Origin of the sequence: Vibrio sp. 1180_3, from assembly GCF_029478545.1 — a bacterium.
GTDB classification, from domain to species: Bacteria; Pseudomonadota; Gammaproteobacteria; order Enterobacterales; family Vibrionaceae; genus Vibrio; species Vibrio aestuarianus.
Genome location: NZ_SJFM01000021.1, coordinates 1 through 57,671, shown reverse-complemented (window position 1 = coordinate 57,671; position 57,671 = coordinate 1). Strand labels below are relative to the sequence as shown.

The following is a 57,671-nucleotide window of genomic DNA, read 5'->3' as shown; positions in this document are numbered from 1 at the left end:
CATGGTTACAGTTAAGTTTTCATCACTGTCAAACCATAGCTCTGTATTGTATGGCGCAGAATTAAATGTGAGAGACATTCCATTACTAACAACACGCACATTATCAGTCTCAATAAATCCTTCTGACGAATTAAACGTGTATTGCGAATCTTCTTCACTTAGGTAGATAACTTGTCTTAATACTGCATAATATTCTTTCCCAACAGCGGTCGAACAAAATGGACAAGTTTGGTCATCAGATTGAAGGTTGATAAAGTAATGACTACTGCAAGTTGGGCACTCCAACAGATGATCAAGTGCCTCTTGTAAGGCTGCACACCAAACATTTAATGAAGGCCTTTCATAAGGCTGCTTTTTACCTTTGGCAAAGCACTGGTCAAATAACGTGCGAAGCTTTTCATTGGCAACTAAAGCCAAATCAATGCCGCCGACACTTTCGTTGCTTTCATCTTCAGTATCGTATACCCAAGACAACTCTCCTTTAAAAGCCTGTTCTTCTATTACTTCTGGTTCACCATCTTCGACTTGAAGCCCTTTAAATGGGTGTTGGTGTGTAAGTAGTTCAAACGCCATTACAGCAAATGACCACTGATCGGTTAATGCGTTAACACCAATATCACCTTTTACAACTTCTGGTGCACCGTACCCAGGCGTATATATGTGAGTAAACCCTTCTCTTTCGTTAACACACAAGTTGTCACAATCAATAAACCACACTTCTGAATAACGACTATCTTCCGAAACAAAGATATTTGCTGGAGAAATATCACCGTAGGCGTAGCCTCTACTATGAAGCTTCGCCAGCGTTTTGGCGACTTTCAGTAGAATTTGAAAGCGTCTTCCCAAGCCACCAGTTTGTATGTACTGCTTAATACTATGGCTATCGATAAGATCACTAAAACTTTTCTCTAGTACGTCTTGAAGTGGAATCAAACCATCCATCAGTTCCATTACATAACCTAGACGAGGCTTTATGATTTGTATTTTAGGAAGAGCTAAGTTTAGTCCGGATAAGTCTTGCCTTAGGCTCCAATCTAATTGCTTTTGCCATCTCTTTATCGCCGACTGATTTTTGGTATTCAAGATTTTTACCAAAATTCCACTCAGCTGAGTTTGACAAACGATGCCTTGCCCGCCTTCACCAATTCTTTTAGTAAGTTCATATGCATTGTCATGTTTGTCGTAGACAGTACTTTTCTTTTTACTATTCATTAATTAGAACCACTGCAATTGTTTTGTCATCTGTATGATGTGGTGTGGGCCAATTATGCAATAGGCCTTTTAGGTTTTTCTTAATGGCTCTTGGACTTACCGATTGAGCACGTTTCACTAACTCGTCACAAAAGCCAAGGTGATCTTCTATATCTTCCGAAATTCCATCTGTCATCAGTATCAATCCACAGTTTGTCCGATTCAATCTACCGCTACCGACACGCCAATCAGAAAACTTTTTACTTAACCCTAGCCCCGTTGTTTCATTTGAAAACAAATCATCTTCTGAAACCGAATGATTAATAGTGCAGCTGCAAACAATACCATCACCAAGTTGGATAAATCGGTATTCACCTTTTGAGTTTCCCCAGGCAACCATTAAAGTGGTGACAGCATCATTTGGTTCTATATTTTGGGTTTTAAGTTCACCAAGCCATTTTGTATAAATGTCGGTAATCAGCTCTTTATCGGGTATGTCTTCACGCTTAACTAAACAGAACTCAACCGCTAAATGAGTTGCTAATTTAGAGCCTATATGAGACGAATCTCTAGACCCCATACCATCGGCAACCGCCACTGCCCATCGACCGTTAGATTTTCTAGATTTAACGGCATCTTGGTTTGGAATTTTGAGATCAGAATGCGCGGGGCCAATAACAGACGTTTTTGATATACTTATTTTCATTTATAACGGAATATCTAAATCATCATCAGATAATTCGCCGTTAACAAACTCTAGTTTCATTGGCTCATTTGGTTTTTGGCTTTTCGAATGGTTTGCAACACTCAAGGTAACGGCACGGAAAAAGCGAGCTATTTCAGCCGCGTTATGTGCAAAAAATAAAGGTGCTTCAACATCGTTTCCAAATGATTCAAGTAAAGCATTGTCTGCATCATTCCCAATTGATAAAGCAAACCTAGTCGCTTTTTGAGCTCTTTCACTATTTAGCAACGCATCAAATGCGTTTTTATAGTTATCCGTTGGATAGCCATCCGACGCTAAAATGATAACTGGTCGGTATGCTCTAGATGGAATAGTTTCTTTATCTTCGATCAAATCTTTAACTATTGTACAAGCAGATCCTAAAGGAGTGCTTCCTAGTGCAATAAAGTTTTCTACCTGCTCTATTTGGTGAGCTGGCGTTAACGGAAGGTGTGTTACTGCTTCACCACCGAAAGTTACAATGGACAGATGAATTTCTGCTCTTAGTCTGCTCTCACTCGCAAAACTCGATATCATGTCCTTGATTGATTGATTTAACGCTTCAATTTTTCCATCAATACTCATACTGCCACTGGTATCCGCCATAATAATGACTGGTAAAGGACGTGCTTTATTTGCGACAAATTTATTTAGTTCCATAATTTTCCTCAAAATTATTAGGTACTCTGTGACTATTGTGGTTAATGTTTACTCAATTGCGTGGCAAACCAAACTGCTTTAAAAGGCTGGTTTGTATAATTCTAAGCCGGCTCACCCCACATATACTCACTGAATTGGGTAAGTATGCTGTCTAATTCATCATTAAACACGTTCATAAGCTTACGTTTTCCGCCTTTGCGCTTGTAGTTACCGGTTTTAAACGTATCATCATCCAGCACGACTTTTTCTTTGATTGAGCTGGCTAAGCGTTCTAACCAACTGACTTGCTCATCATTCCAATCATTGGCTTTGAGAATACGAGCTAATGCGAGATCAACTCGTTGTTCAAACGGCATGAGCGCATCGCCAATTGAGGCGCGACGGATATGGCCAATCAGTTTGGCGGCAATATCTTGGTTTTTGGCAACGTTCCACGCATGGCGCAAGGTTGAATCATTGTAGTTTTGTGCATCAAACCATTCTTGAAGCTCAATCAACCCTTTGCGGGTTAAATCTCTTGGGCGGTTGATAATGATATCTAGCGCTTCTTGTTGATTGACGGACACATCCACCAGCTTATCAAACGCTTCTAGGAAATCATCAGCACTGTCATGGTCACCCCATACTTGGGTGACCCCAGTTACAACGTCCGGCAAGTCCGTGAAAATCGGCATGTCACGTAAGGCGTTGATCTCCGTTTTCAATTGCTCAAGGCGGCTAATGAGGTTAGTGGAGTTATTAAACACTTCTGCCGACCATTTTGGTCCTTTCTCTTTGAGTTTTTTAGCCAAGCCTAAGAAATCACACCCTGCTGTTTCGGTGCAGATTTCATCAAAACGTTTGATGTGCGCTTCAATGTCTTTGGATTTATCACGGTTAAACTGGGCATGACCAATAATGCGTTGCAGCTTGGCCACCAATTGTTCGTGGCTATGCTCAGCAAAGCTACGACCGTCCGCTTCGATGGTTTTGTAGGTTTCTGAATCGGTAATTTCATTGACCAGCGTTTGCAAATCAACACTTGGGCGCACCACTACTGGGCGCATGGTATCGACACTTTGCAGGGTTGAGTACAAATCCACGGCATCGAAAATCCGGAAGGATGTTTTGCCAACTTCAGGGCAAAGACGCGTCGCTCGCCCTTTCATTTGCTCGTACAAAATACGACTGCGTACTTTGCGCATAAACACTAGGTTACAGATACTCGGAATATCGATACCCGTGGTAAGCAAATCAACGGTGACCACGATGTTTGGTAAGCGCTCTTTCTTAAAGCGCGTGATCATCGATTGGACTTTGGTGGCATCTTTGTCTGAATCGCCAGTGATTTTGATGATCGCATCATGCTCTAGCTGCGGATATTTGGTTTTAAACGCGGTGCGTAACTCTTCCACCACCATGTCAGCGTGCGTGTTGTTAACACAAAAGACCAAGGTTTTTTGTGGGCTGGTTGGGTCAATCGCAAAGTCTTTATTGTTCGCCAGCTCTTCACAGATCACTTTGTTGAAATTGGAGGCTATAAGAGCGCGGTTAAAATCCGCCACTTCAAAGCCTTGTTCGTCAACTAAGGTATCGTTAATCAATTCACCTTGGTTAGACAAACGCTGTACTTCTGCACCTTGTGAAAGATAAATCCCCCCCTCGCTCAACTGAGTCACAATGCGGATTGGCGGTTCTTGGTCAGTAAGGTAGCCATCAATCACGGCTTTACGATAACTGTAGCGATACACTGGCTCTTTTTTCTCACCACCGAAAATATCAATGGTGTGCAGCGCTGGTGTCGCAGTTAAAGCAATCTTAACCGCGTCGAAGTGGTCGATAATACGGCGATAAGAGGAGATGAAATCCAGTTCGTTACGGAACTTCTCTTCCCCTTCGGTCTGCTCTTTATCAAGAATATAGCCGCGGTGTGCTTCATCAACGATGATGCAATCATAGCGACCGACTGGCATCACCTCATCACTCTGTAAGGTACGCTTCACCAGTGATTGTACCGTTGAGACGTGAATCTTGGTGCTGTCTTCAGGGAAACGGTCAGTTAACCCTTTAACGTTAAAGATGCTATTAAAGGTGTCGCCTTTGATATTGGTGTCTTCAAACGAATCTAACGCTTGCTTACCTAACGAGGTTCTATCGACTAAAAATAGGATGCGTTTAAAGCGTTGAGATTGGATCAAACGGTACATCAAAGCAATCGCCGTGCGGGTTTTGCCTGTTCCTGTAGCCATGGCGAGTAAGATATCTTGCTCGCCAGACACGATGGCTTTTTCAACAGCTTGAACCGCTTCTTCTTGATAGTAACGTAACCCAAGGTCACTCATATCTGCATTGTCACTAAACCAACGGTTATTGAGTTGGTTGTCGCTTTCTAGCTTGGCAATCAGTTCTTCTGGGCGATGCCATTCTGGTAGCGCTTTGGGCATATTGGATGCGTGGCGAACATCGCGACACCAAATACCACTTTTGGTTTTCACCGCCGCACGATAGTCACGCCCATTGGCTGAATAGCAAAACGGTATTTTATACGGCGTAGATGAGGAGGAATCCGCCCATTCAGGCACATAAGCGGGTAGTGACTCGGCAATTAAGTCTAATGACTGAGGATCATTAGCAGCATCTTGCAATTCACTACGCAGAAAATCATGATCAAAACTTTGGCTATAACGGTAGGCTTCACTCAGTTTAGCGGCGACATCGTTATTGGCTTTTTTGGCTTCAATTACGCCGATAGGTTTGAGACCAACAAACAGAACGTAGTCTGCATAGCCTGACTTTCCGGTTTCATCTTTTCCTGTTGGCCATTCCGCAATCGCCATATTACGACCGATTTGTGGGCGAGTACCTTTTGAGAACTTTAGGTTTTCGCTGTCTGCGTCCCACCCCGCTTTGCACAGTTGGCGATCAATTAAATAACGGGTTTCCCTCTCACTGAGATCAAGTGTTCGTGACGCGGCTTGATCAAGCATTTGCTTCTTATAGGCTTTGCGTTCAACTTCGGTTTTCTTCGCTAGCTCCGCGTCTTTTTCTTTTAGCTGCGCTTCAAGAGCATCAATGCGTTGCTGTGTTTGCTCTTGGGTTTCATCTTTGTTGCTCTCAAGGATGGAGATATAACCTGTTAACGCGATGAGCTTTGCATTTTGCGCCGCGACTTCTGCTTTAGTTTGCGTTTCCGTTTGATATGCAGAAGCAAGCTGCGCTTTTAACGAGAGGATTTCTTGTTCAAACTTGTCGCTATTTTCCGAGCTTGGCAATACAAAAACTGGCACGGCAAAATCATAATCTTTGGTAACCAGACGGTAATACCAGACCGCAATGCGAAATGCCAAGCGCAGGCACATAGCGGCATCTTCCAGATCGTTATGGTATTCATGCACTGCTTGGTTGCCAATTTGACGCAACTGATGGAAGACTTTGAGAATATTGTCATCGACAAACGGAACTTTGGCTAATTCACGTAGCAAGTCATGCTGATTATCTGGCGCTTCAATATCGAGTATTTTCGCAAGATGTTTAGCGGTTGATTCGCCGAAAACACGCACCTTGAACAAGGTCGTGTTTGGATCATCCGGGTAGTTCTTTTCTGCCGCTCGTGCGATAGAAAATAAGAAGTCGTTAACGCCTTTTAGAAATTCAAAATTGGACGTTGCCATTCGCTGCTCCGTTTGCATACAAATTCTGACCATTAAATTAACGTTACCAAACCATCACTATCCACCAGCGGAATGCTGTAGTGCTGATCGTTTCCTTCCGCTTTAGATTTTATTTCCAGTTTATCAGCGGTTTGGATTGGTAGAGCTTTTCTAAGCTTACTATTTATTGTTGAGCACACGGGTTGAAGAAAACTTCGCTCCATGCCCTTTAATGATGTGTAATCGCCAATTTTAAAGTCTTCTGGAGTTGTATTAAAGGTGTTGAATATACGCGGATCCAACGCTACTTCACAATACTGGTTTAGAAAGCTAATACTGTGTTCTGTAACTTCTTCAAAGTAGCGATCGACTAATAAACCTGCGTTACCCTTTTCTAACAACCAAACATAAAACGCCATCTCTTTAGCTGTGAGTTTAATATCCACCCCTAAGGTAGAAATGAGCTTAGCTTGCTTATCAATCGTCACATGCAATTGCTGCTCATTGCTGGCGTTTAACATGCCAACTGTTTGGCTAAAAGAAAGATTCGCCATTGAGCTTAGAATGCTAGGGTCAATTGAGTTTCGCATTCTTACAAAGGGGATTTCAGCCAATGTCACTTGTGCCAAGCTTGCATCTACTTCTCCGTGACCAAACTTGCCCGATATCCATTTGGGCTGCTTAGTTGGATACCAAAAATCACGCACAAACTCGTATTTATCATCAACAAACACGTGGCTTAGGGTATCTTGCGCTCGACCAAACAGTGACATTGCGTAGCCAAAGTAAAATGCCATGGTTTTACGCCCACCAGCCAATGAAGCATGAATACTGACACTTTCGTCTTGAGTCAATTCATACACTTTGCGAGTTATATAGTTTGCCATGGAGGTTTGATCTTCTATTGATTTGGCATCATCAATGTATTCACCGTGTTCATCTTCAATCAACCAGATATGGCTTTTATCAAATTTGAAGTCAGGCAGTTGGTATTCTTCTTTAAGCGCTTGTAGATGCCCATCACGTATCAAGCCATTCATCAGCGCATCGACGCAATTTTTAGTCGTGATTACGTAGATTTCTTGCGGAAAAGGTCGTCCACTCTCTTTAATTGCATAGAGCGTCTCGGTAAGCACTTGCGGACTAGCACCAGTGGTGGATAGGAGGATATTTTTCATAAAGATATCTAAAACAGAGTTTAGGAAAGTTTAAATGCAAGTCGCTTTAGACACTACGTTTCACATCACGTTTAATGCGCGATTAATTAAATAATGTATGCAACCTTGCGAGACTCAATATATTTAATAAGCAATACGAAAACGATCAGCGGTTTCCATTGCCTCTCGATGCCCTTTTGCGGCTGCTTTGCTCACCCAATCTTGACCATATAATCTTGTTTTAGCGTCACTTCTTGCATTTAACAGCATCGTTTTCCCTAATTGCCACATCGCCTCAGAATTACCTTGGTTAGCTGCTTTCTTGATGAACATGTCATAATCATCTGCATTTCCAAGCTGCTTCGCCATCAATGCTTTAGATAAGTACAGAGAACTCTTTTTCTCTAATCCCCTGAGTTCACCAAACTTACCCGTATCAACCTCACTTGACCAAAACTTCTCAACCCATGATTCAAGCTTCTGCCTGCGATGATTAAGCATAAGCTCATCAGGCGCAGTGATTAGACCAACCCCGTCTTTATACTGGTTAATATCAGGTGGTAAGCCCTTAAAATATGGAATATTCGAATTAGGGTTAATATTAAATTTTGTACGTAAAAGTTTTTCGCAGAAGTACTGCCAAGAAGATAAGTGGTCGTGCACTTCAAGCTGATTCATTGAGCGGATTTCGGCAATTGTTAGTGTCTTACTATCAAACAACCTCTGCGCGTACCAAGCGTCATTTTTGAAAAAGCGCGTTTCACTCAACGCTCCGCGCAAAAACTCAACCGCTATCGTTTTGCCTATTTCAAAGATGTACACCTCCGTCTCAAACTGATCATTTTCATCAATGTTATCAACGAAAGGAGGTACGCCATTATTCTGCTCTTCCACAAAGTGGAAGCTGGCTTTTGGCAGTAATACGCGAACTCGCTCAAAGCATGAGCTATAGTTCGACCAAAACATGGAACGGCTGCGAATCTGACGTGTTTGGTCTTCAGTAAACGCTAAACCTTCCGCTGCTTTTTCTGAATACAATGCAGAAGAAATTGCCTTTAAATCGAAATAGCTGGATAGCTGAAATTTCAGTTTTAATATTTGCTTTGCTGCCGTACCCAGCCTATTCCAATAGCTCTGATCTTGCATTGGTAAACATTGCAATTCAATAAGCTCATTGCATTGTTTACCATAATGAAATTTACCAAGCTGTATGATGAGAGACTCGCAGAAATCTATACGTTGCTGAGTTGTCTTTAATGCATAGAAATTTGATATTAACCACGCATCATCATGCGCTGATAAATCAGCAGACGGGATCATTTCAACAATAATTTTCTCTACGTGAGCTTGGTAAGTGCTGGCTTGTGGGAGACGCAAGGATTTTATGTAACTTGCTACACTCTTATTAGCGTTATAACAAATCTCCGCCATTACTTGATATTGTTTCGATTTTAACGCCAATAACCAGTCGAGTTTTAATACATCCAACTCGTTCCAATTAGGGACATTGCGTGCAATTTCAATCGAATCAACTAACACAGATACGACTGAGCTCGGTTTGTCGTCAAGCGCTAAACCCATTTTAAAAAGCGCAATATCTCCTAATATTGAATGGCTACCAATACCGGTCCAGACCGCTATGCAGGCCATTTGCTTCTCACGATCGTCTAAATCATCCCATTGCTGCTGATTTTCAATTGCATCAAGCCATTCAAAAATATGAATAGTGTTAGTTTTCCCTGCTTGTACGAGATCCATAATCTGCTTGAGAGTTTTAGGTGGGAAGCTGGGTAGTAATTCACTATCAACTCCCATGTCGTAAAATTCATCAAAAGACAGTCGCTCTACGCTATTGGTTGACGGCAGGTTCGGTAGAGCAAAGGCGAAGCCATTACTACTCAACTTTCTTCACCTCTGAAAAATTACCTAAGAACTCGTCGTCTTTAAATTGGAAACGAAACTTCACTTTACGATCAGCAGCATTCACTTGTTTTTGATTGGCTTCAATTGGACCGCGTCCCGAAATAACTACCTTTTCAAAAAAGTGTGGCTTCTGCTTAAATTTCATTGAGTTAATATAAGCAATGACACTATTTGCACGTAATACACTCAATTCCATATTTCGATTAAACGATCCTTCAGAACTCGAATGACCTTCAATCACGATGCGGCTAACTTCCTCTGCTGTTGCATCCGACTGGAAAACGGCATTGGCATAAATAGGAATAAACGTTTCCAAAAACTGTTGACCACTCTGTTTTAGCTTTTCATCATTCAAATCAAATAATATCGAATCGGTTATCGAGATATCACCTGTATCAGAATCTGCCTGAACCTCAATACCCTCGGTGCTTAACGCATCATTAATTCCCTTGATAATAAGTACCCGCGTGTTTTGGCTCTGTTCCGTGACCTCTGAGATTTGAACCAATGCGCTAATCAGTAGCAGTGCAAAGATCATCAAGAGCACAGACATTAAATCGCCTATGGAAAGCCAAACTCCTGACTCTTCTGCATCGGCACTACTTGGCACCTTGCTTAAGCGTCGCATTATGCCTCTTCCTTATCTGCTTCAAATTCACGACGCTGAACTTGCGAGTTGATTAGGTAACCCGCTGCTTGCGATAACTTGTTGTGAATAGAACTCGCTGACTGGTCAAAGTCTTTAAAGAAGGTTTCGAAACTTGAATTTGCTCGACTAAAGTAATCATCCATCGCTTTCGGGAGATTTTCAGTTACATCCACAAAGGTAGAAGATGCTGTTGCGTATTCTTTCTTCAGGTTGGCAATTTGTTTGCCTAATTCTTCCGACGCTGCAACATGCTCTTTTTGGAATAATGAGATTTCTCGGCTCATGCTTTGCGCTGCATTTTGTAATTCAGCCATCTTAGAAGCTTCGTTAAGACCAATTGCTTTTGCTACACGTTCAACTGTCTGAGCTGATGCTTCAAGTTTTTGGTACTGAGCGGTTAACTCTTGCAATAAATTGTGGCGTGCTTGGTATTCACTTTCAAAGACTTTGCGGAAGTTCTCTACAACATCATTTAAGCCATCACGCTGCTTGCTGAGACTGCCTTCTAGTAAATTATTCTGCTGCTCAAAGTAAGACGTCAAGTTTTGTTGGTATTGTTCGCGGAACGTTTCCAACTCTGATTGAACGGTTGTCGACATTGATTTTACTTTCTCATCAATATCACCCAGACCCGCCTGAAGCTCTTCTTTTGCCGATGTCATCAATTTGGAAGCTTGTTCACCCACATTTTCAAGTACTGTTGTTTGCTGTTTAAATGCATCACTAGAGCCTTCAATCAGCGTATTAATACGACTTTCCACTCCATCAAACAGTACCTTTTCTTTGGATTGACGTTCATCTAGAGCACTGTCCATTGACGTTTTAATACCTTCAAAGGCAGAAGATGCTCTTACTGCACTTTGTTCAAAAGCATCACGCTGCTCAGCCAATCCTGTGGATGCACCATCAAGCAAGCTTTGTACTTCGGTAGCAATCGTACTCATAGCGCCTTGTGTATCATCCTTAAAGCTACTTAGAATGGTTTTTAGTGATTCTGCAAATTCTTGTAGTTTCACCATTGTCTCTTTTTGGAATTCATCAATGCTGGCAACCGTTTCAGAGGTGCTTGTAACAACTCTTTCAATGTTGCGATTTAGCTGTGTAGAAAGATCATTGCTGTTAGCTACCGCTTCGCTGGTTTTTTGTAACTCAATGCTGACAGGCTCTATTAGGTGTACTTTCATTTCGCCGATCATCAATTCCACCAGCTCTTTTTGCGATTGCTCTTTGATATCTTTCAATGTGGATAGCTCTGTTTTAATCTCCGTCAGAACAGGTGTCATATGTGCTGAAATTGAATCCGTAATCGCTGTAGACACTCGGTCTGCGATAATATCACCGTTAAATGATTGACCAAGTTGATTCAATGATTGTGAAGTATCACCAAAACGAACGCTCATTTCTTCAATCGCTTTCACAGAGCGAAGTTGGGCTTCAATGACCTCTTCTTGCCCTTCGTTTGACATATTTTTTAGATAGTAAATTGGACTCGCTTCAAAATATTGCTTTGAGATAACCTTAATAAAGCTCTCTTGAGCTTGAGCCAATTTGCTTGATGATAACTTCATCAATGCCATAAACATTGCTGACGTACTCAAACCTGCCAGCGAGGTATAAAACGCAGTTTTCATGCCTTCAAGTAATTCAGCAGCAGATGCAAGCAGCGCTTTCGAATCACCGGCCATACTAAATTGGCTCAAACCAATAGTAATACCGACGAATGTACCCGTAATACCAATGCTAGTAAGTAGTGCTGGTACCAATTTGTATCTTGCACTGTCGTACGATGGCAACATTTGTGAAATAGGCGACTTACTTAGCCATAAGTGCCCTTTTGTATCAATTTTTAAACCATCTTCGGTCGGTGTGTATACCAAATGTTCTGTTACCCAATGCATTTGTTGGGAATTCAGTGACGCATCGCTTATAAAATCACCATCAGTTTTTATTACTGAAATAGTATCTAATCGTTTCTTTGCGTCTTGAGTAGTATTCCACTCACGATAAGAGAAAAAGAAAAATAGCCCAAGGGTAATCATGATGATTAGGTCTGCTACCCAATCTCCTGATATAAAAGCGATTTTATCCAACATACCTAACCTATGAATTTAAAAATTGACTGAGTTCTTTTGGTGAAAATATTTGTTTTGCGATGCGAGCAGGCAAATGCTCCGCATCTTCGCGAACAACACCATTCACTATTAATTTTTGTTTAAGCCTAACGCTGTACAGGGATTCATCATGATCTGCAGAATCGCTTGCGATACGCAGATACACATCTTTTGGGAACTCTCTTAACAATGTCGCCTGCAAGGAGGATTTAGTATCTCTAAGTGAATTTGTGGCAACAAAATCTAACCCAAACTCATCTTTCGATAGTTTCCACGCATGGTTTACGGTAATTATTCTTTCTACAATTTCTTCAAGTTTTATTTGCATTATTAATGCCTCAAGTTAAGCGCTTGAGATTTATAGTCATTTAAAAAGTCACTAACACTCACAACTTGCCAACCATTTTTAGATGCATCTTCAATATCATTGGCTGAAATTGCGATGCCGAATTTGTGTTTTGGCCACGCGAGTTCAAGACGTGCGGCTAAATCGCCGAAACTGTCTTCAACAAAATAGTTAATCTCTGGGAGTTTGAGATAAGCCTGTCGACAAGCATGTAGTACACCATGCACACCTGGGTCTGAGTAATCAAACAACTCTTGCCACTCTCCGAGGTCATCAAGTAAACCTTGCTGCTTACGCATATCATTTATTGTCTGACGCTCTCTGTGGCTGAGAGCCATATGCTCATGCATTGGTTGTTTGCTGTGACAGTCGATACACAGTGCTCGAAGGTTTGACGGTCTGTTATCTGATTTAACACCACTAATATGATGAACATGCAGAAGCGCACGGTTGGAGCGCATGTTCACTTTACATTCTTCACACTCAAAGTTTTTTTCTACTCGATAGTGGGAGGATATTTTCGACCAATCATCACTGTACCCACTCTCTGCTGTTTCAGCCCTTCGAGACGGCATGCGCGGGAAGAAGGAACTGTAGGTAGCAAAGAACTCCGCCATGTTAAAATTATGCACTATAGTCATGATATTTGTCGTCGTATTGCAACCTTTATAATTGAGCTTACGTAAACAGTTTTGACATACCTTTAGTTTAGCTTTAGTTTCTCCATGACCCGTATCAACAACGAACTCCCCTGATGTATTGTTGGTCACTACGTAGCGCTCAAAGCGACCATTTGCTCGCATACTTTGTAGTGTTGAGCAATCAGACACGTGAAATCTAGCGTTAGTCCCATTAGCTTTGATATACAAAGTGACATGGCGACCTTTGTAACTAAGTAGACCAGATTCAATCTCTACATCTTTAAGCTCAACATCTTTTCCTTGTTCTAATTCAGCTGAAATTTTATCGATGTGAGTCTGTTGAAGCTCCAGAGTGAACTTTCCTTTTTTCTCTGGTTCCATAATTTCAATAGCTTGCATTAAAGAGCGAAGATTAAGCGTCAGCTTCATTCCGCCCCCAAAATCTTCAAGATTTGCTCCTCAGCATTGGTGATCACTCGAAAGGAAACTCGACGAGAGCGCTTTTCGTCTTCAACACCATCTTTAACTACTGCTTTAGATGAAGAATACCCTACTGCCGCTACGTTATTTTTTACCCAGCCATAATGTTGTGCTCGCACATCATCAAGCTTCATTACGTACCCAAGTACTGCACGCGTCCGTGACTGTGATAACCGCATATTGTTGAAGTAAGCCTCGTAATCGCTAGAACCGTGGTTCCAACGACTAGATGTATGCCCTTCAATTTTGATCTCTTGAATAATCGGCTTGTACTGCTCTAACACATCAAGATAACGAGGAAAGAAATCGTTCAAGATAATTTGGAACTGCTGAGTTAAGTTAGCTTTACCATTACCGAACAATACTTCAGGAGCAGTAAAGTTAACACTCAATGTATCTCGATCAATTTCAGCACCCCAAGTATCAAGATCTTTAGCAAACTCTTCCAGCAGCGCAATATAGATGGCCTGCTGGGTTTTCTGATAAGTTTCTGCGACTTCTTTTATTTTGTCACGCTCAACCATTGCATCTCGCATAAGTGCAACAGAAATAAACAAAAACACCATCATCAGACCTGCCATCAGATCTGATACTGACATCCAGTGCTCACCACCATCACTCGTAGATTTGGTTTTTCCGAATAGCTTTTCCATGATTACACTGCAATTTTACTGTTTACAACATTCGACATTTCACGCGTTAGCATTTGGTAATCACGCGTAAACTGCTGCGTGATCGTCGCAAGTGCTTCACCCATCTCATTCATGGTTCGATTGATTTCTTGCTGCATTTGAAGATCAAGCACTTCCACTTGTTTCTCCACTGCACTTCCTGTTCTACCTATCGACTGCGTGATCTGGTCTTCTAAGCTATCAAATGTTCTGCGAACTGCTTGAGCCTGTACTTGGAAGACTTCTTCCAGTGTGGTTTCTAAGCGATCGTGAAGTTTCGTGATAGCAGATGTCGTTTCTGACTGAATATCTTTGGTGCTACTTAGTAACTCTTGGTTTGCTTCTTTGAGGACTTTACCTGTTTCACGCGCATCATCTTTGATATCGGCAACTAATACGCGAAGTTGACCATTTAGCTCAGTGATTGAATCTTCAAGATGTTGACGAATCTGCTCAGTAGTATCTGTTAGGTGACTAGTTACATTACTTAAACCACCTGTTGCGGTCCCCACTTGTTCTTGAATATCTGACGATGCCTCAGCTAGCTTGCCACCTAATGTATGTGAACTTTCGATTAACTGCTTGGAAACATTTGCAGCTCCGCTTTCAAGGTTTGTGCGCATAAGCTCGACACTCTGCGTCGCTGTAGAACTAAAGTTATTAATAATTTTTTGCGATTCTACTAGCATTGACTCGTAATGCGTTGAAGCTGCTTTTACTGAATCACCAATGACAGACATTGTGGTATCCATTTGCTCACGAATCTGTGGCATTGCCTCAACAGCTTTGTCTCTTAGATCTTTAAACGCCTCAAGTCTGTGTTCTAACTCGGTAACTTGACCATGACCTAACTCCATTACTTGATGCAGTTTTTCCATTGTTATAGGGATAGATTCAGCTCTCTCATTGATATTCGCTACCGACTTTTCCGTTGAAGAAATTGCATCCACGCCAAGCTGATACTTAGTCGCCATATCTTCTAGCTGAACTCGGTAGTTTTCTTGCCAATCGACTAGCTTTTTCACTGACTCATCTAATCGTTTGAAGTTTTCACCAAACTGTTCTGTTAGCTTGTCGTTAAACTCAACTATCACCTCTTTAAGGGCGTTAATTACCTGCTCTGTTGCGGATTTAGAAAGAAGTTCGCCAAACTCATCCATTTTTTGCCATAGTTTGGTTTGGAATTGCTCGCTAGTTTCTACAGCTTGCTCCATATGACGAGCTAGTGACTTTTGTCCGTCATTGATATCCGTACGGAGGTTCTTGATCTGTGAGGTTAAGGAAGAGTCCTCATCACCTTTTATAGCCGATAGCAGTTCATTGGATGCATTTAACTGAGCCGACATAACTGAGTAGATTTCTTCTGGGCCGATGTTCTTTATCGCTGCTTCATCTTTCTGTGGAATCGCCCCAAGAATTGCCTTATAAACAATCGAAGCCGCCATACCAACCAAACTAGTCAAAAATGCAGTTTTTAACCCTGCCAGTAACGATTCAATACTTCCATCAATGTTGCTCGGGTTGAACTCCATTAGGCCAACAACGATGCCAGCGAAAGTACCAAGGATACCTAGAGAAGTAAGGATATTGGTAGTACTCGCAGTAAACCTAGGAGATCGACCTAAGAATGCCAGTATGCTGGAAACGATAAGCAATAGTATGATTGAATATATAAAAGCATCAGAAATCGCATCCGCAGAATAAGATGCAATAAAAGTAGCGATTGAACCTGTCATTTTTTAGTAACTTAGTTGAATATAAAGTCGTCAATTTTAGACCAAAAATTAGACGTACACCATACTTTAATGAGAAAATTATTTATACAACAAGTATGTAATATGAACTACATCATATTCCCTAAACGTTCCTACAAATACCCAAAAAACATAACCAAATGTAACGCACCTAAGGTTGCCACGAACACTTCTGCTTCGCGCACTTCGCCTGTGTCAGGATTAACTACCTGAAGCCGAGGCCCACAGTAATTGATAAACAGCTTATCACCTGCCACATGGAGCTGACGCATACTGCGCTTTTGGGTTTTGAACCAACGAGTGAAGTGCTCGCAGAACTGAGTGTACGCGTAAGCTTGCTCTTGATATTGCACATGATATTCCTGCCAGAGCAACATCTTCGTCATACCTTTACGTCTGAGTTCGACAGCGTATTGAGTGAAGTCTGGCATGACTTTATCGCGACTGGCTTTCTTGCCGTGATACAGAGCTTGAGTGATATCAGCATCGCTGCAATTTTCAGGCAGAGGCCAACCAAGTTGGCTTTGTTTAAAGCGAGTAAGGAGTTCCGAGATGGTGGACAGGCCGAGTTTAAGGCAAGAAGCGTTGCTGCGATTTGAGAGACCGCAGTCGTACTTAAGGCGCAATACCTCTTTGATTTTGTTCATTGGAGTTCTCTTTTTTGCCATGGTCGCTTCCTTACGTTCTTGTTTAAGAAGTAAAGAATAGCGAGCTATTGATTTAAAAGAGAAAAGGGAGGGTTTCGGACATTCCGATCGCGGTTTTCGCTATTCCGATCGCCGATTTCGGAGTTAGGCTAAAAGTGATCGGATAATCCCGAAATGACTGATCGGAATGCTCCGAAATATGCACGTGACGACGGAACAGCAAGAATTTGAATTGTTTTTAGTAGAAAAGTACCCACGACACAACTATTTGGATCCGATATCGCCCTATGGGTTGGTTGTTACGATGATTTAGTCATTGACTTAGGGATACTAGCGTAAAACGTAGTAAACGCCCCATGATCCCACGGGGCGTTTTAGTGTGAGAGGTTCCAAGGAAGTAGTGAGTTGATATCAGGCTCTGACTTTGCCAGTTCTTTCATACATTTGACCATGTAATCGTAGAGTATCAGTCCGTTAGCTTTCGCTGTTTCAATGCTTGGATTCATATACTAAGATGATGCTATACAGCAAAGCACTCACATCAGCACCAAGCGGATTCGTCGAGAGTCGAGTAACCCCCCAAGCTTCTCACGGAACCGTACGTGATAGCCTCCCTTCATACGGCTCTTGATCACACATTCGATGCACTAAGTAATTCCCAGTGTGCAAAAGAATTTCGGTCTTACCTTCTGAAAGTGATGAAGCCTTCGCTCAGCTTCACGAGTCGGTATCCGATATTTATTGCTCGCCCATTTAATGAATCGTGACTGAAATACGCTCCGTAACCGGTAACTAAAAGTACGATACCAGAACTTTTAGTAGTAATTAATCCAGCCACTGAGGGGCGCATTATACCGTTCTGCCAACTCCTTGATTGAGTCGTCTTAGTGATTTTCTTCATCGCTTTCTTTGAAGCTCCTGGTGCACATTTTCAAACCAGTTCACCCTTGAAATTTTTCAACGTTCGCACCCTGAAGTCATACCCCTGAAACGTGAATACTTTCTTCACATTCCAACGTGGGAAGGTATCTATGTAGACAATATTTGTCTTGCTTTCATATACGAGCAGTAACACACCAGATCATCCTCATAACGCTCAAACTGAATATGGCGCCTAATCTAAGTCATCTCATCAACGGACTTTTGTGGAAGAGCAATAAAGTCTCTATTCTTGGGGTGATCCTAGTCACCCCTTTATTCCTCTCCCACAACTTTGGCGTGATGTGAGCGAGGATATGTTTGAGAATCGACGTGAAATTGCTCATCGTTTACCCTCCCAGCTAAACCAAATTCACTCTTCGTTGAAGTAGTCTCTGTGGTCGTCTTTAGTAATCCCTGTGTCTTCTCTGTAATAAGGTCGACGGATTCCGCCATTACAGCTAGGCGGACAAGTAACCTCTGAATTGGCGCAATCCGCCAGACGGGTTTGGCTCATCAATCCAGTAGTAAATCCGGTACGACACCCCAGTTTTTTCTCCATCAGAATACCCATTCTTCTCACCTTGGAACGAGCCGTATCTATCTCTCGGCGGCTCATTCCCATTTTTTCGCCCCACTCTTCAATCGATTTAATCAAACCACCGATCAGCATCTTTGATGCGTTTTGACCAGTACAACGCCTGACTGAACAGTAAAGCACCGGTAATACCGATGCCCAACTGAACAAACGTACGATGAAAAGCTATGGGACGGTCTAAGTAGTCCAACATACATTCACCTACCAAAACATGCTCTGTGTATCACGTCTAGCATTCTGCCCGTTTACAAAATCGTCAAAGCGATACTGTATCAAATCCATAATTAAATCTGGTGAAACTCGCCCCACCGTAGAGTGATAATGCAACAGAACATTCATCACCCCTGAAACGAAAGCCTCAATCATGCCTTCTTCATCCAAAACGGCACTAGAGACAGGTTCAAGTCGTACACGGATCTGCATTTTTACTTCCGGTTTAAACGCCAAAATATCTGGTTTGCTATAGCGAAAGAAATGACGCTGATTTAATACATCTAGACACAAACTGGCGCAATGAACGGTCATGGTGTTGTATTTCATTGATTTCTCTCCTTCAACTGCGTCAGTAAGCGTTCAAATGCTGAACCATCCTGACGAGTCAGGTTAGGAACGTAACGACTGTAGATTTCGAACAACATTTTTGTGTTGGAATGCCCCATCTGACGAGCTATCCATTCTGGCGCTTCCCCTGCGGCTAACCAGAGTGTCGCGGCAGTATGTCGAGTTTCGTAGGGACGACGATAAGGTAAACCCATTTTCTTTAAAGTTGGCTTCCAGACCCGATCTCGAATGTTACCTTTATCTAATGGATTACCTTCGGCGTTACAAAAAACGAACTCTCCTGCCCCAGTGACTTCTTTCTGACTTTTGAGCGCTTCTAACACCATACTCGACATATGAATATCACGAGCGGAGCCCAGAGTTTTGGTGGTATCCATCTTCCCCTGGACATAGGTTTCACGAACACTAATAACCCCAAGACGAAAATCCACATATCGCCATTTCAGACCATCGATTTCAGAAGTGCGCATGCCGGTAAAAAAGCGCACCAGAAAGTAATTGCGATAGTCAACTTTCACCGCATTTAAGAAATCCATCACTTCTTCCAAAGTAAACGGATTCACGTCGCGCTTTTCTACTCGCAATGGTTTGATGTTTTCAAACTGGGAACGAAACCCATAACGATCTGCAGCTTCACGTAGAATCATCCTAAGAGGTGTCATTACATGATTGACAAAGTCAGTAGACAGCTTGGTTCCATCCGGTTTAGTCTGCATTAACTTTGCGCGGTACTTGAGGATGTCTGGCCGCTGAATTTGATCGACATCCACATCACCAAACTCTGGCACTAGATAACCAAACAGATACACTTTCATGCTATTTACATAACTCGTTTTCCAACGGACCTCATTTTCTCCGAACCATTCATGGGCAAAATCTTCGAAGGGAATGCTGGTAATTCCCTGCAGCCCCTGCGAAGCCGTTTTATAAGCACCGAGCAACTCTTCCTTCTTCCGCCGAGCTTGGATATCTTGTTTAACAAACTTTGATGCATTTTTTGACTCTGGAAAGTATTCACTGTAAACAAAACAGCCTAAACGGATATCTGCATCGATCTGGTTTAGAAGTTTAGTTAATTTTCGGCGATTGTTAGGGTTATCAGCCAAAAGTGTCTGCTCACGACAGCGAATATTATGATGACGGAAATCCATAAATAGCTTATCACCACGAGCCCTAATACTAGCCATAACATACCCTCCCCGCTGCCATTGGAATATAAACGGCATTTCGTGTCGCACTTTGATATAATTCCGCCTCAACCTCTTCCCATATGTAAAGAATTTTTCTACCATTGAAAGGTCGAATGTAATGTTTACCTTCGATGAATACTGAGTCTCGCAGCCTTGAATTGATGTAGTTGCCGCTAAATTTAATCCGAGCTGCGAGTTCTTTTACTGTGAGTAGTGTTTGGTCCATATTGACCTCCATTATTGTGTTTTATCAGGACACACAGTCAATATAGATGAATCAAGGTGTCCCATCAAGACACTAAAATAAATCATTTTGGAATATCACATTGATTCGTTATAACCTAAAACAATTAATAGAAAAAAAATCTCTGCAAGAAGGGCGAAAAGTTTCTGGAGCTGAGATAGCCAATGAGATCGGCATTCAAAGATCTGCGATGGCCAAAATGATTCGTGATGAAGGGTATACAACGACAACTAAAACTCTTGATTCTCTATGTCGGTATTTTGGTTGCCGTATCGAAGAATTAGTGACTTACGAAGATTAAATGCTGATTGATATTCGTGGCATCTTCTTTAGGGGTGGCCAGGGGACTATAGCTCAAAAATAATTTTTGGTAAAAATACAAGCAAAGTGGAATCACGCCGTAAATTCAACCTGTGCACATATCTCCTCAAAACGCCATCCTATATACTATGTCAGCTTAGGTACTTAAGCTAAAAATTGTTCGGTCAAACAAAATCCAGATCTTACTAAATCAAACTACATTTCCAGCGAGGAAAAACGGCGAGGGCACCGAATAGGCACAATGGTGCCCACAGGTGTCCATGGCGACAATAGTCAATAAAATTTACGTGAATAAAACAGAATAAATATTTGAGTAAAAGAAGAGAAATAACAGAGAATGTACAAGTATACTTTACAAGCTTCAGAAACAATAAAACCCGCTAATATGCGGGTTTTATTGAGAAATTTGGTGGGTCCGGGCGAACTCGAATCGCCGACCCCCGCCATGTCAAGGCGATACTCTAACCAACTGAGCTACGGACCCAAATTACATATTTATTCAAAATATATGGTGGGTCTAGGCGAACTCGAATCGCCGACCCCTACCATGTCAAGGTAGTACTCTAACCAACTGAGCTATAGACCCAAATTTTTTGTTCTTATGCATTAATGATGCAATCAAAATGGTGCGTCCGAGTGGACTCGAACCACCGACCCCCGCCATGTCAAGGCGATACTCTAACCAGCTGAGCTACGGACGCATATCTTGTGAACGAGGTGGATATTAACGGCTGTTTTTCTATGGTGCAAGTCTATTTTCTTTGTTTTTGAGCCAGTTGGCGTATCTATCGCCAGCTTGGTTATTTTTTATTCTTTTTGGTGATTTTTCAGTAAAAACTCCAGTCAAACAAAAGCGTGGCACAGATCACGATGTCTAAGTTTATAGGTTATGTGAAACCAAGTATTGATTCGATCTAATTATCTCGTACTATAGCTGTCATTATTATAACTATGCAATATGGTGAAAACGCGCATGGATGCTAGGCTTTTCAATCAGACTCATCACTTACGGGCCTCCGTTCTCTGTGGTTTAAGTTTACTGCTCACGATTGTCGCGCTGTTCTTCACTATTTTTAATATTTTTTATACTCATAGTTATGAGTTAGCGACATTGGAGTTCATATTCATGTGCTACTCCACCTATGTCTATAGTAAGGCAAAACAAAGTTCTCACTCGCTTGCACATATCTACTTGTATGTTTACTTTCTTATTCTCATTATTGGTGTCGGCACCTTTGTACAGCCAATTGCTAACGGGCTGTTTTTTTGGACAAGCTTCTTCCCTGTTCTACTTTATCTGTTGATGGGAGTTAGGCATGGAAGAATTGCGGCAGGTGTTACTCTCACGGTACAGCTGTTCAACGTTTATTATCAATCGTCGTCAAGCGGTGTATACAACACCATACCAATGATGATTAATCTTGCTTTTTGCTACTGTGCGATATGGACTGTCGCGCACATTTTTGAATCCAACAGAAAAGATACCGAAAACTCATTAAGGTACTTGGCATCAAGAGACACGTTAACGGGTGCACATAATCGATTAGCGCTTATTCATGCTTATGCTCACTTTGAACAATATAAAAGTGACACATCACTGTGTCTGTTAGTGATAGATCTTGATTACTTCAAACAAGTGAATGATACCTATGGTCATGACGCTGGTGATAAAGTACTTATCGAATCTGTGTATTTAATGTCCAAGTTCGTTGGAGATGACAACCTATATCGTATTGGTGGCGAAGAGTTTTGTGTCACCTTGTTTGACCACGATATCGAGCAAGCTGAGCGCATTGGAGAAAAGCTCCGTCAATGCATCAGTCAACACCTCTATTCATATGGTGACAAACGTATCGAACTCACTTTAAGTGTCGGTATTTGTAAATATAGAGATGGTGATAAGCTGGAGGCTTTGCTGAAATTAGCAGACGTTGAGCTTCATCGAGCAAAGAAAAATGGCCGAAATCAAGTTAGAATATGTCAGACGGATGAACATCTCCAAGGATCCTCAGAGCTTACCCGTCAAAACTCTTGATTGTCATCATCAAACTCATACACCACATTATAATTTTCAGTGTAAGTACAATGAGGCTGTCGACTGCAAGTAAAGAAGCGACGGCCTTTAAAGTCACCCTGACTGGCAATTTTAATGATCATTGGGCTGCCACACTTCTTACAAAATCGCACTTCTTTGTCGGTTTCGATCAAATCGATATGGGCTGCTAATAACCTTCGTAGCTTACTGACTTGGTAGCTATATTTAATATTGGCGCCAATTAAAGGAATACTCGCTGACTTGCACACATGTATAAGCAACTTTTCTCTTTCAACTTTGCCTTTATATAGCTCTTTGCCATTATCAAGTTCAATGATCACTCTAGGCTCAAATGTTCTCGGGTCACAGACAACGAAATCGAAGTAGCTTTTGGCAATACGGCTATTGGCAATGAACCACTGTTTTTTGTTAAGTTTTGCACTAGGTGAGACCACATTCGACATACAGACTTTGGCCAATACAACAGCGTGATCACCTACGGCTGATTTTAATGCGTTGTAAAACGTGCTTTCAGAAGCATTCAATAACGCGCTTTTTCTCTTGTAGCTGTAGTCTTTTGTATCATCATGTTTAATCACATATTTTTGAATGAATATGAAAAAGATGACGAGCAGTGCCACAATGATAAAAATATTGGTCATACGATAAAAGCTATCCTGAAGTGATTTTCTAACTCATTAATTAATAAACGAAGTTCTAATGATTGGCTAGTTTATTACTGTGGATTTGTCGCAGAGGGTGACTTAATCCACAGGGTAAGCGCTATCAAGGCGAGAGTACGCGCAACTGATGTCTTATTCAAATAGAAAAAGCTCGCCGAAGCGAGCTTTTAATTATACATTTTCGACTTGAAGCCACAGCGATGTTGGTTACGTTCTTTTACCCCAATCACATAGCATGTCTATGCTCATGGTGATTCATTCACTTACCGCCTACCTGCAACTCCAAGTAGTTTGGCTATAGCATAAAGATCAATCGATCAATAACAGACGCCCAGTTAATGCAGGAACGCTTATTGTCGTTGTGCCAAATTGCGTACCAATTACCTCTTCACTCATTAAATCAATCAATTGAGTTGTCGATTTGATCAACCCCATATCAAGGTTTAAGGTTCGCTCTTCCGTACTGGTATTGAGTACATAAAGGATCTGCTCATCTCCATGCACTTTAAGATCAGCATATAGAGTGTCATCAATCCACACATTGCGTCGTTCACCTTTGGCTAAAGAAGGATACTGACTGCGTAATAACATCAATTTACTGACACTGCTCTTCAGTGCTTGTTGCTGTGGTGAAAATAAAACCGCATCAACTTTACCGCTAGAGCGAGCGACGTGGTCATCACACAAACCTAAAATTGCACAATCTTGAGTTACTTTTGCCGCGAAGTTTTCTACTTCATCACCTATTTCTTCTCCATAATAGAGCGTGATAGGGCCAGAATAAGCAGCAAGGAAACTGAATGCGGCTTGGTGACGAGCGTAATAGTCTCCCAGATTACCTCGTTGAATAAGGTCACCAAAGCGCACCAAGTCATGGTTACCCAGCATTAAATTTGGCATCGCATGGTAAGGGGATTTCGTTCGGCTATTCCAGCTTGCCTCTAGGCTTCTAGCGCTACCGCTTGCTCCAGATTCTTCCACTGCTAATGCTTGTACTAAGCCATAGCGTAATGGGAAGTTAAATGCAGAAGAGAGCGCTGGATTGGCATCACTACCATAAGCCGTTTGGGTAATATCATCCGCACCTTGCCACACTTCACCAACCATATAGCCGAGCGTACCCCATGATTTACCTGCATTGAAGTTATCTCGCGAGGCTTGTTCGACTGCCGCACGCAGGGTTCGCCACGTATCAAGCGGAACTTGATAAGCTTGATCTAAACGCCAACCATCAACACCAAATTCACGAATCCAATAGGTGGCAACTTCACTAAAGAAAGCTTCACTCGCTTGGTTTGGATAAGTCACTAACTGCCCCGGATAACCGCTTTCGCCGCTGTGAAGTTGCGGTAATTTCCCGCTTGGTGACGCTTTAACACCGACAGCGCTAGTGTGACCAAATACACCATCTAATAATACGTACAACCCTTTTTGATGCGCTTTATCGATGAGTTCTTTGAGTTTGGCATTACTGCCAAAATTTGGATCGACATTAAAGTAATCACAAGCAAAATAGCCGGTTGCATCAAGCTTATCATCCCCATTTTGGCCTGCACAGGAGTCAAAGATTGGGGTTAACCATAATGCATTGACATTGAGGCTCGCAATGTAATCCAAACTATTGATGATGCCTTGTAAATCTCCACGGTGGTGGGAATTTCCATAACCCACGCCATAATCAGCATTTGAGTCTCCATCAACAAACGATTCCACCATCACTTGATAAATGCGTAAATCACACGCAGGGTTAGTATCTTGATAACAGGCATAATCAATACCGGTATCTGACACCCCAACCACCAATTGTGACGCATTTGATGCATCCAGCGTAAATTTCCAAACGCCTTGCTCAGTCACTGTCAACTTGATATTGCCGTTGCCCGCATCTTCCAGCATTGCCGAACCATTTGCGCTGCTAAATCCACCAAAACCGAGATTTAAAGTGCTCCAATCTTCAGAGGCAATTTTAAATTCGTATACGCCAGGCGTTAAATAGCCTTCAAATGCATAGAGACCATTTTGCTGATAAGTTAATGGATTAGTGAGCCCCCAACCATTCATCGAACCGCGAACATACACCGACGTTGTACCGTAAGGTGCAACGTCAACGGGTGGAGTTTCGACGCTAAGCCCTGCTCCTTGTTCGCCTTGTTGTGGCATAACAAAAACGGCCGCGGTTAAAGCTGGAACAGTAAAACGACCATTATCAAAGCGACTCTCTTTGACTCGTGCATCCTGCGAAGTTATCAAGGTCGGGTGAAGTTCAAAGCGCTGCGCATTCGGGATCACGACACTTTGCTCTGCGGTATTAGCGTTGATCGCAACCACTATCGCCTCTACGTTTGGATCCAGATCCACACCAGCTGAAATACCATCATTAACCGACATCACTATCATGCCAGGCTGAGCATTTGGCCCCGTATTATGGAAGCGCACGCGGTTCAATACCTCTTGCTCTGAAATCAGTTTAAGCAGCGGTGTTTGCGCACGAATCGAGAGTAATGCTTTGAACGCGTTGTCTGTCCACGCGATATCTTGCGGCGATGCTACCGTGTTAGGGTTGGCAATCACACTTTGAATTGCACTCCAGTTGGCTTGATCTTTATCAGCCCTAGGCAATCCCACATTCCAGTTATTGCTCTGCTTGCTAAAATCAACGCGGTTGTACCAATCACCACTATCGTAGCTATCACGCGCCATCGATTTTGAACGAAGTAACTCAGAGCCCATGTGGAAGAAAGGTACGCCTTGTCCTAGCATCACCGGAGCAAGACCAATGATTTGCATGCGCGCTCTATCAGCCGAGCTAGTTTCCGGTTTCGCTTTATACTGGTTAAAATCCCACAATGTTTGATTATCGTGCTTAGAGACATAGTTGATCGACTCTTGCGGGTCGAGCGTATAGGCTGCACCTTGGCCACCGTATTGAAAATCTCGGCCAAGTACCGTCATTCCACTCGCTGTTTGCAAAGGATAGGCTTGTAAGTTTCCTGCCATACCGTAACGAATTAAATCCATTTTAGATTTCAATTCATCATTAAAGCGATCACCAGCGTTAGCAAAACCTGGGGTAGTTAATAGTGCATCTCCGCTGTCAAAAGGACCACCACCACGTACACCATCGCGCAATCGATCGTTATAAGTGCCAATACCCGTTCCAGCCATTGGCCACTGCGTCGCATTTTCGCCTCTTGCGCCATTAGCAACTTCACCAAAGTTCCAGCCTTCACCATAAAACCAAGTGTCAGGATCAACCGACTTCGCCGCATCATAGATGGCCAGCATGCTGGATTTCATCAAGTGGCCCATCAGATCAAAGCGGAAACCGTCAATTTTGTAGTCTTGCGCCCACATCATTACGCTATCGGCAACTAACTTCTCAAACATACGGTTTTCTGAAGCGGTATTATCACAGCAACTTGAGTTTTCAACCGCACCAGTAATTGGATTCAAACGGTGGTAATAACCGGGAACCGCTTTATCCAACACAGATTTATCATACAAGCCTGACGAATAGGTATGGTTATAGACCACATCTTGCACCACTCTAAATCCAAGTTGATGCAGTTTTTGCACCATTTGGCGGTACTCTTTCACCCGTGACACACCATCACTTTGCACTGCATAACTTCCTTCAGGTGCACTGTAATGGAAGGGATCATAGCCCCAGTTGAAGCTATCTAAAGGCCGTACATCCGCCAGTAAAGCTTGCGCTTGTGGCGTATTAGGATCGGTATTTTCCAACAACGAAAGAATGGTCGCGTTCATTGACGTGCCATCAGAACACAATGACGCTTGAGGATTAATGCCACACAATTTTGCTACCGTGTCATTAAGATCAACCCGTTTTTCCACCTCTTCTGGAATAGAGGCTAAATCGTAACTCGGCAACAGGTGAATGGTGGTTAAACCGGCTTGTTTTAAACTTTTTAGTTGTGCAACGCTGTCTCGCTCTTCTTCTAAAAAGGCGAGGTATTTACCATTGTATGCCGCTGTTCCTTGATTATCACTGTTACTAAAATCGCGAATGTGCAATTCATAAAGAATGTTATCTTCAGGATTGCTCAGTTCAGGGATGACTTGGTCATCCCAACCATCCGGTTTTGATTCAGCCGCAGTTAAGTCAACTAATTGCGAATAGAGACTAGATGTGCTGAGTGATTGCGAATACGGGTCGGTAATAGTCATCCATTCCAGTTGCGCCGTTTTCGGATGATAAGCTTGTACGCGATAACGGTAAAAACTGTTTTTAAGTGCGCTATCACCTTGGTAGTGCCAAATACCCGTGGTCGGATCTTCGACCATCGGCTGCGGAGAGCGACTACGAAGAGTTTTATCTTGGTCATAAAGATAAAGCTCTACCTGCTGTGCGGTTGGAGCCCACAATGCAAAGTGCGCACTATTACCATCTATCCAAGCACCAAGTTTCGCTTCATCCGCATCATGACTACCCGCCGTATAAAGATTATCAACGACACCGGGGATCTGCACTTTTGTTGCAACAAGCACTTTACCTTCAGTATCTCGAGCGACTGCAATCATTTGTGTTTTCAACAATGCTTTAGCTTGTTCGTCGTTCACATCCAGCGTAAATGCTGTTCGACCAGTTAAATGTGGGAAGCGAGCATTGTTTGTCACCCCTGACAGCGCTAATGGGTAATGCGTAAATTGTTCAGGATGGGTAATGTCACCACCAGCTTGTGCTCGGCTCCAGAGCTCATAACTGGCCGCTTTGCTGTGATCAAACCACGCCAATTGATTCACAGACAGCCAGTGTGCTGCAGCGCCTTCGATGCTGACATTAACTTGCTCATTCGGAGAATAGTTCAGCGCCGTACTACCATGACGTGTGTAAAGGGTATTACCCTTTACAAAATCAAGGATAAGATCATCGCTGCCCAGCGCTTTATCGTTACCACTATGAACAATAAAGTTCATGCAATTGCCGTGTTCTGCTTTTAGTGGAATACGATACATCGCACCGTAAGTTGGATCAATTTCAGAGGCTAGATAAGGGTTACCCCAATCTACGCCATTGAGGGAAGACTCAGAGACTGAGTCACAACTACCGTTATTCCACAGATGTAGCCCCCAACCGTCATAATTATTGTCATCACGCAGGTAATAAATAATCGCTTCTTGATAACGTGGCGTTGGCTCAGTTGTCGAGTTATCTGCCTGTTTCGGTTGCGGGTCAATACTATCGGGGATACCATCACCATCGTCATCGCTAGAGGCAAAATCCCCTAACCCATCATTATTAGTATCAAGGCTTTCTAGGCGATCTTGCGGGAACACATCTTGTTGGTTGTTAACGCCATCGCCATCAATATCGTCATCTTCACTATCAGTAATGCCATCATTATCAAGGTCTGCCGGTTGATCGTTTTCATCATCAGCACTTGTGCCTAAACGCTCTTCATCGGCGTTACTCCAACCATCACCATCACGGTCATCATCTTCGACATCCGCTATACCATCACCATCGCTATCAACAGGGTGGCTAGAAGCGTTATAAGGGTCGGAACCTAATCGCCATTCGGTTTCATCTGACCAACCATCATTGTCATCATCCCAATCGGCGTGATCACCAATACCATCATGATCGGAATCAATACTCTCTTGAATATCATGGGGAAATAGATCGACTAAATCTGCGACGCCATCTCTATCACTGTCGAAACCAATGACTGGCTCACCATTTTCAAGCATCAACGTTTTATCACGAATATCCGTTTTATCTCGTTTGGCCTTTTTGATCTCATTACCAAATAATTGACTGGCTTTTTTTAACGTATTCGAAAGTTCAGGCAGTGTGGATTGCTCGATAGTAGAAGGTAATAATTGAGCCAGCGCTTTCGCCGACTGAGCAACAACAATGTTGTTATCGACGTAATCTGCTTTTATATCCAGTGTCGGAATGCGCAACGCTTTTTTCAGTTCTGCGAGTGCTTTTTTCTCTTTCTGGCCACGCTGCATCTGCACACTAAGGTAGGTCGTAAAAGGGTTAATGACGGGGTAATTGGCAGGAGCAGTCATGACATAACTACGCGCCGTTTTCACCGCTGGTATGTCCTGATCAATACTTTCCCCTTTAGTGACCGATACCATCAGGTAATGATTTTTTATATCACCGTGCAGACCTTTGACATTAATTTTCGCGATACCATTGTCGTCGGTATAAGCCTGCGGTTCGCCTTGATCAAATTGGTGATTGCTATTTACATCTAGCCAAACATGAGCATTAGTTAAATACCCATCCATGACTTGAACTTCAAGCGAGTCATTACAACCCGCTAGCATACCAATTGAAGCAAACGCTAAAGTCATTCTTGTTAGGTTTGTTTTCATTGTTGAAATCCGTGTTTTAACGTTATTGCTAGTCCTGCTCTCACTACTGGCAGAAAACCATTGAGTCAGTAGATGTATGACTACATTTACCTAAGTTAACGTTATAGTTACGGCACCACTCATTACCTCACCCTTGCTTCGCTATGTTTAGGGCGTAGAGCTAAAGGATGAGAGTCAAAACACAGAGTTCAATCACAATCAGGACAAAGGAGATGAAAGGTAAACATCGGAATTTTGGGAAAAATGTGATCTAAAATACAAACCGTAGAATGAGGATCAAGTGAAGATGAAAGATTATTACATTTCAACCAATGTAATAGAGTTTGATCTTAGTCCCATCAAGCACTTAGCCTGTTTAGTTAAGGGAGGGTTAAATTTATTCAGGTAACTGCAAGGGAATAATCGTCCTATTTTCAGGGTGAAGAGCATCTAGGCTATGACGCCAATGTTTATTAATTAGCTTATTCATTAACCCGCTGCTTCTTGCCTTAATCAAAGCCCGCTCTATGATCGGTTTGTAGGGTTTCGCATCTTGACTAAGGTAAAAAACAAAATCACTTTGATATTGCAATATCAAACGTTGCTCGATAGCAAGGTAAGGGTAAGATTCAGCCTCATAGGAGATCTCATTCATTCCTCTCGGAAAATAATGGATAGGACCTTCTACCGATAATTTCCGGTATAGCCCCCGCCACTCTCCGTCTTGTTCATAAACGTGAAGGTTATTTGCTCGCCATACGTCGACATCGTACCAACTAATACCGAGTCCTGCCGTTAAACCTGAACGCTGTAAATCACTCAAAGTGTGGATCTGGTCAAATGTGCTTTGTAGCTGTGGCGGAATTAACAATATTCTTTGCCCAATAAGCCCATTGGTCAGAGGTACGTTGACTGATGGATACTGCGCGTCGCGATCTTTGGTTTGAAGTAACCACATTACGGACAACTGATTATTTTCAACCATTTTAGTAATACGCTTTTGCGGAATACTCTTCTCCGTCGCCACAACATTGGCATTAATACCATCCGCTTTAAGTGCTTCAATAAGCAGTTCGTGATAATAAGCATGACCATTATCTTGCAGCGTAGGTAGACGTAAGGTTAGGACACGCTCATGTGCAAGCACTTGAGCACTAAAACAAACCAATAAAAGAGAAACCCATTTCATAATGCCATCCAAAGCCGTTAACTATTTCAACTATAGTTCGTTTATGGGAGATATGGTTTGTTTAGCGAGGGATAAAATACTTTTTTCAAACACTCAATGGATTTTGAGCACAGTTTTGCAATAAAAGTGGAGGATTGCAGCAATGGGCCTCAAACAGAGGCCCATAAAAGCTTAGATAACGAACAATTATTCGAAGATATATTTATCCATCATCGTCACCATTTTACCAATTTCTGGTTTGGTAATGGTGTCATTCGCGCCTAAGGCCAGTGCCTTAGCTCGGTTATCCTCACTCATCAATGATGAGAACATGACAATTGGGGTATCACGGTACGCATCATTCTCGCGCAGACGTTTAAGTAAATGCATACCGTCCATGCGTGGCATTTCTACGTCAGTAACGATCGCGTCAACCAATTCTGAAACCGCCATATTTTCGGCTTTAGCAACACGTTCAATGTCCATTAATTTTTCGTAAGCTTCACCACCATCTTTACAGGCGATAATGTTATAACCCGCTGAACTCAACGTATCTTGGATTAAACTACGAATAAACGCTGAATCATCAACAACCATAATGGTTTTTGCATTACGTTTATTGACCATTTTTTGATTCAAATCAACAGAACGATCCACCTTGACGTCGTATTTTTCCATACTCAATTCAGGGTTGATATCGGCAATAATTTTCTCAAAATCCAAGATCATGATCAGGTTACCGTCTTTACGTACCACGGCCACTACACAGTCTTGTTCACCAGCTTCAAGAAATTGGCTCGGTGATTCAACATCATTCCAAGAAATACGATGAATACGGCTAATACTGTCAATTAAAAAGCCATTAGTCATACGGTTAAAATCCGTCACGATAACAAATTTTCGCTCTAATGTTTGACTCGTCGGTACACCCAACCACCCCGCAAGATCAACCAACGGTGTGAGAACATCACGTGAAGAAAATACACCTATCATGTGGGGTTGTGCATTTGGGTAATCTGTTGTGTCAGGAACTTGTATCACTTCCCTTACTTTCGCAACGTTAATACCGTAATAACAGGTTTTCGTGCGTCCATCTGGCAGTACCTTTTCTAAATGAAACTCAATGATTTCAAGTTCGTTGGTACCACTTTCAGTTAAAATTGTACTACTTGGGTTGCTCATACTGGTCACTAATCTTAAAGGTGGTTATCGGTATTTGTTTAGTATGGCTTGATATCGATTCACGCCATCATCATTATTGGTATTTTTAACTTTATCAATACCATTTTGTAAATCGTCTAACAGGGCTTGGTCCACATTTTTGTTAAAAGCATAGTAAAGTAATCCCTGTTTTAAGACATAAACCGTTTCAAACTGATCTGTTTTGTATCCCGCTTGCTTAATCCACCAATGCGCAGATCGTTCATCATAAGCGATTAAATCAATACGTTTTTTTATCAACAGTTCTGCCAGCATGGTGGCATTGGTCGATTCTTGCATTGATTCCCTAGGAACGCCATATTGAAGTAATAATTGTTCGCCAACATCATCTCTTATGACACCAATCTTATATGATGTGATTTCTAAAGGTTCTTCTAGCGTAATATTACTTCCTTTACGCGCAATGATCGTCACTTTAATAGTATCAATCGGCCCAACCCAATGAAATAGATCTTCCCGATGTTCGGTTCTGGTTGTAGAAAAAAGCACCGCATCTTTTTTCAAAATAGCAGAGCGATACGAACGAGCCCATGGTTGCAAAACGACTTGACTGAGTAAAACCTCGTGCCCAGACAAAGTAGCAGCTTCTTGGAGTAAATCGACTGAAATCCCCGTCACAGCGCCTTGATCAACAAAATTAAAAGGCGGATAAGATTCCGTATAATAAGTCAGACTTTCAAGGCCACTCGAATGTACGGGTATCACGGTGAACATGGTCAACAAAACGGTAAGTAGAATAAAACGCATGGTTTTTAGTGTGCTCATTCTTTACCTCATGTAACGTTATCTGCCTTTTGTTCTTAAACTTTAGATGTACTTCGAAAAGTCGTCTAGTTAATCGAAAATTTCTACGAATAAATATAAAAACATCATGAGTTAAATAATAAATGAAGCTGGTAATGGAAATTCCCACGAAACAACAGCTAAGTAACAACTTTACCCTATACTTACATGCTGTGGAAAAAGACTCCTCTAATAGAGCCTGCTATCTCATCACTTTTTTATAGCAACGCTCAGGCCTTCCAACAGTGCCATAATTTAAATCTGCCTCTAATTCACCACCACTAATCAAATACTCAAGATAGCGCCTTGCTGTGGTTCGACTAGCACCAATCTGCTCTCCGGCTTCGTCGGCCGTTAGACTGCAAGGCTCGTTAAATAAATGACGTATTTTATCCAAGGTGACTGAATCGATACCTTTAGGTAAACGACGCTGAACCGATGATTCACCTGAGCTTGCGGTTAACATTTTGTCGACCAGCCCCTGATCAAGGTCAGTGGCAGAGCCAAGCTCGCTTTGCTGAATTTGGTACTTCTTCAATGCAGATTCTAAGCGTGGAAACATCACCGGTTTGAGAAGGTAATCCACAACACCACCGCGCATTGCCTGTTGTAATGTTTCAACATCACGAGCAGCGGTGATTAAAATGACATCACATCCTTGGTTATTGCCACGAACTTGTTGCAGAATGTCGAGCCCCGTGCCATCTGGTAAGTAGACATCCAATAAAACTAAATTCGGTTTTAATAGCTCTAATTGCATCACAGCTTCAGCCTGTGTCGTGGCTATGCCAACCACATCAAAACCGCTGATTTGTGTCAGGTAGCGATGATGCAATTGCGCAATAGCAATATCATCTTCAATGATCATGACACGGGTATTCATATTTGTTCTTCCTTAGGTAAATAAACGGTCACTCTTGTACCAAATGTTTTGTTGCTCTTCATTTCAAGACTGCCTTGATAACGATCAGTCAATTGCTTCACTAAATACAGGCCAACACCTCGGTTATGAGAAGCTTTACTCGACACCCCTTTTTTCCACAGCATCTCTGGTGACCATTGCTCAGGTAAACCACATCCTTGGTCATTCACTTCAAGGATGATTTCATTGCCGTAGTCGCCAATAGAGACCTCTATAATACGCCGCTCTTGGGTAATTCGTTGTTCAGTTCGAATAGCAGTAAGTGTGGCATCAAACGCATTATCAATGAGATTGCCCAACAAGGTGACGATATCCTCAGCGTTGATCCTGTTAGGCAAAGGTTCTAAACGCGAACCTTCTTCCACAATCAATTCCAGCCCTAACTCACGTGCTCGTTCCGTTTTTCCTAGCAACATTCCGGCTATCAGCGGGTCTTTCACCGTTTCTCTTAAAAACTCGATAAGCTGTTGGTAGTGAGCGGTTTCTTGTCCAATCAACTGTTGTACTGCTTCTAACTCACCCATTTGCACTAATCCACTGATAGTATTGAGTTTATTTCTATGTTCGTGAGTTTGTGAACGCAACATTTCTGCATACTCTTTGGTTTGCGATAATTGCTCGGTCAATTCGTTGATCTCGTCCCGCAGACGGAAACTAGACACCGCACCAACCACTTTTCCATCAACCGTTATAGGGCTACGATTCGCAATTAAACGCTGTTGATTCAGAAACAGTTCAATGTCGTTATCCGGCTGGCCACTTTCAATAACTGTCATCAAGTCACTTTGCGGCAAAGAAAGAGAAAGCGCTTTATTGAGCGCGGTTTCTCTATCAATACCTAAAATGTCGCAAGCACTCTTGTTGATGGAGCGGAGAACACCTTGATGATCAATACTTAAAATACCCTCTTTCAAGGTGCTCATAGTCACATCGAGCTCTACATACAAGCGTCCGATCTCTTCTGGCTCAAAACCTAAAATCGCTTTTTGAAAACGCCGAGACGCGTAGCTCGATACCACTGCATTGGCGGCAACAACCAACAGTGCCATTGCAATAAGATAAATTAAAAAGGGCTCTATGCGATCTTGTAAACGTTCAATTAAATAACCGACAGAGACAACACCAATAATCTGACCTTCTGCATTAAATACCGCGGCCTTGCCCCGAACCGACTTACCTAATGAGCCTTGTGCAAAAGAGACATATGACTGACCTTGCACCAAGGCTTGTTCGTTATCGCCTCCTTTCATCGGTAAACCAATGCGTCCATCAATAGGGTGCACCAAGCGAATACCATTTTGATCGCCAATTACGATGAATGCCGCACCAATAAGTTGTGTTAGTTCTCGAAATCGTTCTTGGTACTCACTGCCACTGGCTGATTCGATCATAGTAACGACACTCGGTGACTGTGCTAAAAACGATGCAACACCGAGAGCTTTTAACCCCATTTCTTGTTCTTGCTCATGCTTGATGTAGACAAACCCCGCCGCAACTAATAGCAGTAATTCGATAAGTCCAGACAAGGTCATGATAATCAGCATCCGTTTACGAAAGCTGATACGACTCCAAACCATATTGATCTCCTTTCGCCGAAAAATAACACTAATTTAACATTCAATCGAAAAAAGAAAGAGATATCTGTGAACACAGCGGTACATTGAGGATACTAAAAGGTTGATGAGTGTTTGCGATGCAATACCACCCCCAACAATAAGCATCAACACACATAAAACGTTGTGATTATTTTTTTGTGATTAGTATCACGCCGAATTTAGGTATTTTTTAGTTCATCACTGCATATGACTTGTATACTTAATGAGCAAAAACGATGCGGTAGTGGCAGAACACACCTCGTTGGAGATAGCCCTATAATAACCATACCAATTGCTATCGATCGATTCACAACATTGTCAGAAGGAAACTTACAATGAAACGCGATGCCTTTGGAATTTGCCTTTCTCGGGACATGCTGTTTAATAACCTGCATTCAACGTTCACACACGTAAGAGCTTATGAACTCAAAACGGAGTCGAATGAAGACCTAAGGGTGTTACTCGCTTTCCCGCAGATGTCTGGAAAAGATGTCCTCTCCACAATGCAAGGTAGCCAAAAACTTGAATGGAGAGCCGATTACTTTTGTCCATCTCATCATAAGCATTGAATTTTATTGAGATGCATTCCGTGCTAGTGTCTATAATTCACGCCGCTAGTCGGCATTTCAATTATAAAAGTGCTGTTGACTTAGACAGCAAATAATTAGAGTATTAGCTCTAATTATTACGATTCGAGCTTAGCATGAAAGCGAAAACCATCAGTCTTGTACTATCTGCATTATTTGGCGCAGCTTCCTCTTCTCCGTTTGCTGCGCCGATCTCTTTTCAACAATCGTGGGAGCTTTTGCAAGAAAGCAATAATTCTCTTGCTGCTGGTCGGGCTAACGTGGAACGTTATCAGCACATCAAAAATTCCACCGATAATTTAAACCTACCTTCCGTAACTCTAGGCGCAAACTATACACGTTTGGATCAAGATATCACGCTATCTGGAAAACAGATCTTCGATAGCACAGGGCAATCTATTTCCCCTTCTTTAGCTCCAATTTTCGGACCTATAATTGCTAGTGCCGGCGCAATAACATCAACCATTGCTGAACGCGATATTTTTAGCTCTTCGATCCGAGCTGTTTGGCCTATTTTTACTGGCGGACGAATTGATGCCGCACAGTCAGCAGCGGAAGGCCGGCAAGAAGAGGCACAAAGCCAGTTAGCGATGGAGACTCAAGCACGCTATGAAGATCTCAGCAAATACTACTTCAGTGTGTTGCTGGCAAAAGAAGTGTTAATCACACGCCAAGCCGCAGAATTGGGTCTAACTAAACATCGTGATAATGCATTGAAACTTGAGCAACAAGGTCAAATTGCACATGTCGAACGTTTACAAGCAGAAGCTTCTCTCGATAAGGCGATTGTAGAGCGCAAGAAAGCGCAAAAGAACTTAGATATTGCGCAGAGTGCTTTGACGCAAATTCTGGGTCAAAATGAAAAAGTTGAGCCCAATGGTTCACTGTTTATTAACAGCAGCTTGCCTCCTCTTTCGATTTTTGTTGATCAAACACTGAACACTTATCCAGGACTTGCGTTACTTGAAGCAAAAGAAAAACAAGCCAACAGTTTAATGAAAGCCGAAAAAGGCAAATACTATCCAGAAGTTTATCTTTATGGAGATTACAACCTCTATGAAGATGACTCACTGGCCAGCCTGTTAAAACCAGATTGGTTAGTGGGTGTCGGGGTCAACATTCCTTTGATCGAATCTTCTGGCCGTAGTGATCAAGTCAAAGCCGCCCATAGCGCTATCTCACAAGTAAAGTATTTAAAAGCACAAGCTAAGCAAGATTTGAGTGTATTAGTTGAAAAAACCTACCTCGAAGCAGAACAAGCCTTAGAAGAGGTTACAGGGTTAAATTCTAGCTTATCACTTGCCAATGAGAATTTACGCTTACGCCAAAAAGCTTTCAGCCAAGGCCTAGCAACGTCATTAGATGTCGTCGATGCCGAACTGTACCTCGCGAGCATTAAAACTCAGCGCTCAGTCGCTAGCTTTAATTACCTAGTCTCTTTGAACAAATTATTGGCATTGGCTAGCGAAATGAACACATTTCCTAACTACAAGCAATCCGCTATTCCCTTAAATACAACGTTAACCAACCCATCAATTGATCAAAAGGATGCCTTATGAAAGCCGTAAAACCAACCTTGATTGCTCTATCGGCCATCATTGCGATCTCTTGGGTGGGTTATCGCTTTTATCAAGCTTACCAACCAAAGCCGATCCGCCTACAAGGTCAAATTGAATCTGAGCAATACAGCATTTCTTCAAAAGTACCAGGCCGTATTGACGAAGTCTTGGTGCGAAAAGGTGACATTGTCGAACGCGGGCAACTTATTTTTACGTTGCATAGCCCAGAAATTGAAGCCAAATTAGAACAAGCGATTGCAGGGCAAAAGGCCGCAGGCGCATTAGCGAAAGAAGCTGAAAATGGCGCGAGAAACCAACAAATTCAAGCCGCCAAAGATCAGTGGCTCAAAGCCAAAGCAGCTGCCGATTTGATGGAAAAAACCTACTTGCGCGTTAATAACCTCTACCGTGATGGTGTGGTGGCAGAACAAAAGCGCGATGAAACCAATACCCAATGGCAAGCAGCAAAATACACAGAAAGCGCCGCTTTCCAGATGTACCAAATGGCAAAAGAAGGAGTTCGCTCTGAAACCAAGCAAGCCGCTGCAGAGAAAGAACGCATGGCTGCTGGTGCTGTAGCAGAAGTTGAAGCGTACGCAGCGGATACCAAAATTGAAAGTTGGTTTGATGGTGAAGTCTCACAAGTACTGTTAAAAAGTGGCGAATTGGCCCCACAAGGATTCCCAGTTGTTACCGTGGTAGATACCAAACAGTCATGGGCGGTGCTTAATGTCCGTGAAGATCAACTCAAGCACTTTCAGAAAGGTGCAACGTTTAATGCTTATATTCCAGCACTGGAGACCAACGTAGAGTTTCAAGTTGCTCATATTGCCGTGATGGGTGACTTCGCCACTTGGCGCTCGACTGATGCCTCTCAAGGCTTTGACCTACGTACATTCGAAGTTGAAGCGCGCCCGACAACGCAAATTGAAGGACTGCGTATGGGCATGAGTTTAGTGGTTGAGCTATAAGCCGTATGTCAATTCAACCTCGTCCACAGTGGCCTTTACTGCGTCATGACCCTTGGTTATTGTCGTGCCTAACCTGGGTGCCCATTGTATTGGCATTCAGTATTTGGTGGATCTTTTCACAAGGCATTGCTCGTGACTTACCGATTGGCGTCGTAGATTTATCTCATAGCCAACTATCACGGCAATTGGTGAGGGAGCTTGATGCGACCTCTACCCTAACGGTTGAGAAACACTACCAAGACGTTAGTCAGGCTAAAGCTGCGCTTATTGAAAGCGATATTTATGCGTACGTTGTCATTCCGTATGGCTTCGATAAATCCATCATGCGTGGTGAACAGCCACAAGTTTCCACCTTTTTTAATAGCCAATATATTTTGGTTGGCAAGTTAATCAATTCTGCTGTTGTACAAGCTCAAAGTACCTTCAACGCACAGATTGATGTGATGAAAACGTTAGCGTCAAGCAACCAAACTACCCTGAGTGCAATGGGACGAGCCGTTCCAATACGCACCCAACTGACGCCATTATTTAATCTAAACACCAACTATGCCCAATTTTTAGTGTCAGCCGCTATACCCGCAATCTGGCAAATTGTGATTGTTGTTAGCACCATTATGATACTCGCGGCTAACTATCGTCATTTTGGGTTAAAAAGTTGGCTGGGTGACAGACCACTATACGTATTAGCACGAACTCTCAAGTACTATATCCCTTTATTTATGCTGCAAGGGATAGGGTTTTTGATCTGGTTTTATCAGTGGCTTGATTGGCCAATGCAAGGGAGCTTTGGCATTTTAATTATTGCGCAAATTTTCACGACTATAGCCTGCATCATCATGGGAGCACTGTTCTTTTTCTTGACCTTAGACTCAGCAAGAGCAATGAGTTTTGCTGGTGCTTACACCGCTCCAAGCTTTGCCTTTATGGGCATCACCTTCCCCGCAACAGATATGAACTCTCTCGCACAGTTATGGCGTAATATATTGCCTATTAGTCACTATATCGAGGTACAGGTCAGTCAAGTAAGTTATGATGCCAGCGCATGGCGTTCATTTGAATATTTGGTCCCTATGTTTGGCTATGCGTTACCACTAGCCTTGATACTATTGTTGATCAAAAAACATATTAAAGCAGAGCAGTTAAACCATGACTGAAACAATAAAATTCCTCGCTCTGCTTAAAGCGGAGTTAAAAGCATTCTTTACCAATCCGGTTGTCTTACTCACCGTATTTGGTGGGGTTGTTTTTTATTCGTTTTTATATCCACTGCCCTATACTCAACAAACACCAAGAGGGCAGCTGCTAACCATCGTCAACTTAGATAAGAGCCAAGCCAGTTATCAACTTGAACGCATGGTAGACGCAACCCCTCAAGTTAAGGTTGTTCAGAGAAATAGTACCATTGAAGAAGCTAAACACGCTTTCTTGGACAGACAAGTCAGCGGTATTCTCGTCATTCCTGAACATTTCTACAGAGATTTATTACTAGGCAAAAGCCCCACGCTCGCTTACGCTGGCGATGCTTCTTACTTTTTAGTGTATGGCACTATTGTTGAGGGGCTTGTGCAAGCTGGTGGTACGCTGGCCGCACAAAGTAAGGTTTCGCGTTTAGTTATTGAAGGTGAACCTATGGCATTCGCTTCACAGCACTTTTCAGCAACAAACATCAATCTTAAGCCCACCTTTAATCCACGCATGGGTTATGTTGATTACGTCGTTCCTGCCGTGTTTGTTTTGATCTTACAACAAACCCTAGTGATGGCATCGGGGCTAATGGGAGGCACGCAAAAACATGGACATGGGTATTGGTCAAACACCACACCCTTGCGGCTGCTACTGGCACGTAGTGTAGTTTTGGTTGTCGTTTATTACCTTCTCAGTATGTATTACTTTGGCGCGAGCTTTAGTTCACATGGTGTTAATACGATTGGCAATGCATTGCAAATACTGTTGCTGCTTTTACCCTTTTTACTTTGCTGTTGCTTCATCGGCATTTGGCTCGGTGCGATTACACCAAGACGTGAATTAGTTACCCTTGTGGTGTTGGTAAGCTCAATGCCACTGGTTTTCTCTGCTGGTTTTATTTGGCCAATCGAAGCAATTCCTAGTCCAATGGTGTGGATATCAAACCTATTCCCAAGTACACCAGCAATTCAAGGTTTCCTTGGTTTAAACCAAATGGGTGCATCCTGGTCTCAAATTGAGCCAAAGTGGTGGTTATTGTGGGCACAGACAGCTGGCTGGGGAGCACTCGCTCTTTATCAGTTACGTCGAGTTCACTAGCATTACTCTTGCCACTGTTGGCGCATTCGTTCAACAGTGGCGTCATCAACCTCATGAATATTTTGAAACTGCCCACGGCAAATGATTATTTTTAACCTCGCCTTGTAGCGTTTAGCTAATTGCTTATACACTTTCATCTCCCAATGACGGACAAAAGTATTCGACACGACCACGCTTTCCCCTTTAGCTAACCACTGCTGTGCTTGCCGTTGGCACCATTGGTGTGCTTGTTGGATTTTTTTCCGGGTGATAATGGTATTCACCATGCTCATTAACAAAGTACATATCAGCTTCTAAATGCCGACCTGGCATTGCCTTGGCTAAGGTGGATTTCCCCGAGCCAGGTAAACCTCGAACTAAAGTTAGCGTTAATGTCATAAACGGCAGCATAATCAAATTGGACGTTGGCACACTATATACCCAAACGGCTTGAAGTGCAGATAAGCGGCGAGTTGGAAAGGTATAGCGAATTTTCAATTAGATTAACTTTACTGTCGACAATCAGTTTTTATTGAGTTAACTTTGGAAGTATAGACGTCCATGATATAGCTTAGGGAGAAAGCTGTGCCGATTAAGATCCCCGATCAACTACCCGCTAGTGATGTGCTGCGTAACGAAAACATTTTCGTGATGTCAGAAACACGCGCCTCGACTCAGGGCATTCGTCCACTTAAAGTTTTGATCTTAAATTTAATGCCTAAGAAGATCGAGACAGAAACTCAGTTTCTACGTCTACTGTCTAATAGCCCACTACAAGTAGATATCGAACTACTGAGAATTGATGACCGCCCAAGTAAAAATACGCCAAACGAGCATTTAGATAACTTTTATCGTCAGTTTGAAATGGTTAAACATCGCAATTTTGATGGACTGATCATCACCGGTGCTCCACTCGGTTTGGTGCAATTTGAAGATGTGCTTTATTGGGATCATCTAAAAAGTGTCATGGAGTGGGCCAAAAATCATGTTACGTCAACATTGTATGTGTGTTGGGCTGCGCAAGCGGGGCTAAAGCTGCTTTATAATTTGCCTAAACGCACACGAAAAGAAAAACTGTCGGGTGTTTACCATCATGAAATTCAGAATCCATTCCATCCTATTTTGCGTGGTTTTGATGACTCATTTTTAGCACCGCATTCACGCTACGCTGACTTTTCACCTGAATATTTAGCAGAGCATACTGATTTAGACATTCTCGCCACCTCTGATGTAGCAGGCGTGTATCTGGCATCAACCAAAGATAAGCGCAATGTGTTTGTCACCGGCCATCCAGAGTATGACGCCCATACTTTGCACGGTGAATATGTTAGAGATCTAAGTGAAGGTATGGAGCCTGCGATCCCTGTCAACTATTATCCCAATGACAACCCAGATAACAAACCAATAGCAAGCTGGAGAAGCCATGGCCATTTGCTATTTGCTAACTGGTTGAACTATTGTGTATACCAACAAACGCCATATGATCTTGAACACTTTAGTGAAGATAAATTTACAAAAGATACCTAAAGCACTTTCATTTTCGTCAACATCAAATTAGATCATATATTAAGTAAACGACAGAGGATGGCTTGCTAAGTCACCTTCTGTCATCCTAGCCTTCCATTATTAACGGAATGCTGACTCAAGTTTGCTGGTTAAAACGCCTCTCTTACGCTGCTACGTATTTAGAGATATCAACGCTATCGATCTGCTCTGCGGCCATAAATTGCTCGGCATATTGCTGATAAATCCCCGATGTCAGAAATAGCTTAAATAGCTGGGCATCAATATGCTGATCCTTAGCCATAAAACTCATGATGTTAATCGACTCAGATAATGTTTTCGCTTTCTTATAAGGTCGATCAGAACTGGTGAGTGCTTCAAAAATATCGGCAATCGCCATAATTCTTGCTGTAAGTGGCATTTCCTCGGCTTTAAGCCCCATAGGGTAACCTGTGCCATCCATTTTTTCATGATGTCCACCAGCAATACTTGGAATATTTTTCATTGAGCTGGGGAACGGTAATCGCTCTAACATTTTTATTGTTTGAATAATGTGGTCGTTGATGATGAACCGCTCTTCCTCTGTCAAGGTGCCGCGTTGAATAGATAAATTATACCGCTCCCCCAAATTAGCTTGATATTGGGGTTTTACCATAGAGAACCGAGGGTCGGTTTCAGTAATAACTTTCCAATCAATAAGATGCTCAGGCTTATCTTGTAAAAGCTTCTCTTGCACTGGTAGTTGCTCTGGTTTGTCTGAGTAACGTTCTGCCTCTACCCATGACAGACCAAGTCGGTTGCTGAGTGTTCTGCCCCATGAACGGTTACCAATTTGTCCAATACGTTCAATTGACTCATGAGATAAAAACTCCCCCCCCTGATTAACCTGTGCAATAAAGGCAAATTCATCATCCAACTGCTGCCACTGTAATTCTAATTGCTGGCGTAATTCTGTTGGTAATTCATTCTTCAGCGCTATTTTATACATCTTAATTTCAGCATCTCGTTTTAGCACTTCAAAGCGTGTTCGTATTTCATGAATTCGGTTATATATCGTTTCTAACTTCACCGATTTATCAACCACATACTCTGGTGTAGTTATTTTCCCACAGTCATGTAACCATGCTGCAATGCGCAACTCTTCCCACTCTTCTTCATTTAAGCGAAAACCCCTATAAGTATCATCGTTATCATGAGCCGCTTTTGCCAACCACTGAGTTAATACCGGGACTCGTTGGCAATGGTTACCTGTGTAGGGAGATTTGGTATCAATCGTGCTCGCCATTAACTGAATAATTGAATCTAATAATGCTTTTTGCTCCGCCGACATTTTACGCGCTTCAATTGTAACTGATATATAACCTGTCAGCGCTTCAATAAAATGAAGTTGATGAGTAAGGATACGCTGCTTATTTTCTTCCGAGGAAGAAAAGCCGATCGTACCAATCACGTTTCGTCTACGATCAAGCAATGGAAAAAAAAGATACCAGTCTGATGGCTGCGCAATGGGCTTGGACGAGAATTTACGTAGTTGCTTAGCCGATATTGCAACATAAGTCTGTTGTCTAATAAGTTTATCCATCAATTGCTTTAGACGCTCATCATCAACATCTAAGGTTTGGTATTGTTCAACATTACGCTCTCCCGTACCCTCAGCCCAAACATAGTGTGGAACCAGTTTGTTTTTTTCTGAATCTAAGAGATAAACGAACGTTCCTTTTGAACCTGTTGCGCGTGCGGTATCTTTACACACTCTCCCCAAAAGTTGTTCGAGATTGTGTTCTTGTGCGATAGCATTGGTCATGGAGATAAAGCGGCTGAGTGTATTTTGCATCCCTGATAAAGAACCGCGCAGCTCATTGATTTCTTTAATGTTTGAAGGGGATAAAGGCGATACTGTAAAGTCCAAGTTTTCAATAGACTTCGCTTTTAGCGATGCTTGTTTGATTGGCTTCGATACCCATCGAGATACATAATAGATCATCGGTAATAAAATCAGGAGTAACAAAAATGAGCTTAGCAATGCATTAAATAAGATCTCTTCACCACTATCAAATAAGTCCGAAGCTCGGGCGATAATCAAAAGATACAAATCTTCTTTCTTATAAATTGGGATATTCACCACCTGGGTGTACCACAGATCCCCATTTATCCACTCACTATGTAGCGTATTCTTTTCACTCTTAGATTCATTAGCATGATACTCAATAGCTGACAACATCACGGCTTCATTAATGTTCTTGACCATAGGCTCACTTTGATTGCTAAAATTAGCCTGCTTGTCAAATACCGAAGGGTCACTATAGGCATAAACATACTCACTGCTGTCATAAAGTACACGTATAGAAGACGGTTTTTTCAGCGTTTGCTGTAAAGTTCGCGACAGTTCCTTAGATAACAAATTAGCAGACACGACGGCACCAGAAGCATGTCGTTGACTCACATCCAAGCCAAATTGACCAATTTTCTGTGAATAATTAGGAACTGAGATATTAACCCCGTTTATTTTGGTATTTTGAAACCAAGAAAAAGTACGGCTATCAGTCCTGTTATCGACACTGCTTGTGGTAGCAAGCCACTGTTTATTCCCATCATAAAAAAGATGTGTATTCTCTTTCGTGGTAAACGAGTGGTTTTCGACCATAAACATCGTATTCGCTGGGGCATCAAAATCGCTGTTTTTAATATCAGGACCAAACATAGTCACAACAAATAAGTCCCCATTTGGATAACCAACTTGATAAACCGAATCTGCGGTTGAATCAGCTAACAATTCAAATATCACGGGCACAAATTTTTTACGTTCTTCAATATTGTTCGCCGTCATCAAATCAGATGATGATAGCCCACGAACCGCAGAAAAGACCGAATGATATTTCGCTGAAAATATAGAGTGAGTTTCACTGGCAATACGCTCAAACAGAGCTTGATTGGACTGCAATAACATTTTGTTCAAACTGTTTTGCGTCAACCAAATTTGAGTCGTACTAACCACAATTGCAACCGCAAAAAATAACACCGAAACATAAACACGAATTGAAAAATTGAAGTTCGGTAGAATGCGACTTTTTCCGAATGCCATAATCTGTTCCCAAAAAAAATCAATAAACTCATAGTAGTTTGTAACTCAATATAACGAAAACCAAATACATCAATTGTTTGGCTAATTTCTCACTATTAAACCTGTAGTAAAAAAATCGGGGGCAACTCGCATAGTTTTCATCTCACTTTCCTTTAACGTTTTGACTTGCCTAATATAGCCCGCACATTGACTGGGAGAAAAACTCATGAGGCGAATGCTGGCTGCGCTATGTTCTTTGGTGCTATCAGGATGTATTACTGTTACAGAAAATCACCTTGCACAAAATAGTGGTTCAGAAATCAAACGTAACCCTATCGACATGGCTGAATCTCGTCTTGCGCTTGGTTTAGGCTATTTAGACAATGGCAATATGAGCAAAGCACGTGAGAATTTAGAAAAAGCATTGCACTATGCGCCAAATGATTATCGAACTCAGCTTGCTATGGCGCACTATCATGAAATGGTAGAGGAAACTGACGCCGCCCGGCATACTTACCATGCGGCGTTGAAAGCCCATCCGAAAAACGGCAATGTGCTCAATAACTACGGCACTTTTTTATGTAAGCAGGGACAATATGAACAAGCCGACCAATTTTTTAACCAAGCCATAATTCAACCTGATTACTACCTCACGGCCTCGAGTTATGAAAACGCGGCCTTTTGCGCCTTGAAGTCAGGAAATGAGGAAAAAGCACGCTACTATTTTACTCGAACATTAAATCATGACCCCGATCGTATTCGTGCTGCACTGCAACTGACAAAACTAGAAATCAACGCCCAACAATATACTCAAGCTCGACTTCGTCTGATGCAATTAAACCAACGTTATGGTTATCAAAAAGCATCCTTACAACTATTGGTTGAACTGGAAAGAAAAGCAGGAAACACAACGTTAGAGAAAAAGTATCAGACATTACTCGATACTTTTTCTTAACTGAAAGAGGCTAACTTTTGCTCAGTGCTACTCAATAACTGAGAGTTACTTAATATTAGTAGGCCGACCATCTTTGCCACCTTTGCGATCTCGATAGTGTGTCCTACGTAGTCGCTTTACTTTCTGGGAACGCTGAAGTTTTTTGTACTCTCGATACAAAATACGGATAAAAAAACCAAGCCCAACAACAAATAACAACGCAAATAAATAACCAAATGGCTGGCACAACCAGTCTGGTTGGCAAGGCATATATATGTCAAAGTCCATACCTCACTCCTATTATGCTGTTGCTCATTACTCTTTGATTGATAAACAGTTAGTCTGATCAGACTAGCACTTTGCCGCTAGCCACTGCTTGCGTTGGTTAGCATTTTGGAAACTCCACGCAATAAATCGACTCACTTTTTGCCCTTGTTGCATCTCAATGACTTTTACGCACTCGGCACCAACTTTATCTAGATTTTTCTTCATCCAACGAACATTGTCCTTTTTGGAGATCAAGGTTGTAAACCACAGTACTTGCTGCGCATAGTGTTTACTTTCAAACGCCATATTTTGAATAAAAGCCGCTTCACCACCGGGACACCATAACTCGGCTTTTTGTCCACCGAAGTTAAGCGTTGGCGGCTTACCTTTATTAACGCCTTGCGACACAAATTCTTGACCTTTTTTCGCTCGATTAGCTTGCAAGTTTTTCAGTTTTCTTTCTGTACCTTGTTGGGCTTGTGCCATGGAAGCGTGAAAAGGCGGATTACAAGTCGTCACATCGTAGCGTTCACCATTTTCAATAATCCCTTTAAAAATGTGCTTTGAATCTTGCTGTAATCGACATTCAATACGCCCTATTAATGAAGGATTACCGGTAGCAATTAGGTGAGCAGTTTTGACTGAAACAGGGTCAACATCACTACCAATATAACGCCAACCATATTCGCTCACGCCAACAATAGGGTAAATACAGTTTGCTCCAACACCAATGTCTAACGCGGTCACTTGTTGATGCTTTAGCTCAGCGCACTCTTCTAATAGTAAGTCGGCGACTCGGTGAATGTAATCTGCGCGGCCAGGGATCGGTGGGCACAAATAGCCCTCAGGAATATCCCAGTTAACCACTTGGTAGTGAAGCGCCAACAGCGCCTTATTGAGCATTTTGACCGCGCTAGGATCAGCAAAGTTTATACTCGCCGCTCCCTTTGGGTTAGTGATCACATAGGCTTCTAGCTCAGGCATAGCTTTAACTAACGCGGGGAAATCATATTGCCCACGGTGTTGGTTTCGAGGGTGTAGCCCTTGCTTAATATGAGAATTACCCTGCTTATCCTGAACGGAGGAAACTTGGCGTTTTTTATGCTGGTGCGTCGTTTTAGGTGACATTATTGTCCCTCTTTTAAATCGAGATACATCATAAATAGTCGCGCATCTAACTCAAGTTGGTGATAGTTGGGTTCCATGTGACAACAAAGCTGATAAAACGCTTTGTTGTGATCTTTCTCTTTAATATGAGCAAGTTCATGTACTACCAGCATACGCAATAAAGGTTCTGGCGCTTGTTTAAAGGCACTGGCGATGCGAATTTCATTTTTTGATTTTATTTTTCCGCCATGCACTTTTGCCACATAACTGTGCAAACCTAATGCGTTGTTAATTATATGAATTTTATTGTCATATATCACTTTACTAATCGGTGGTGTCTTCTTCATATACTGGTTTTTAAGCTCAATAGCATAGTTGAATAACGCTTTTTCGCTTTGGATCGTATGGCGCTGCGGGTAGCGCTGTTCAAACCATGTGACTAGTTTTCCCGCCGTCACTAGCTGTTCGACCTGTGAAATGATATGTGGTGGGTAACCTTGTATATAGCGAAGAGATGGATGCATTGGATATCGACTGACAAAATAAAAGGCGCATAGTGTAACTGAATCACCTTATGCTTTCATCTATCTCACCCGAATCCACAGGATAAGCACACTGAGAGGGAACAGTTGAAACCATGCAGCGCTATCGGTAAACTGCTCAGCCTTTTGAAATAGACCCAATGAGTGAACCACATGAAACGCGTTGTCCTTTACGTTAAAGATAAATGCCCTCACTGCAAAGATGCACAACGCTACCTTGATGCCAAAGGCATCCAATATCGGCTATGCAACGCCAAAATGCAGCGTGGGCGTAAAGAACTAGACGCCATTGGTGCGCGCAGTGTCCCTGTTCTAAAAATTGGTGACCGAGTGCTGATTGGTTGGAACCCGACTAACTTCGAAAAAATCTACCAAAGCAACTAACGCCTTGCACCTAAACATATTGCTTCACGAACTCAATGAAGGTGCGATCTGCATTGGATAGATAACCCTCTTTACGCCATGCTAACGCTAAATCTAACCAAACCGGTGGGTTAAAAGGCACAGCTTGTACATCCGCTTCGTTTTCCGTTACCAACTCGAGCAATGCCGTAATAGCATATTCATGCTTGACGATACTAAGTATCATCGGTAGCAAGTTGGTTTCAAAGGAGAAATTGGCGCAAAGCTTATGTTCTTTGCACACTTTATCGATAAATTCTCGATGAAAGTAACCCGGTTTAAACATCACCAGTTCATGTTCAAAAAACGTATTAAAATCAATCGACGTTTGCTGCGCTAGCTCGTGTTGCTTACCGACTACTGCGACCATTTGCGATGACAGTAGAGGGTCAACTTCTAGATCGGGTGGAAGATCATGATTCAAAATTACGCCAATATCCAGCTCACCGCAAAGTAGCATTTTCCTAATCGATTGCGTACCCGCTTCAATTACCGTCATCTTCAAATTAGGAAAGTGGCTTTTAAACGCCATGACAATTTCTGGAAAAAAGTATGACCCCATCATACTTGGCGCACCTAACCTAACTTCACCTTTTACCAGACCTTTGAGTTCATCCATCGCCAATTGCGCATCTTCTAACTGCTGTAAAATTCGCGTAGCGTGTTCATACAGCACTTGGCCTTCGTGCGTTAATGTGACTTTGCGATCGTCTCGTTTAAACAGCACCACACCTAATTGCTGCTCAAATTTTTTAATAGAGATACTGAGCGCAGGCTGAGCTATGTACAACATTCTGGCCGCAGATGTAAAGCTGCCGTAATTTGCAACAGCGGTAAAATGTTTCAGGTGGCGAGTGTCCATAGATATTGGCATCCATCTGGATATGCAAAATATATAATGATGATAACTTTAATATATTTTATCAATTCAAAAAGCGCTGATATTGTGATCACGTTATTAAGAAATTGAGTAAAAATCATGATTGAAGTCGGCAGTAAAGCGTATCGAAAAGTGACCTTGGGTTTAGCTCTAGGCTCATTTTTGGTGTTTTGTAATCTTTATCTTTTTCAGCCAATGCTGCCCTATTTGGCTACTCACTTCCACGTATCCGAAACACAAATCAACTGGTTATTTGCTGCATCGACTCTCGCTTTATCAGTTAGCTTGGTGCCTTGGGCTATCGGTTCTGAAGCGATTGGTCGAAGAAAAGTGATGCTTATGGGTCTATTTATGATGCCGTTTATTGGCGGTTTGATGCTGATAAGCCAACAATTGTGGGTTTTAATATTGGCGCGCGCATTGATGGGAATTGCGCTAGCCGCCTTTGCCTCTGTTGCCGTGGCCTACATGGCTGAAGAGCTCACTCCTCAGGCTTTTAATCAAGCAATTGGTGGCTACATTGCGGCCAATTCACTTGGTGGGATCAGCGGACGTATTTTAGGGGGAATCCTGACTGACGCTTTTGGATGGCAACAAGCGGTCATCGTCATCGCCTTCATTACCTTTATCAGTGCTATCGTGGTCGTATTGTTGCTGCCAACCCAACAAAACTTTGTGCCACAGCGCGGACTATTTTTCCATCATAATCGCGCCTTATTGAAGCATCTATCCAATCGTACCCTCTGGTTTGCGATGTTAATTGGTGGTACCAATTTCGCCCTGTTTGTAAACCTATATTCGGTGATGGGTTTTAGGCTAGTAGCGGAACCTTATTCGCTTCCCATTGGCTTGGCTTCACTGATTTTCCTATGCTACTTAGCCGGAACACTCAGTTCTAAATTGACTGCTCACTGGAGCAAACGCTATAACGCGATTTCAGGCATGATGCTAGGAGCACTGATCAGTTTATCCGGCATGTGGTTAGCACTGGTTGAATCGATTCCATTGATGCTTATTGGGTTAATGTTGATAAGCTCTGGCGCGTTTTTTACCCATACGCTTGCTTACGCGTGGGTAAGCCAGAAGGCGACGAGCGCCAAAGCAACAGCGACCGCTCTTTATTTGATGCATTATTATGTTGGTGGCAGTATCGGCGGCTTCTTCTTACTCTATTGCTGGCAACATGGCGGATGGGCGATGGTGGTGTCTGGTGGTATGCTGCTCTACGCCATCATGTTCTATTTATGCTGGAAGCTTCGCCACTACGACCGTTCCCTCGCAAAGCCCTCAGCTATTGGTGAAGTCTTAGGTTAACTCATGCTATGCTTGCGCTAAATTCATCAGCGCAATTACAATCATGAGCTCAACATTGAATACAGCGGTCATTACCGAACACGTCGAACAGTGGCTAAATGATGTCGTTATCGGTCTAAACCTCTGTCCTTTTGCCGCCAAGCCACAGCGTAATCAACAGATTAAAACCTTTGTCAGTACGGCTGATACAGAAGAGTTATTACTGCAAGATATTCTTGAACAGTTGCTTGAGCTAGATGGCTGTGAGGCAAAAACACTAGAAACTACGTTAGTTGTAGTACCCAATATGCTGCAAGACTTTTTCGACTACAACCTATTTATCGACTGGGTTGAAGCGTTAATTCGTCAACAAGATTGGGAAGGTATCTTCCAAGTGGCAACCTTCCACCCTGACTACTGCTTCGGTGGCACCGAGCCTGAAGATGATGAGAACCTAACCAATCGCTCTCCATACCCTATATTTCACTTAATCCGTGAAGAGAGCATGGAAAGGGTGCTCAAGCACTACCCTAATCCAGAGGCGATACCTGACACCAATATTGAGCGCGTCAGTAACCTTAGTGAACAAGAACGTCAGCAACTTTTCCCCTATCTTTTTTTAAATAGTCGACAGTGATTTTCTGCGCGAAGCACGAAGCATAATTCGCAGCATCGCCGTCAGTTTGTTACTATGCGACGCAATCAATACCAACCAACACAATGGACCGAGATAATGCATTTATCTAAGCTTACTCAAGAGATTTACGATCACCTTTACCGCGATATCACAGAGTTTCGTAGCACCTTTGACCTACCTGTTGCTGATGCTGGCAGTTTAGACAGCAAAGCCGACACGCTACATACCTCACTGGCGATTGAAGAGTTGACTGAACTTGCAGAAGCCGACAATAAAACCGAACAAGCTGACGCGATTATCGACACGGTTTATGTGTTGATGGGCCGTTTAGTCCACCTAGGCCATAGTAATATTGCTGACAACCTTGCAATCAGCTACCTGATCGATTTGCTACTTAATGTTGCCGTTAACCGTGGTATCGATTTTATCCCGTGCTGGGATGAAGTACACAGCTCAAACATGAGCAAAGTGTGCCGTAATGAGAAGGAATATGCCGAGACCAAAGCGTATTATGCAGAGCAAGGTATCGAACTAATGGCGGTACAGAAAGGCGATTATATTATTGCGAAATGCGCACAAGACTTCGTTTCTGACGCCAAAACCATTCGCCAAGGTAAAGTTCTAAAATCGGTTTACTACCGCCCAGCGGATCTAGCGTCACTGACGCAATAAATAAAAAAACCACCTTGTGGGAGCAAGGTGGTTAAAGAGACTTATAAAAGCCTAACAAGAACGAGAATGTATCGATTCTAATAATGCGATTGGCGTGCCAACTTCTTATTTTATTTAATACATTGTTTTTGTTAGTCTTTTCCCAATAGAGATTTAATTCACTGATAACCACATGCTCTAAAATTGTGCTTAATGCACGAGAGTTGTGCTATCGAAAAAAGTAATACGCTACGATTTAATCAAAGATAAGATAAGGTTTACCTTCCACATCAACGTGTTTTACTTGCGTTTGAAACACCTGACTTAATCGCTCACTGCTGAGCACTGTTTCCACCTTACCTAAACTTTGCAGAACTCCCCTTTCTAGCAGTAGTGCGCTGTCTGCATGGCGCAATGTCCGATTCAAGTCATGGTTAGCCATAATCACCACAATACCTTGCTGTGCAATATGTTCAATTAAACGGTAAAGCAAAACCTCTTGTGCGATATCGAGCGGTGCACTCGGTTCATCCAAAATAAGCAATTTGGCGTATGGATTGATCGATGGCCAAATTTGTAAGCAGATTCCGGCCAAGCGAACACGTTGCCATTCTCCCCCCGAAAGCTGGTGAATTGAACGATGCAATTTATCTTCGATATTTAACAGATGAGTAATGTCATTAACCGCTTGGTTAACGGCCTCTGAATGAAGCTCTGCACAGCTTGGAATGGCTAACGAAAGGTATTGAAACACTTGTAGGTTAAAGGCTGGCTTATCGCTTTGAGAAAGATACGCTCGATGTAACGACAAAGTCTCTAACGACACGTCATTAATATTAACATCACCAATTTGCACCATGCCTTTACTTTCAATAACGCCTGCTAACGCCGCAAGCAGAGTACTTTTACCACTGCCATTAGGGCCAATAACGTGTAGCACCTCTCCCGCTTTGCAACGAAAAGAGAGCGGCAGTAAACGCGCTCCTACTTGTAAACTGGTTACTTGCAACGTATTAACGTGAATCATGGTTTTTTAATAACATCCAAATAAAGATAGGAGCACCGAGCGTGGTAGTCACCACACCAAGCGGTAGTTCAGCACTGATTAATGCCGTGCGTGCAATAATATCGGCAAACACCAATAACAGCGCACCAAACAATGCAGACATCGGCAACAAATAACGATTTTCAGAACCGAACGCCAAACGCAGTAAATGAGGAACCACTAGACCGACAAAACTTATCACCCCCCCCAAAGCTACTGCTGCACCAACCAATACAGACACCGCTAAAATCAGTTTCCAGCGTAACCGTTCGACATCAACCCCTAACTGCCTAGCGTGTGTTTCTCCCAGCATTAATTTGTCCAAGGTTTTGCCCTGTAGCACAAGCCACGTAATAATCGGTAATGCTACAAGCGACAGCGTATGCTGATACCAACTTGCTCCACCAATACTGCCCATTAACCAGTAAACAAGCTGCCTTAAACCGAGATCATCACTAAAATAAAATGCCCAAGTGACGATCGCTCCAGACAAAATACCTAATGCGACACCAACCAATAAAAGGCGAGTCGTACTCAAACGCATCGCTTTAGCCATGCTCACAAGCAGTAAGGTAAATACCATAGCGCCAATTACCGCAGATAGCATAAAGACTTCCGGTGAAGCCAAAGTTGGGAATAAGAATAAGACAATGACCATCGCGACACTGGCTCCTCCGGAAATACCCAACACACCAGGTTCTGCTAGCACATTACCTAATAAGACTTGTAAGGTTGCCCCTGACACCGCCAGCGATGCACCAATCACGATAGCGGACAATAGTCGAGGAGCTCGAAGCTGTGCCACAAGTTGCCATTCAAGTGAGGTGAGATCCTGAAACGGAAAGATAAACACCTCTCCTATCATTAAATAGAGTGCGCTAAAGCCGACCAACAATGCCAACATCCAATACAAGGCAAAATGCCAGCGGCGCTGTTTCTTTAAGAGTAACTGATTGAAGTTCATGCACTTATTTGTATACAAGAGAAACAATAATGGCCTAACCTTACCGTTAAGCCATTAAAATAGAAAGCGCTATAGCCACAACCAGTCACCTTAAGCGCCTTAAAGTGATAACCATCGTTTAATCGTAGACTAATTGACCATCTTCATAACGTGTCGCGACCTTACAGACCATCAATGCTGCCCGCTGCCCTATTGCGACTTTGCGGTTAGGAAATACAACAGCCTCACCTTCATTTTTCGCCATCAACGGCTTATCACCATCGTGACCAAAGACTTCCCCATGCTTGAACGCGGTAAAGTTCTCGACACTATCATCAAACATAAAGTCGAAGTCTTGATGCATGCGTACGATGGTGCGACTAACACGATACATTACCGCTTTCTTGGGTAAATGCTCGGGAATCTCAGCTGAAACCAAGTCACGCATTGCCAAATCAAAAGCAACCAAGCGCTTTAAATTATTTTCGCCAATACGCGCCACTTGTCCAAGCTCGAGCGTTAATGCCTGCGCCGCAAAATGTTCAGCGCTATACCAGCTAAAGGTGCTGGAAGGTGAGTTCGACAATAAAACCGCTTCCACATGCGCACTATCGATAAACGACATTAAAGCATGGCTGCGTACTGGATGACGAGACTTAGGGCTCACTGCAAATGAATAGTGTTTAGACAATCGAATCGCACAGTGCAGATCGAGGTGCCAGCGGCTAACTTCCGTCGTGTTTTCATAAAAGTGCCCTACCAACTGTTTCAGGTTTCGTGCAATATCGCGCTCTAACGTCGGATTCCCCGCTTTATTATCAAACAGACGATTTAAGTTTTCTTGTACAAATCGAGTGTGTTGATTAGTAGCTTGAGGGTGAGCAATGATGAATAAACAGCGATGTTTGATAGCTTGAAACCCAGATAGAATATCATCTACCAGTTTATTTACTAACTCCATTGGGGCAGTTTCATCACCATGAATACCACAAGAGATGATGATATTTTTACTATTAGCACTGTAGTTAACGGGAATGACTTCCAATACGCCTCGCTGAAGTACTTTGAGTGTAATACCTGCTGTGGTTTTTATTTCACCTGAGGCCATTTCTTGGCCTAAATCTAGGCTATCAGCTAGAAAAGATTGGCGGAAGAGGGACTTCGTCATGCGTTACTCCTTTATTGCACAGCGGTATGTTAATGAATTGTGCTGATGAATTATGTAGAGACGATCCCACTTATTAAGTCATGCAGAGGCAAAACATTTAAAAATTGGCGATAAATTTATCAACTTGTTCAAAAAACACACTAAGCCATATGCTCGGCTTTGATTGCGGAAAATTCTATCATTAAATCTAATAGTTACTCCATACTCCGTAATGTACAAACATGTTGCTAGAGTGGAATTCCAATGCTTCTCACCGTTAAATGAATCGCCTCTTTTTTCAGCACTTGAATATGAGTAATGGACTGATTTCCTATCTGTAATGTGGAATACCACGCGGGATTTTGCCAGTCACTCCCCAACACATGCGCTAAGATCATCCGGATTGTTCCGCCATGAGCAATAATCAAAGTATCATTACTCAATAACTTTAAACGCCGCTCCCAAGCATTGGTGACTCTTTGGTGAAAATCCGCCAGACTTTCTGCTTGTGGTAATTGGTGTGTGGCGGGATCTGCCCAGAATGTTTCTAAAATAGGCCACTGTGCTTGGAGCTCATCAAATGGGACACCATCAAAACAGCCAAAATCCATCTCTTGGAAACCAAGTTCGAAATCACACTGTCTAACAGCATGGTTAGCGACCAAGCGACGGGCTAGATCCGAGCAGCGCTTAAGTGGTGACGAAATAAGGTGTTGGAATGAGTAGCCAGAAGCCATTAATTTATCGCAAATTTGATCCTGATGATGTGCAGCCACTAAAACATCAGTTCGACCATTTAAAGCGGGCTTACCTTGAGTTTTTCCATGCCGCAGCAGGTAGATATTGATCATCACTGGCTTTTCAACGTCATCGGTAAGCCGGCAGCAACAAAACTCACTCGTTGTGCACCTTTCGCTAATGCTTGGTTCATCCAGCCTGCATTATCAACAAATAACCGTGAGACTTCTCCCATAGGTATAACACCTAAACCAACCTCATTAGAGACAAGAATAATCTTAGCCGCCGATTGTTCAACGGCTTCACACAACCCGCTAACCTGCTGTTTGATTTGTGTCTCACTAGCTTGCTGCCCATGGTTATAAATAATGTTATTCATCCACAACGTTAAGCAATCAACCAATACTATATCTCTACATGAGAAATTTTTTAACTGCTCAACCAATTGATAAGGGCATTCATGTTCTTGCCAATTATCGTCTCTTTGCTGCTGGTGATGTGCAATACGCGCACGCATTTCATCATCAAAAGCGATGGCCGTAGCGACATAATGAAGCTGTGCGTGTGGGTGTTCTGCTAACAACATTTGGTAGGCTTGTTGAGCATTCTGCTCAGCAAATCGAGATTTACCACTACGAGCACCGCCTAAGATGAGATGCACCATTATTCGATCACTCCCATCGTTAGAAAACCATATTGAGCAAACGCAATCAGCAATAAGTAGATCAACAGCTCCATAATCTGCTGGGCAGCTCCCAGACAGTCACCAGTGAACCCTCCGATGCGAGCCATTAGCCAAGATTTAAATAAAGTGCGAAAAACGACAGCCAACCCAATCAAAGCGATAACCACAGGCAAACCCAACCAAAAGCAGGGCAATAAACCGCACAACAGTAAAAAACATAGCTCTGAAAACGTCTGTTTATTAGCAAGCGGCTTGCTTTTACTGGTATCGAGATCACTCACATAAGGCATATCAAAAATCAGCGATGCAGCAATGGCGCGGCTATACCCATAACCGACCAGCCATACCACAAACAGATTACTGTACCCTACTAGCGTACTGAGAAAGAGATACTTACAGAGTAACGCCATGACTAACGCTGACGCGCCATAAGTACCAATACGGCTATCTTTCATAATAGCGAGACGGCGTTCAACCGTCATTCCACCACCGATACCATCAGCCATATCGGTCAGACCATCTTCATGAAAAGCGCCAGTGAGCAATAAGCTAATGACCATGGTTAATGCAATGCTGACCTCAGCAGGAAAAATAAGGCTCAATACGCTGTAGCATGTTGCACATATTGCACCTAGTAGTAATCCAACTAAAGCAAAATAGCGTCCAGAGCGATTCATTCTATCGCTAGAATAAGGAGTCTTTTCAGGGATTGGCAAACGTGAAAAAAAACTTAACGCCAACCAAAACAGTTCCAGTTGATACTTTAATGCGCTGAGCATTACACTGTCACTCCGGCGTCTGTAATCGAGTCATCACCAACAAACACCAATACGGTCGGGCGAGTAATTTGTCTATGTTCTTGTTTTAACATCGATTGTTCAAATCTTGTGTGAAAACCATAGTTTACTCGTATTAAGAGAAACCGGCTACGCTTCAGCAAGATAGATTCGTGGTATAGAAAATACTTATCTCAATCGGCAGAACTTACCTCACTGTGAGCTAAGTCAAATAGATGAAATAAGGAGACATTATATTTGCTAATAAAAACTCAAAAAACCAGCAAACTCTTCAGAAAATATACAACAATGACAAATCCCGTTCTCTCTAACTTAAGTTCTTACTAATTTTAGATTACTCATCAATACCTTAAACAACAAAAGATCTCAAACTCAGAGGTCTGATCCGCCCCAGCAGTTTTGGACACTGAGTTAAGTGAGTACAATCACTAACGAGGTGAACAATGACTACTAAGAAAACTAGAATTAAACATTCCCCTGAATTTAAAGCAGAAACTCTGAAGCTAGC

47 protein-coding genes, 3 tRNA genes and 3 pseudogenes (1 of these 53 running past the window's edge) are annotated in these 57,671 nt (G+C 42.5%); 13 read left to right on the top strand and 40 right to left on the bottom strand.

The window, feature by feature from the left end; translation table 11 throughout:
• The 18 genes and pseudogenes from EYW48_RS13605 to EYW48_RS13515 all read right to left on the bottom strand — a co-directional run.
• On the bottom strand, nt 1–1,212 hold the 5' portion of the coding sequence (locus EYW48_RS13605) for a protein kinase (protein WP_277432549.1). It extends 219 nt beyond the left edge of the window; only the first 1,212 of its 1,431 coding nucleotides appear in the window; it begins with the start codon at nt 1,210–1,212; the stop codon falls past the left edge of the window.
• Entirely contained in the window at nt 1,205–1,897 is a 693-nt protein-coding gene (locus EYW48_RS13600; RefSeq protein ID WP_274680154.1) for a PP2C family serine/threonine-protein phosphatase, read from the bottom strand. The genes EYW48_RS13605 and EYW48_RS13600 overlap by 8 nt, the downstream gene beginning before the upstream one ends.
• Entirely contained in the window at nt 1,898–2,575 is a 678-nt protein-coding gene (locus EYW48_RS13595; protein WP_274680155.1) for a VWA domain-containing protein, read from the bottom strand.
• 101 nt (nt 2,576–2,676) lie between these two features.
• Entirely contained in the window at nt 2,677–6,225 is a 3,549-nt protein-coding gene (gene hsdR, locus EYW48_RS13590) for a type I restriction-modification system endonuclease (RefSeq protein ID WP_277432548.1), read from the bottom strand.
• A gap of 32 nt (nt 6,226–6,257) precedes the next feature.
• A complete protein-coding gene (csm6, locus tag EYW48_RS13585; RefSeq protein WP_274680157.1) occupies nt 6,258–7,382 on the bottom strand; it encodes a CRISPR-associated ring nuclease Csm6 in 1,125 nt (374 codons plus the stop codon).
• Between the two features lie 123 nt (nt 7,383–7,505).
• Nucleotides 7,506–9,263: an EH signature domain-containing protein gene (locus EYW48_RS13580; protein WP_277432547.1), complete on the bottom strand. Its 1,758-nt coding sequence runs from the start codon at nt 9,261–9,263 to the stop codon at nt 7,506–7,508.
• Complete coding sequence (locus EYW48_RS13575) at nt 9,256–9,912, bottom strand: OmpA family protein (protein ID WP_277432546.1); 657 nt, start codon at nt 9,910–9,912, stop codon at nt 9,256–9,258. Before EYW48_RS13575 ends, EYW48_RS13580 begins: the two co-directional genes overlap by 8 nt.
• On the bottom strand, nt 9,912–12,026 hold the full coding sequence (locus EYW48_RS13570) for a chemotaxis protein (RefSeq protein WP_277432545.1): 2,115 nt from the start codon (nt 12,024–12,026) through the stop codon (nt 9,912–9,914). The genes EYW48_RS13575 and EYW48_RS13570 overlap by 1 nt, the downstream gene beginning before the upstream one ends.
• A 7-nt stretch (nt 12,027–12,033) precedes the next feature.
• Entirely contained in the window at nt 12,034–12,372 is a 339-nt protein-coding gene (locus tag EYW48_RS13565) for a hypothetical protein (protein WP_274680161.1), read from the bottom strand.
• A 2-nt stretch (nt 12,373–12,374) separates the two neighbouring features.
• On the bottom strand, nt 12,375–13,460 hold the full coding sequence (locus EYW48_RS13560; RefSeq protein WP_274680162.1) for an HNH endonuclease: 1,086 nt from the start codon (nt 13,458–13,460) through the stop codon (nt 12,375–12,377).
• Entirely contained in the window at nt 13,457–14,164 is a 708-nt protein-coding gene (locus EYW48_RS13555; protein ID WP_274680163.1) for an OmpA family protein, read from the bottom strand. Before EYW48_RS13555 ends, EYW48_RS13560 begins: the two co-directional genes overlap by 4 nt.
• 2 nt (nt 14,165–14,166) lie before the next feature.
• Nucleotides 14,167–15,918, bottom strand: a complete 1,752-nt coding sequence (locus EYW48_RS13550) for a hypothetical protein (RefSeq protein WP_274680164.1) — start codon at nt 15,916–15,918, stop codon at nt 14,167–14,169.
• Nucleotides 15,919–16,082: 164 nt separating this feature from the next.
• Nucleotides 16,083–16,604 (bottom strand): annotated as a pseudogene (locus EYW48_RS13545) (IS21 family transposase); the annotation flags it as partial.
• Between the two features lie 353 nt (nt 16,605–16,957).
• Nucleotides 16,958–17,147: pseudogene (locus EYW48_RS13540) on the bottom strand (transposase domain-containing protein); the annotation flags it as partial.
• 727 nt (nt 17,148–17,874) lie between these two features.
• Complete coding sequence (locus tag EYW48_RS13530; protein ID WP_274680166.1) at nt 17,875–18,222, bottom strand: hypothetical protein; 348 nt, start codon at nt 18,220–18,222, stop codon at nt 17,875–17,877.
• Between the two features lie 78 nt (nt 18,223–18,300).
• Nucleotides 18,301–18,639: a hypothetical protein gene (locus EYW48_RS13525; protein ID WP_274680167.1), complete on the bottom strand. Its 339-nt coding sequence runs from the start codon at nt 18,637–18,639 to the stop codon at nt 18,301–18,303.
• Nucleotides 18,636–19,847 carry a DUF3596 domain-containing protein gene (locus tag EYW48_RS13520; protein ID WP_274680168.1) on the bottom strand — a complete coding sequence of 404 codons (1,212 nt, stop codon included), beginning with the start codon at nt 19,845–19,847 and terminating at the stop codon, nt 18,636–18,638. The genes EYW48_RS13525 and EYW48_RS13520 overlap by 4 nt, the downstream gene beginning before the upstream one ends.
• Entirely contained in the window at nt 19,840–20,076 is a 237-nt protein-coding gene (locus tag EYW48_RS13515) for a hypothetical protein (RefSeq protein WP_013856671.1), read from the bottom strand. The genes EYW48_RS13520 and EYW48_RS13515 overlap by 8 nt, the downstream gene beginning before the upstream one ends.
• A gap of 100 nt (nt 20,077–20,176) precedes the next feature.
• On the opposite strand from EYW48_RS13515, the gene EYW48_RS13510 reads away from it, so the two are divergent.
• Nucleotides 20,177–20,395 (top strand): helix-turn-helix transcriptional regulator, encoded by a 219-nt coding sequence (locus EYW48_RS13510; protein ID WP_171375557.1) that lies wholly within the window; start codon nt 20,177–20,179, stop codon nt 20,393–20,395.
• 427 nt (nt 20,396–20,822) lie between these two features.
• Here the strand turns inward: EYW48_RS13510 and EYW48_RS13505 are convergent.
• The 3 genes from EYW48_RS13505 to EYW48_RS13495 all read right to left on the bottom strand — a co-directional run bounded on the left by EYW48_RS13505 (nt 20,823) and on the right by EYW48_RS13495 (nt 21,116).
• A tRNA-Val gene (locus tag EYW48_RS13505) sits at nt 20,823–20,899 on the bottom strand.
• Between the two features lie 25 nt (nt 20,900–20,924).
• Nucleotides 20,925–21,001 (bottom strand) — tRNA-Val (locus EYW48_RS13500).
• A gap of 38 nt (nt 21,002–21,039) precedes the next feature.
• Nucleotides 21,040–21,116 (bottom strand) — tRNA-Val (locus EYW48_RS13495).
• Nucleotides 21,117–21,388: 272 nt separating this feature from the next.
• Here EYW48_RS13495 and EYW48_RS13490 point away from each other — a divergent pair.
• The gene (locus tag EYW48_RS13490; RefSeq protein ID WP_277432544.1) at nt 21,389–22,450 is read left to right on the top strand and encodes a GGDEF domain-containing protein; all 1,062 of its coding nucleotides are present in this window, start codon (nt 21,389–21,391) and stop codon (nt 22,448–22,450) included.
• Here EYW48_RS13490 and EYW48_RS13485 read toward each other — a convergent pair.
• The 7 genes from EYW48_RS13485 to EYW48_RS13455 all read right to left on the bottom strand — a co-directional run bounded on the left by EYW48_RS13485 (nt 22,438) and on the right by EYW48_RS13455 (nt 35,134).
• A complete protein-coding gene (locus EYW48_RS13485; protein ID WP_053309403.1) occupies nt 22,438–23,112 on the bottom strand; it encodes a DUF2726 domain-containing protein in 675 nt (224 codons plus the stop codon). The two genes, EYW48_RS13490 and EYW48_RS13485, sit on opposite strands and share 13 nt — an antisense overlap.
• Before the next feature lie 330 nt (nt 23,113–23,442).
• Nucleotides 23,443–29,484, bottom strand: a complete 6,042-nt coding sequence (gene pulA / locus EYW48_RS13480; RefSeq protein WP_277432543.1) for a pullulanase-type alpha-1,6-glucosidase — start codon at nt 29,482–29,484, stop codon at nt 23,443–23,445.
• A gap of 376 nt (nt 29,485–29,860) precedes the next feature.
• Nucleotides 29,861–30,652 (bottom strand): hypothetical protein, encoded by a 792-nt coding sequence (locus EYW48_RS13475; protein ID WP_053309401.1) that lies wholly within the window; start codon nt 30,650–30,652, stop codon nt 29,861–29,863.
• A gap of 186 nt (nt 30,653–30,838) precedes the next feature.
• A complete protein-coding gene (locus EYW48_RS13470; RefSeq protein ID WP_171979645.1) occupies nt 30,839–31,813 on the bottom strand; it encodes a chemotaxis protein in 975 nt (324 codons plus the stop codon).
• A 24-nt stretch (nt 31,814–31,837) separates the two neighbouring features.
• Nucleotides 31,838–32,599: a transporter substrate-binding domain-containing protein gene (locus tag EYW48_RS13465; RefSeq protein WP_253910099.1), complete on the bottom strand. Its 762-nt coding sequence runs from the start codon at nt 32,597–32,599 to the stop codon at nt 31,838–31,840.
• A gap of 238 nt (nt 32,600–32,837) precedes the next feature.
• Nucleotides 32,838–33,518, bottom strand: a complete 681-nt coding sequence (locus tag EYW48_RS13460; RefSeq protein ID WP_261917655.1) for a response regulator — start codon at nt 33,516–33,518, stop codon at nt 32,838–32,840.
• A complete protein-coding gene (locus tag EYW48_RS13455) occupies nt 33,515–35,134 on the bottom strand; it encodes a sensor histidine kinase (protein ID WP_277432542.1) in 1,620 nt (539 codons plus the stop codon). Before EYW48_RS13455 ends, EYW48_RS13460 begins: the two co-directional genes overlap by 4 nt.
• Before the next feature lie 353 nt (nt 35,135–35,487).
• Here EYW48_RS13455 and EYW48_RS13450 point away from each other — a divergent pair, with 353 nt between their 5' ends.
• The 5 genes from EYW48_RS13450 to EYW48_RS13430 all read left to right on the top strand — a co-directional run bounded on the left by EYW48_RS13450 (nt 35,488) and on the right by EYW48_RS13430 (nt 40,552).
• Nucleotides 35,488–35,721, top strand: a complete 234-nt coding sequence (locus EYW48_RS13450) for a hypothetical protein (RefSeq protein ID WP_277432541.1) — start codon at nt 35,488–35,490, stop codon at nt 35,719–35,721.
• Between the two features lie 134 nt (nt 35,722–35,855).
• Nucleotides 35,856–37,298 (top strand): TolC family protein, encoded by a 1,443-nt coding sequence (locus EYW48_RS13445; protein ID WP_277432540.1) that lies wholly within the window; start codon nt 35,856–35,858, stop codon nt 37,296–37,298.
• The gene (locus EYW48_RS13440) at nt 37,295–38,269 is read left to right on the top strand and encodes a biotin/lipoyl-binding protein (protein WP_277432539.1); all 975 of its coding nucleotides are present in this window, start codon (nt 37,295–37,297) and stop codon (nt 38,267–38,269) included. Before EYW48_RS13445 ends, EYW48_RS13440 begins: the two co-directional genes overlap by 4 nt.
• Nucleotides 38,270–38,274: 5 nt before the next feature.
• Nucleotides 38,275–39,423: an ABC transporter permease gene (locus tag EYW48_RS13435; RefSeq protein WP_261915399.1), complete on the top strand. Its 1,149-nt coding sequence runs from the start codon at nt 38,275–38,277 to the stop codon at nt 39,421–39,423.
• Nucleotides 39,416–40,552, top strand: a complete 1,137-nt coding sequence (locus EYW48_RS13430) for an ABC transporter permease (protein ID WP_274695071.1) — start codon at nt 39,416–39,418, stop codon at nt 40,550–40,552. The genes EYW48_RS13435 and EYW48_RS13430 overlap by 8 nt, the downstream gene beginning before the upstream one ends.
• Before the next feature lie 2 nt (nt 40,553–40,554).
• On the opposite strand, the pseudogene EYW48_RS13425 reads toward EYW48_RS13430, so the two are convergent.
• Nucleotides 40,555–40,930: pseudogene (locus EYW48_RS13425) on the bottom strand (ATP-binding protein).
• 186 nt (nt 40,931–41,116) lie between these two features.
• Here EYW48_RS13425 and metA point away from each other — a divergent pair.
• Nucleotides 41,117–42,058 (top strand): homoserine O-succinyltransferase, encoded by a 942-nt coding sequence (gene metA / locus EYW48_RS13420; RefSeq protein ID WP_053309391.1) that lies wholly within the window; start codon nt 41,117–41,119, stop codon nt 42,056–42,058.
• 142 nt (nt 42,059–42,200) lie between these two features.
• On the opposite strand, the gene EYW48_RS13415 is transcribed toward metA, so the two are convergent.
• On the bottom strand, nt 42,201–45,116 hold the full coding sequence (locus EYW48_RS13415; protein ID WP_277432538.1) for an HD domain-containing phosphohydrolase: 2,916 nt from the start codon (nt 45,114–45,116) through the stop codon (nt 42,201–42,203).
• A 205-nt stretch (nt 45,117–45,321) separates the two neighbouring features.
• On the opposite strand from EYW48_RS13415, the gene pilW reads away from it, so the two are divergent.
• A complete protein-coding gene (pilW, locus tag EYW48_RS13410) occupies nt 45,322–46,050 on the top strand; it encodes a type IV pilus biogenesis/stability protein PilW (RefSeq protein WP_277432537.1) in 729 nt (242 codons plus the stop codon).
• 45 nt (nt 46,051–46,095) lie between these two features.
• Here the strand turns inward: pilW and EYW48_RS13405 are convergent, their stop codons facing one another.
• The 3 genes from EYW48_RS13405 to EYW48_RS13395 all read right to left on the bottom strand — a co-directional run bounded on the left by EYW48_RS13405 (nt 46,096) and on the right by EYW48_RS13395 (nt 47,927).
• Entirely contained in the window at nt 46,096–46,317 is a 222-nt protein-coding gene (locus EYW48_RS13405; RefSeq protein WP_168521850.1) for a hypothetical protein, read from the bottom strand.
• Nucleotides 46,318–46,380: 63 nt separating this feature from the next.
• Nucleotides 46,381–47,424, bottom strand: coding sequence for a 23S rRNA (adenine(1618)-N(6))-methyltransferase RlmF (rlmF, locus tag EYW48_RS13400; protein ID WP_176246890.1), 1,044 nt, complete (start codon nt 47,422–47,424; stop codon nt 46,381–46,383).
• Nucleotides 47,424–47,927: a M48 family metallopeptidase gene (locus tag EYW48_RS13395; RefSeq protein ID WP_171979637.1), complete on the bottom strand. Its 504-nt coding sequence runs from the start codon at nt 47,925–47,927 to the stop codon at nt 47,424–47,426. The genes rlmF and EYW48_RS13395 overlap by 1 nt, the downstream gene beginning before the upstream one ends.
• A 171-nt stretch (nt 47,928–48,098) precedes the next feature.
• Between EYW48_RS13395 and EYW48_RS13390 the strand changes: the two genes are divergently transcribed.
• Nucleotides 48,099–48,329, top strand: coding sequence for a glutaredoxin family protein (locus EYW48_RS13390; RefSeq protein WP_053309385.1), 231 nt, complete (start codon nt 48,099–48,101; stop codon nt 48,327–48,329).
• Between the two features lie 10 nt (nt 48,330–48,339).
• Here EYW48_RS13390 and EYW48_RS13385 read toward each other — a convergent pair whose 3' ends face one another.
• Nucleotides 48,340–49,209: a LysR family transcriptional regulator gene (locus tag EYW48_RS13385; RefSeq protein ID WP_274676004.1), complete on the bottom strand. Its 870-nt coding sequence runs from the start codon at nt 49,207–49,209 to the stop codon at nt 48,340–48,342.
• Between the two features lie 117 nt (nt 49,210–49,326).
• Between EYW48_RS13385 and EYW48_RS13380 the strand changes: the two genes are divergently transcribed.
• The 3 genes from EYW48_RS13380 (at nt 49,327) to EYW48_RS13370 (ending at nt 51,829) form a co-directional block, all read left to right on the top strand.
• Nucleotides 49,327–50,541, top strand: coding sequence for an MFS transporter (locus EYW48_RS13380; protein ID WP_277432536.1), 1,215 nt, complete (start codon nt 49,327–49,329; stop codon nt 50,539–50,541).
• A gap of 43 nt (nt 50,542–50,584) precedes the next feature.
• Nucleotides 50,585–51,157: a DUF1415 family protein gene (locus tag EYW48_RS13375; RefSeq protein ID WP_168521844.1), complete on the top strand. Its 573-nt coding sequence runs from the start codon at nt 50,585–50,587 to the stop codon at nt 51,155–51,157.
• Between the two features lie 96 nt (nt 51,158–51,253).
• Complete coding sequence (locus tag EYW48_RS13370) at nt 51,254–51,829, top strand: nucleoside triphosphate pyrophosphohydrolase family protein (RefSeq protein WP_176246894.1); 576 nt, start codon at nt 51,254–51,256, stop codon at nt 51,827–51,829.
• 235 nt (nt 51,830–52,064) lie between these two features.
• Here the strand turns inward: EYW48_RS13370 and btuD are convergent, their stop codons facing one another.
• The 6 genes from btuD to EYW48_RS13340 form a co-directional block, all read right to left on the bottom strand.
• On the bottom strand, nt 52,065–52,835 hold the full coding sequence (gene btuD / locus EYW48_RS13365; protein WP_053309380.1) for a vitamin B12 ABC transporter ATP-binding protein BtuD: 771 nt from the start codon (nt 52,833–52,835) through the stop codon (nt 52,065–52,067).
• Nucleotides 52,822–53,817, bottom strand: a complete 996-nt coding sequence (btuC, locus tag EYW48_RS13360; RefSeq protein ID WP_261927406.1) for a vitamin B12 ABC transporter permease BtuC — start codon at nt 53,815–53,817, stop codon at nt 52,822–52,824. Before btuC ends, btuD begins: the two co-directional genes overlap by 14 nt.
• 118 nt (nt 53,818–53,935) lie before the next feature.
• Nucleotides 53,936–54,964: a succinylglutamate desuccinylase gene (locus EYW48_RS13355; protein WP_274676007.1), complete on the bottom strand. Its 1,029-nt coding sequence runs from the start codon at nt 54,962–54,964 to the stop codon at nt 53,936–53,938.
• A 227-nt stretch (nt 54,965–55,191) separates the two neighbouring features.
• Nucleotides 55,192–55,794, bottom strand: coding sequence for a histidine phosphatase family protein (locus EYW48_RS13350; protein WP_277432535.1), 603 nt, complete (start codon nt 55,792–55,794; stop codon nt 55,192–55,194).
• A complete protein-coding gene (gene cobU, locus EYW48_RS13345; protein ID WP_277432534.1) occupies nt 55,794–56,345 on the bottom strand; it encodes a bifunctional adenosylcobinamide kinase/adenosylcobinamide-phosphate guanylyltransferase in 552 nt (183 codons plus the stop codon). Before cobU ends, EYW48_RS13350 begins: the two co-directional genes overlap by 1 nt.
• Entirely contained in the window at nt 56,345–57,145 is an 801-nt protein-coding gene (locus EYW48_RS13340) for an adenosylcobinamide-GDP ribazoletransferase (RefSeq protein ID WP_053309375.1), read from the bottom strand. The genes cobU and EYW48_RS13340 overlap by 1 nt, the downstream gene beginning before the upstream one ends.
• Nucleotides 57,146–57,671 lie beyond the last annotated feature (526 nt).

Bases quoted from the DNA above. Each gene is read 5' to 3' on its own strand.
- pilW (WP_277432537.1), top strand. From the start codon at position 45,322: ATGAGGCGAATGCTGGCTGCGCTATGTTCTTTGGTGCTATCAGGATGT.
- EYW48_RS13450 (WP_277432541.1), top strand. From the start codon at position 35,488: ATGAAACGCGATGCCTTTGGAATTTGCCTTTCTCGGGACATGCTGTTT.
- pulA (WP_277432543.1), bottom strand. From the start codon at position 29,484: ATGAAAACAAACCTAACAAGAATGACTTTAGCGTTTGCTTCAATTGGT.
- EYW48_RS13520 (WP_274680168.1), bottom strand. From the start codon at position 19,847: ATGGCTAGTATTAGGGCTCGTGGTGATAAGCTATTTATGGATTTCCGT.
- EYW48_RS13390 (WP_053309385.1), top strand. From the start codon at position 48,099: ATGAAACGCGTTGTCCTTTACGTTAAAGATAAATGCCCTCACTGCAAA.
- EYW48_RS13430 (WP_274695071.1), top strand. From the start codon at position 39,416: ATGACTGAAACAATAAAATTCCTCGCTCTGCTTAAAGCGGAGTTAAAA.
- EYW48_RS13515 (WP_013856671.1), bottom strand. From the start codon at position 20,076: ATGGACCAAACACTACTCACAGTAAAAGAACTCGCAGCTCGGATTAAA.
- hsdR (WP_277432548.1), bottom strand. From the start codon at position 6,225: ATGGCAACGTCCAATTTTGAATTTCTAAAAGGCGTTAACGACTTCTTA.
- EYW48_RS13550 (WP_274680164.1), bottom strand. From the start codon at position 15,918: ATGACAGGTTCAATCGCTACTTTTATTGCATCTTATTCTGCGGATGCG.
- EYW48_RS13380 (WP_277432536.1), top strand. From the start codon at position 49,327: ATGATTGAAGTCGGCAGTAAAGCGTATCGAAAAGTGACCTTGGGTTTA.
- EYW48_RS13475 (WP_053309401.1), bottom strand. From the start codon at position 30,652: ATGAAATGGGTTTCTCTTTTATTGGTTTGTTTTAGTGCTCAAGTGCTT.
- EYW48_RS13595 (WP_274680155.1), bottom strand. From the start codon at position 2,575: ATGGAACTAAATAAATTTGTCGCAAATAAAGCACGTCCTTTACCAGTC.
- EYW48_RS13600 (WP_274680154.1), bottom strand. From the start codon at position 1,897: ATGAAAATAAGTATATCAAAAACGTCTGTTATTGGCCCCGCGCATTCT.
- EYW48_RS13385 (WP_274676004.1), bottom strand. From the start codon at position 49,209: ATGGACACTCGCCACCTGAAACATTTTACCGCTGTTGCAAATTACGGC.
- btuC (WP_261927406.1), bottom strand. From the start codon at position 53,817: ATGAACTTCAATCAGTTACTCTTAAAGAAACAGCGCCGCTGGCATTTT.
- EYW48_RS13455 (WP_277432542.1), bottom strand. From the start codon at position 35,134: ATGGTTTGGAGTCGTATCAGCTTTCGTAAACGGATGCTGATTATCATG.
- EYW48_RS13445 (WP_277432540.1), top strand. From the start codon at position 35,856: ATGAAAGCGAAAACCATCAGTCTTGTACTATCTGCATTATTTGGCGCA.
- EYW48_RS13405 (WP_168521850.1), bottom strand. From the start codon at position 46,317: ATGGACTTTGACATATATATGCCTTGCCAACCAGACTGGTTGTGCCAG.
- EYW48_RS13490 (WP_277432544.1), top strand. From the start codon at position 21,389: ATGGATGCTAGGCTTTTCAATCAGACTCATCACTTACGGGCCTCCGTT.
- EYW48_RS13555 (WP_274680163.1), bottom strand. From the start codon at position 14,164: ATGGAAAAGCTATTCGGAAAAACCAAATCTACGAGTGATGGTGGTGAG.
- btuD (WP_053309380.1), bottom strand. From the start codon at position 52,835: ATGATTCACGTTAATACGTTGCAAGTAACCAGTTTACAAGTAGGAGCG.
- EYW48_RS13355 (WP_274676007.1), bottom strand. From the start codon at position 54,964: ATGACGAAGTCCCTCTTCCGCCAATCTTTTCTAGCTGATAGCCTAGAT.
- EYW48_RS13435 (WP_261915399.1), top strand. From the start codon at position 38,275: ATGTCAATTCAACCTCGTCCACAGTGGCCTTTACTGCGTCATGACCCT.
- EYW48_RS13370 (WP_176246894.1), top strand. From the start codon at position 51,254: ATGCATTTATCTAAGCTTACTCAAGAGATTTACGATCACCTTTACCGC.
- EYW48_RS13525 (WP_274680167.1), bottom strand. From the start codon at position 18,639: ATGAAATACAACACCATGACCGTTCATTGCGCCAGTTTGTGTCTAGAT.
- EYW48_RS13415 (WP_277432538.1), bottom strand. From the start codon at position 45,116: ATGGCATTCGGAAAAAGTCGCATTCTACCGAACTTCAATTTTTCAATT.
- EYW48_RS13575 (WP_277432546.1), bottom strand. From the start codon at position 9,912: ATGCGACGCTTAAGCAAGGTGCCAAGTAGTGCCGATGCAGAAGAGTCA.
- rlmF (WP_176246890.1), bottom strand. From the start codon at position 47,424: ATGTCACCTAAAACGACGCACCAGCATAAAAAACGCCAAGTTTCCTCC.
- EYW48_RS13465 (WP_253910099.1), bottom strand. From the start codon at position 32,599: ATGCGTTTTATTCTACTTACCGTTTTGTTGACCATGTTCACCGTGATA.
- EYW48_RS13570 (WP_277432545.1), bottom strand. From the start codon at position 12,026: ATGTTGGATAAAATCGCTTTTATATCAGGAGATTGGGTAGCAGACCTA.
- csm6 (WP_274680157.1), bottom strand. From the start codon at position 7,382: ATGAAAAATATCCTCCTATCCACCACTGGTGCTAGTCCGCAAGTGCTT.
- EYW48_RS13350 (WP_277432535.1), bottom strand. From the start codon at position 55,794: ATGATCAATATCTACCTGCTGCGGCATGGAAAAACTCAAGGTAAGCCC.
- EYW48_RS13560 (WP_274680162.1), bottom strand. From the start codon at position 13,460: ATGAAGCTGACGCTTAATCTTCGCTCTTTAATGCAAGCTATTGAAATT.
- EYW48_RS13340 (WP_053309375.1), bottom strand. From the start codon at position 57,145: ATGCTCAGCGCATTAAAGTATCAACTGGAACTGTTTTGGTTGGCGTTA.
- EYW48_RS13470 (WP_171979645.1), bottom strand. From the start codon at position 31,813: ATGAGCAACCCAAGTAGTACAATTTTAACTGAAAGTGGTACCAACGAA.
- EYW48_RS13565 (WP_274680161.1), bottom strand. From the start codon at position 12,372: ATGCAAATAAAACTTGAAGAAATTGTAGAAAGAATAATTACCGTAAAC.
- EYW48_RS13440 (WP_277432539.1), top strand. From the start codon at position 37,295: ATGAAAGCCGTAAAACCAACCTTGATTGCTCTATCGGCCATCATTGCG.
- EYW48_RS13395 (WP_171979637.1), bottom strand. From the start codon at position 47,927: ATGCATCCATCTCTTCGCTATATACAAGGTTACCCACCACATATCATT.
- cobU (WP_277432534.1), bottom strand. From the start codon at position 56,345: ATGGTGCATCTCATCTTAGGCGGTGCTCGTAGTGGTAAATCTCGATTT.
- EYW48_RS13460 (WP_261917655.1), bottom strand. From the start codon at position 33,518: ATGAATACCCGTGTCATGATCATTGAAGATGATATTGCTATTGCGCAA.
- EYW48_RS13485 (WP_053309403.1), bottom strand. From the start codon at position 23,112: ATGACCAATATTTTTATCATTGTGGCACTGCTCGTCATCTTTTTCATA.
- EYW48_RS13375 (WP_168521844.1), top strand. From the start codon at position 50,585: ATGAGCTCAACATTGAATACAGCGGTCATTACCGAACACGTCGAACAG.